The sequence below is a fragment of the Pseudonocardia yunnanensis genome (assembly GCF_039534065.1).
GTDB lineage: Bacteria > Actinomycetota > Actinomycetes > Mycobacteriales > Pseudonocardiaceae > Pseudonocardia > Pseudonocardia yunnanensis.
This window is the reverse complement of sequence record NZ_BAAAUS010000005.1, coordinates 1-57,671: the sequence shown is the minus strand read 5'-3', so window position 1 is coordinate 57,671 and position 57,671 is coordinate 1. Positions and strand designations below refer to the sequence as shown.

General features: G+C 70.7%; 43 protein-coding genes (1 of these 43 running past the window's edge). 23 read left to right on the top strand and 20 right to left on the bottom strand.

Annotation, left to right across the window (positions count from 1 at the left end; genetic code table 11):
- The 12 genes from ABD743_RS05910 to ABD743_RS05855 all read left to right on the top strand — a co-directional run.
- Positions 1 to 529, top strand: partial view of an SDR family NAD(P)-dependent oxidoreductase gene (locus ABD743_RS05910; protein ID WP_344719610.1) — the 3' portion only. It extends 269 nt beyond the left edge of the window; only the last 529 of its 798 coding nucleotides appear in the window; its start codon lies beyond the left edge, outside the window; its stop codon occupies positions 527 to 529.
- A 185-nt stretch (positions 530 to 714) separates the two neighbouring features.
- Positions 715 to 2,067 carry an MFS transporter gene (locus tag ABD743_RS05905; RefSeq protein ID WP_344719608.1) on the top strand — a complete coding sequence of 451 codons (1,353 nt, stop codon included), beginning with the start codon at positions 715 to 717 and terminating at the stop codon, positions 2,065 to 2,067.
- 60 nt (positions 2,068 to 2,127) lie between these two features.
- On the top strand, positions 2,128 to 3,699 hold the full coding sequence (locus tag ABD743_RS05900; RefSeq protein ID WP_344719606.1) for an ABC transporter substrate-binding protein: 1,572 nt from the start codon (positions 2,128 to 2,130) through the stop codon (positions 3,697 to 3,699).
- A 142-nt stretch (positions 3,700 to 3,841) separates the two neighbouring features.
- Positions 3,842 to 4,633 carry an SDR family NAD(P)-dependent oxidoreductase gene (locus ABD743_RS05895; RefSeq protein ID WP_344719604.1) on the top strand — a complete coding sequence of 264 codons (792 nt, stop codon included), beginning with the start codon at positions 3,842 to 3,844 and terminating at the stop codon, positions 4,631 to 4,633.
- 9 nt (positions 4,634 to 4,642) lie between these two features.
- On the top strand, positions 4,643 to 5,890 hold the full coding sequence (locus ABD743_RS05890; protein ID WP_344719602.1) for an LLM class flavin-dependent oxidoreductase: 1,248 nt from the start codon (positions 4,643 to 4,645) through the stop codon (positions 5,888 to 5,890).
- 10 nt (positions 5,891 to 5,900) lie between these two features.
- Positions 5,901 to 6,674 carry an alpha/beta fold hydrolase gene (locus ABD743_RS05885; protein WP_344719600.1) on the top strand — a complete coding sequence of 258 codons (774 nt, stop codon included), beginning with the start codon at positions 5,901 to 5,903 and terminating at the stop codon, positions 6,672 to 6,674.
- Positions 6,674 to 7,435 carry an SDR family NAD(P)-dependent oxidoreductase gene (locus ABD743_RS05880; RefSeq protein ID WP_344719598.1) on the top strand — a complete coding sequence of 254 codons (762 nt, stop codon included), beginning with the start codon at positions 6,674 to 6,676 and terminating at the stop codon, positions 7,433 to 7,435. The genes ABD743_RS05885 and ABD743_RS05880 overlap by 1 nt, the downstream gene beginning before the upstream one ends.
- 11 nt (positions 7,436 to 7,446) lie before the next feature.
- The gene (locus ABD743_RS05875; RefSeq protein WP_344719597.1) at positions 7,447 to 7,749 is read left to right on the top strand and encodes an EthD family reductase; all 303 of its coding nucleotides are present in this window, start codon (positions 7,447 to 7,449) and stop codon (positions 7,747 to 7,749) included.
- 30 nt (positions 7,750 to 7,779) lie between these two features.
- Complete coding sequence (locus tag ABD743_RS05870; protein ID WP_344719596.1) at positions 7,780 to 9,027, top strand: LLM class flavin-dependent oxidoreductase; 1,248 nt, start codon at positions 7,780 to 7,782, stop codon at positions 9,025 to 9,027.
- A gap of 170 nt (positions 9,028 to 9,197) precedes the next feature.
- Positions 9,198 to 11,144, top strand: coding sequence for a helix-turn-helix domain-containing protein (locus ABD743_RS05865; protein WP_344719736.1), 1,947 nt, complete (start codon positions 9,198 to 9,200; stop codon positions 11,142 to 11,144).
- 91 nt (positions 11,145 to 11,235) lie between these two features.
- Positions 11,236 to 12,000, top strand: coding sequence for an SDR family NAD(P)-dependent oxidoreductase (locus ABD743_RS05860; RefSeq protein WP_344719594.1), 765 nt, complete (start codon positions 11,236 to 11,238; stop codon positions 11,998 to 12,000).
- Between the two features lie 41 nt (positions 12,001 to 12,041).
- Complete coding sequence (locus tag ABD743_RS05855; protein ID WP_344719593.1) at positions 12,042 to 13,970, top strand: helix-turn-helix domain-containing protein; 1,929 nt, start codon at positions 12,042 to 12,044, stop codon at positions 13,968 to 13,970.
- Here the strand turns inward: ABD743_RS05855 and ABD743_RS05850 are convergent.
- From ABD743_RS05850 to ABD743_RS05830, 5 genes are read right to left on the bottom strand one after another with little or no spacing between them, the layout of a single operon-like run.
- Positions 13,955 to 14,725 carry an SDR family NAD(P)-dependent oxidoreductase gene (locus tag ABD743_RS05850; protein ID WP_344719591.1) on the bottom strand — a complete coding sequence of 257 codons (771 nt, stop codon included), beginning with the start codon at positions 14,723 to 14,725 and terminating at the stop codon, positions 13,955 to 13,957. The two genes, ABD743_RS05855 and ABD743_RS05850, sit on opposite strands and share 16 nt — an antisense overlap.
- Positions 14,722 to 15,609: an enoyl-CoA hydratase-related protein gene (locus tag ABD743_RS05845; protein WP_344719589.1), complete on the bottom strand. Its 888-nt coding sequence runs from the start codon at positions 15,607 to 15,609 to the stop codon at positions 14,722 to 14,724. The genes ABD743_RS05850 and ABD743_RS05845 overlap by 4 nt, the downstream gene beginning before the upstream one ends.
- On the bottom strand, positions 15,606 to 16,391 hold the full coding sequence (locus ABD743_RS05840) for an enoyl-CoA hydratase/isomerase family protein (protein ID WP_344719588.1): 786 nt from the start codon (positions 16,389 to 16,391) through the stop codon (positions 15,606 to 15,608). The genes ABD743_RS05845 and ABD743_RS05840 overlap by 4 nt, the downstream gene beginning before the upstream one ends.
- A gap of 13 nt (positions 16,392 to 16,404) precedes the next feature.
- Positions 16,405 to 17,514 carry an acyl-CoA dehydrogenase family protein gene (locus tag ABD743_RS05835; protein ID WP_344719586.1) on the bottom strand — a complete coding sequence of 370 codons (1,110 nt, stop codon included), beginning with the start codon at positions 17,512 to 17,514 and terminating at the stop codon, positions 16,405 to 16,407.
- Positions 17,511 to 18,731 carry an acyl-CoA dehydrogenase family protein gene (locus tag ABD743_RS05830; protein WP_344719585.1) on the bottom strand — a complete coding sequence of 407 codons (1,221 nt, stop codon included), beginning with the start codon at positions 18,729 to 18,731 and terminating at the stop codon, positions 17,511 to 17,513. Before ABD743_RS05830 ends, ABD743_RS05835 begins: the two co-directional genes overlap by 4 nt.
- 116 nt (positions 18,732 to 18,847) lie before the next feature.
- Here ABD743_RS05830 and ABD743_RS05825 point away from each other — a divergent pair, with 116 nt between their 5' ends.
- Entirely contained in the window at positions 18,848 to 19,486 is a 639-nt protein-coding gene (locus tag ABD743_RS05825; RefSeq protein ID WP_344719584.1) for a TetR/AcrR family transcriptional regulator, read from the top strand.
- A 2-nt stretch (positions 19,487 to 19,488) separates the two neighbouring features.
- On the opposite strand, the gene ABD743_RS05820 is transcribed toward ABD743_RS05825, so the two are convergent.
- Positions 19,489 to 20,514 (bottom strand): LLM class F420-dependent oxidoreductase, encoded by a 1,026-nt coding sequence (locus ABD743_RS05820; RefSeq protein ID WP_344719583.1) that lies wholly within the window; start codon positions 20,512 to 20,514, stop codon positions 19,489 to 19,491.
- Positions 20,515 to 20,589: 75 nt separating this feature from the next.
- Between ABD743_RS05820 and ABD743_RS05815 the strand changes: the two genes are divergently transcribed.
- Positions 20,590 to 21,732 (top strand): acetyl-CoA C-acetyltransferase, encoded by a 1,143-nt coding sequence (locus ABD743_RS05815; protein ID WP_344719581.1) that lies wholly within the window; start codon positions 20,590 to 20,592, stop codon positions 21,730 to 21,732.
- A 60-nt stretch (positions 21,733 to 21,792) separates the two neighbouring features.
- Here the strand turns inward: ABD743_RS05815 and ABD743_RS05810 are convergent, their stop codons facing one another.
- From ABD743_RS05810 to ABD743_RS05770, 9 genes are all read right to left on the bottom strand, one after another.
- Positions 21,793 to 22,557, bottom strand: a complete 765-nt coding sequence (locus ABD743_RS05810) for an SDR family NAD(P)-dependent oxidoreductase (RefSeq protein ID WP_344719579.1) — start codon at positions 22,555 to 22,557, stop codon at positions 21,793 to 21,795.
- 56 nt (positions 22,558 to 22,613) lie between these two features.
- The gene (locus ABD743_RS05805; RefSeq protein WP_344719578.1) at positions 22,614 to 23,378 is read right to left on the bottom strand and encodes an enoyl-CoA hydratase/isomerase family protein; all 765 of its coding nucleotides are present in this window, start codon (positions 23,376 to 23,378) and stop codon (positions 22,614 to 22,616) included.
- On the bottom strand, positions 23,379 to 25,118 hold the full coding sequence (locus ABD743_RS05800) for a class I adenylate-forming enzyme family protein (protein ID WP_344719577.1): 1,740 nt from the start codon (positions 25,116 to 25,118) through the stop codon (positions 23,379 to 23,381).
- Positions 25,115 to 26,074: an SMP-30/gluconolactonase/LRE family protein gene (locus tag ABD743_RS05795; protein ID WP_344719576.1), complete on the bottom strand. Its 960-nt coding sequence runs from the start codon at positions 26,072 to 26,074 to the stop codon at positions 25,115 to 25,117. The genes ABD743_RS05800 and ABD743_RS05795 overlap by 4 nt, the downstream gene beginning before the upstream one ends.
- 53 nt (positions 26,075 to 26,127) lie before the next feature.
- Positions 26,128 to 27,687 (bottom strand): class I adenylate-forming enzyme family protein, encoded by a 1,560-nt coding sequence (locus tag ABD743_RS05790; protein ID WP_344719575.1) that lies wholly within the window; start codon positions 27,685 to 27,687, stop codon positions 26,128 to 26,130.
- Between the two features lie 44 nt (positions 27,688 to 27,731).
- Positions 27,732 to 29,141 carry a phosphotransferase family protein gene (locus ABD743_RS05785; RefSeq protein ID WP_344719574.1) on the bottom strand — a complete coding sequence of 470 codons (1,410 nt, stop codon included), beginning with the start codon at positions 29,139 to 29,141 and terminating at the stop codon, positions 27,732 to 27,734.
- 22 nt (positions 29,142 to 29,163) lie between these two features.
- The gene (locus ABD743_RS05780) at positions 29,164 to 29,802 is read right to left on the bottom strand and encodes a TetR/AcrR family transcriptional regulator (RefSeq protein ID WP_344719573.1); all 639 of its coding nucleotides are present in this window, start codon (positions 29,800 to 29,802) and stop codon (positions 29,164 to 29,166) included.
- 65 nt (positions 29,803 to 29,867) lie between these two features.
- The gene (locus ABD743_RS05775) at positions 29,868 to 30,791 is read right to left on the bottom strand and encodes a cyclase family protein (RefSeq protein WP_344719572.1); all 924 of its coding nucleotides are present in this window, start codon (positions 30,789 to 30,791) and stop codon (positions 29,868 to 29,870) included.
- Between the two features lie 5 nt (positions 30,792 to 30,796).
- On the bottom strand, positions 30,797 to 32,056 hold the full coding sequence (locus tag ABD743_RS05770; protein WP_344719571.1) for an acyl-CoA dehydrogenase family protein: 1,260 nt from the start codon (positions 32,054 to 32,056) through the stop codon (positions 30,797 to 30,799).
- 70 nt (positions 32,057 to 32,126) lie between these two features.
- Between ABD743_RS05770 and ABD743_RS05765 the strand changes: the two genes are divergently transcribed.
- The 5 genes from ABD743_RS05765 to ABD743_RS05745 all read left to right on the top strand — a co-directional run bounded on the left by ABD743_RS05765 (position 32,127) and on the right by ABD743_RS05745 (position 38,711).
- Entirely contained in the window at positions 32,127 to 32,900 is a 774-nt protein-coding gene (locus ABD743_RS05765; RefSeq protein WP_344719570.1) for an enoyl-CoA hydratase/isomerase family protein, read from the top strand.
- Between the two features lie 17 nt (positions 32,901 to 32,917).
- Entirely contained in the window at positions 32,918 to 33,733 is an 816-nt protein-coding gene (locus tag ABD743_RS05760) for a crotonase/enoyl-CoA hydratase family protein (protein ID WP_344719569.1), read from the top strand.
- Positions 33,730 to 35,322: a long-chain-fatty-acid--CoA ligase gene (locus ABD743_RS05755; RefSeq protein WP_344719567.1), complete on the top strand. Its 1,593-nt coding sequence runs from the start codon at positions 33,730 to 33,732 to the stop codon at positions 35,320 to 35,322. The genes ABD743_RS05760 and ABD743_RS05755 overlap by 4 nt, the downstream gene beginning before the upstream one ends.
- 63 nt (positions 35,323 to 35,385) lie before the next feature.
- Positions 35,386 to 37,002, top strand: coding sequence for a flavin-containing monooxygenase (locus ABD743_RS05750; protein WP_344719566.1), 1,617 nt, complete (start codon positions 35,386 to 35,388; stop codon positions 37,000 to 37,002).
- Between the two features lie 380 nt (positions 37,003 to 37,382).
- Positions 37,383 to 38,711, top strand: coding sequence for a hypothetical protein (locus ABD743_RS05745; RefSeq protein WP_344719564.1), 1,329 nt, complete (start codon positions 37,383 to 37,385; stop codon positions 38,709 to 38,711).
- 177 nt (positions 38,712 to 38,888) lie between these two features.
- On the opposite strand, the gene ABD743_RS05740 is transcribed toward ABD743_RS05745, so the two are convergent.
- The 5 genes from ABD743_RS05740 to ABD743_RS05720 form a co-directional block, all read right to left on the bottom strand.
- Positions 38,889 to 39,638: a crotonase/enoyl-CoA hydratase family protein gene (locus tag ABD743_RS05740; protein ID WP_344719563.1), complete on the bottom strand. Its 750-nt coding sequence runs from the start codon at positions 39,636 to 39,638 to the stop codon at positions 38,889 to 38,891.
- Positions 39,639 to 39,694: 56 nt separating this feature from the next.
- The gene (locus ABD743_RS05735; RefSeq protein ID WP_344719562.1) at positions 39,695 to 41,413 is read right to left on the bottom strand and encodes an N-acyl-D-amino-acid deacylase family protein; all 1,719 of its coding nucleotides are present in this window, start codon (positions 41,411 to 41,413) and stop codon (positions 39,695 to 39,697) included.
- Between the two features lie 37 nt (positions 41,414 to 41,450).
- On the bottom strand, positions 41,451 to 43,040 hold the full coding sequence (locus ABD743_RS05730) for an AMP-binding protein (RefSeq protein WP_344719561.1): 1,590 nt from the start codon (positions 43,038 to 43,040) through the stop codon (positions 41,451 to 41,453).
- A 55-nt stretch (positions 43,041 to 43,095) separates the two neighbouring features.
- Positions 43,096 to 44,688: a long-chain-fatty-acid--CoA ligase gene (locus ABD743_RS05725; protein ID WP_344719559.1), complete on the bottom strand. Its 1,593-nt coding sequence runs from the start codon at positions 44,686 to 44,688 to the stop codon at positions 43,096 to 43,098.
- Positions 44,689 to 44,856: 168 nt separating this feature from the next.
- A complete protein-coding gene (locus ABD743_RS05720; RefSeq protein WP_344719558.1) occupies positions 44,857 to 45,831 on the bottom strand; it encodes an LLM class F420-dependent oxidoreductase in 975 nt (324 codons plus the stop codon).
- 198 nt (positions 45,832 to 46,029) lie between these two features.
- On the opposite strand from ABD743_RS05720, the gene ABD743_RS05715 reads away from it, so the two are divergent.
- The 4 genes from ABD743_RS05715 to ABD743_RS05700 form a co-directional block, all read left to right on the top strand.
- Positions 46,030 to 47,232 carry an LLM class flavin-dependent oxidoreductase gene (locus tag ABD743_RS05715; protein WP_344719557.1) on the top strand — a complete coding sequence of 401 codons (1,203 nt, stop codon included), beginning with the start codon at positions 46,030 to 46,032 and terminating at the stop codon, positions 47,230 to 47,232.
- A gap of 194 nt (positions 47,233 to 47,426) precedes the next feature.
- Positions 47,427 to 51,857: an NAD-glutamate dehydrogenase gene (locus ABD743_RS05710; protein ID WP_344719555.1), complete on the top strand. Its 4,431-nt coding sequence runs from the start codon at positions 47,427 to 47,429 to the stop codon at positions 51,855 to 51,857.
- Between the two features lie 188 nt (positions 51,858 to 52,045).
- Positions 52,046 to 56,290, top strand: coding sequence for a Pls/PosA family non-ribosomal peptide synthetase (locus ABD743_RS05705; RefSeq protein WP_344719553.1), 4,245 nt, complete (start codon positions 52,046 to 52,048; stop codon positions 56,288 to 56,290).
- Between the two features lie 50 nt (positions 56,291 to 56,340).
- A partial coding sequence (locus tag ABD743_RS05700) for an AMP-binding protein (RefSeq protein WP_344719552.1) occupies positions 56,341 to 57,671 on the top strand: 1,331 nt, incomplete at its 3' end.

Genomic DNA, 57,671 nt, shown 5'->3' with positions numbered 1-57,671 from the left:
CGGGATCGCCACCGCCGCCGGCCCGAGCAACGTGCAGACCCGCGCGGCGGGCGAGCGGGCGACGCACGTCGTGAACATCGCGACGGAGACCTTCCAGCGCGTGCTCGACGTCAACGTCGTCGGGGTGATGCAGACCGACCGGGCGCTCGCCCGGCAGATGCTCGAGCAGGGCACCGGAGGCTCGATCATCAACATCGCCTCCAGCGCCGCGCGGATCCCGCTCGCGGGCGCGGCGCCGTACTGCGTGTCCAAGGCGGGCGTCTGGATGCTCACCAAGGTCATGGGCCTCGAACTGGCCGAGACCGGGGTGCGCGTCAACGCCGTCGGACCCGGCTACACCGCCACACCGATGATCGCCGGGATCGAGGACAACCGCCCCGCCTACGAGATGGCCATGAGCATCACACCGATGAACCGGCTCGGCAGGCCCGAGGAGATCGCGGCCACGTGCTTGTTCCTCGCCTCGGACGAGTCGTCGTTCATGACCGGGCAGCTGCTGCACCCGGCCGGCGGCCAGTTCACCGGCTGAGAGTGGGGGTCACCGCCGGCTGACCGGGTTCCGCCCGCACGTTGCTGATCGCCCGGGCACGCCGGGCGATTCGAAGACCTGATGCCGCGCCCTGCCGGCGGGTGCCCCACGAGCACCCGCCCCGCTCGAGCGCCTGACACTCGGCCGCGATCCGCGGCCGATCCCGCTCCGACCGGAGGACGGCCATGGGAATCACTGCTCCCGCTCCAGCACTACGCCTGCTCTCGGGCAGACGCGGGCTGATGCTCGCCACCATTCTCTTCGTCAACTTCGTCGTGTGGCTCGACAGCGCGAAGTTCAGCCTGCTGAACCCGTTCTGGTCGGCCGACCTGCACCTCACCCCCGTGCAGATCTCCAGCGTCACGGCGAGCTACCTGCTCGGCTACTTCCCCCTCCTGCTGCTGGCAGGCGTCCTGGCCGACCGCATCGGTGCCAAGCAGATGCTCATCATCTGCGTCGTCGGCGTCACCGTGCTCTCGGCGACGATGGCGTTCGTCCACACCTACGGCGAGATGTGGTGGCGCAACTTCGTCTTCGGCATCTTCTTCGGCTTCCTGTGGGCGCCCTCGCAGCGCCTGCTGTCGGTGTGGTTCCCGGGCGCGCTCGGGGCCAGGGCGACGTCGACGTGGATGAGCTCCACCCTGATCGCGGGGGTGATCGCGCCGGCGATCGCCCTCCCGCTGGCCAACCACCTCTCCTGGCGGGACGCGTTCCTCATCGTCGCCGCCCTCGGTGTGCCCGCGCTGATCCTGCTGTTCGTCTTCACGGCCAACAAGCCGGAGAAGATGCGCGGCATCAGCGCGGACGAGGTGCTGCAGATCCGGGCCGAGCACCACGGAGCGGAGGTCCGCGAGAAGCTGACGTTCCGCGAGCTGGCGGCGGCGCTGAAGAACCGCAGCGTTCTGACGATGGTCATCGCAACCGGGCTGGCCACCACGCCGACGTGGCTGTCCGGTCCGTGGCTGCCCTACGGGTTGATCACCCTCGAGGGCGTCAACCCCGACACCATCGCGTGGGTCAGCCCGTTCATCGCCCTCATCCCGGTGCTGTTCGGACTGATCAACGGCACCCTCGTGGCCCGCTTCTTCGGCGGCCGGACCCGCCCGTGGCTCGCTCTCGGACCGGCCTGCGGCGCGATCGGGTTCATCCTCGGCGTCGTACTGCACGACTCGAGCTGGGTGGTCTGGGGCCTGTTCATCGGAGCGTTCGCGTTCCTGTGCGACCCGATGTTCTGGGGCACGGTGAACAGCTACTGGGCGGGCATCGCCCGTCCCGAGGTCACGGGCACCCTCAACGGCGCCGCGGCGGCGTTGCAGGTCGCGGTGGGCTGGTTCATCACCGACCTCAGTGGCAACTGGGTGAACACCTCGGCCACCGGCAGGGCCCAGCTCGACACCATCTGGATCGTCGGCGCCGTCCTGTTCGCCGTCGCGATCGTCCCCGTGCTGCTGTCGCGGGAGGTCCGCGTCCACCAGGCGGTGGCGGCAGCGCCGAGCAGCGGCCCGTCACCCGTGCGGACGCCGGAAGTCGCCCCGTGAACCCGGCCGGTCACGACGCCCACCCGGCCTGCGGCCCACCCACCCACTAGGAGGTTCGACGTGCGCGGTACACCACCGACGTTGCACACCGCACGCGCCCGCTGGCTCATCAGCCTGCTCGCGGTGGTCGCCCTGGCCCTCGCGGGCTGCGGCGGCGGCTCCGGCCAGAGAGCCGCCGGCAGCGGCGAGATCGACCCGAACGGCACGTTCCGCTACGTGTTCGTGCAGAACCCCTCGACGTTCGATCCGCACAAGTCCGCGAACCCGTGGGACATGATCTTCTTCCGGCTCGTCTACGACCAGCTGATCATGGAGCAGGAGAACGGGGACCTAGGCCCCCAGCTCGCCACGTCGTGGGAGTTCGTCGACAACGAGACGGCGCTCGTGCTGCACCTGCGCGACGACGTCACCTTCATCGACGGCACGAAGTTCGACGCCGCGGCCGTCAAGGCCAACATCGAGCGGGCCATGACCCTCGACGGCAGCACCCAGAAAGGCGCGCTGGCCCGGGTGGCGGGCGTCGACGTCGTCGACCAGTTCACCGCGCGCGTCAACCTCAACGGTCCGGGCGGGAACCTCCCGGCCCTGTTCAGCGGCACCACGGGCACGATGATCAGCCCGGCGGCCTTCAGCAATCCCGACCTCGACCAGAACCCCGTCGGCTCGGGCATGGCGAAGCTCGTGGAGTACGTCCCCGGGCAGATCACGCGCTACGACCGCAACCCCGAGTACTGGGACCCCGAGGCGGCGAAGGCCGCGCACTACGAGATCTACGTGCAGACGTCCGCGACGACACGGATGAACATGCTGCAGACCGGGCAGGCCGAGCTCACCTATCTCGACCCGTCGCAGGCCGAGCAGGCCGCCGCAGCCGGGCTCAACACCGCTCCGTCGAAGAGCCTCTCGATCATGTCCATGTACATGAACACCGGGAAGCCGCCCTTCGACGACCTCCGCGTCCGTCAGGCCATGCAGCACGCCATCGACCGCCGCGCGATCGTCGACGGCGTCTTCTTCGGGATCGGCGAACCCGTGGCGCAGTACATGCCGCCGGACTACTGGGCCTACGACCCTGCCGTGACGCCCGACGGCCCGGACAACAACTACGACCCCGCCGCGGCGCGGCGGCTGCTGGCCGAAGCCGGTTATCCGAACGGCGTCGACTTCGAGATGCTGGTGCCCAGCCTCGACGACCACCGCGCCGTGGCCGAGGCACTGGTCCCGATGCTGGCCGAGGTCGGCCTGCGCGCCTCCACACGGGTCGTCGAGTCGCCCACCACCGCGAACACCTTCTACGGCCGCCAGGAGGGCAACGCCTTCCCCGGCATGGGCGCGCCGTTCCAGGACCCGACGACCGTCTACCAGGCGAGCCTGCCCGGCCAGTACGCGAACCCGTGGAACACCTCCACCCCGGAGTTCCAGCAGGCATGGATGGACGCACTGTCCGGATCGGACAGACAGGCCCGGTTGCCTGCGATGCATCGGATGATCGAAGAGGAGAAGAAGATCCTCAAGAGCTTCCCGCTGCACGCCCACTTCCCACCCAGCGCGTGGACCGACACGGCCGTCTTCCCGGAGGGCTACCAGCCCGCCTACGCGCCCACGTTCCGCGGCGTCGGGGTCACCGGGTAGCCGCCGTGACGCATGGAGCCCTGCACACAGCATGACGGGCAGGGGTGGACGACGTTCCGTTGTCCACCCCGCCCCCGCTCACCAGACTCGGGAGCAGCGCACGCTCCGCCGCACCCACCTCTTCCAGCAGAAAGGACGAGACATGCGTCTCGACGGCAAGGTCGCCGTGATCACCGGGGGCGGCTCCGGAATCGGCGCGGCCACCGCACGCGCCTTCACCCGCGAGGGCGCCCGCGTCGTGATCGCCGACATCAACGAGGAGGCCGGCAAGGCGGTCGCGGACGAGATCCGCGAGACCGGCGGAGTGATCGACTTCGTGCACGCCGACGCATCCGACCCCGCCGAGATCGAGCGGGTCATCACCTTCGCCACCGACACCCACGGCACGCTGGACGTGCTGCACAACAACCACGTCGCCTTCGAGTCCGGCCGGATCGGCGACCTGACCCTCGACGGCTTCCGCCGCTCGCTCGACGTCGGGCTCACCGCGTACTGGTACGCGATCAAGTGCGCGCTCGTGCCGATGCTCGCCCAGGGCCGCGGCGCGATCGTCAACACGGCGTCGGTCTCGGGCCTGGCAGGCGACTACGGGCTCGGCGCCTACAACGTGCTCAAGGCCGGAGTGGTGAACCTGTCCCGCGTCACCGGGATCGAGTACGCCCGCAAGGGCATCCGCTGCAACGCCGTGTGCCCCGGCCCGATCGGCACCCCGCCGATCGACCGCCTGCACGACGCCGCCCCGCAGATCTGGGAGGACATCCGCGACGCCATCCCGATGGGCCGCTACGGGCGGGCCGAGGAGATCGCGAACGTGGTGCTGTTCCTGGCCTCCGACGAGGCCGCGTTCGTCACCGGGACGCACGTGGTCGCCGACGGCGGGCTGTGGGCGCACTCCGGGATGCCGCCCATCGGCGGGCTCGGCCCGGACTTCTGAGGGGGCGGGGTGAAATACCACTGGTTCGCCGAGGCGACCTACGACGGTCTCCCGGAGACATACCCGCAGAAGCATCCGAGCGGGAGCGTCGACGTCCCCGCATCGCTCGTCGACTCCCTGCACGTCGGCGCCCACTACCGGATGTTCATCCGGCTCATGCAGCAGGCCGACCGTCTCGGCTGGGACGGCCTGGCGGTCAACGAGCACCACCAGACGACGTTCGCGATGACACCGTCGCCGAACCTGCTCGCCGCGAGCCTGGCCTCCAGCACGGAGAACGCCGCGCTGCTGGTCATCGGCAACTCGCTCGCGCTCTACAACCCGCCGATCCGGGTGGCGGAGGAGATGGCCTACCTCGACTGCCTGTCCGAGGGCCGGCTCATCGCGGGGTTCGTCTTCGGCACCCCGATGGACACCGCGTTCGCCTACGGCGTGCCGCCCGCGGAGCTGCGGGCGCGCTTCCACGAGGCGCGGGAGCTGATCACCCGGGCGTGGACCGAGCCCGAGCCCTTCGCGTTCAACGGCACGTACACGAAGCTGCGCTACGTCAACGTGCTCCCGCGACCGGTGCAGACGCCACCGCCGATCTGGGTGCCCGGCACCGGCAGCGTCGAGACCTGGGACCTCGTGCTCGACGAGGACTACTGCTACGGCTACCTGTCCTTCTTCGGGCTGGCCAACGCCCGTCCGATCGTCCGGGGGTTCTGGGACCGCGTCGAGCAGCGCGGGCTGGACGTCAACCCCAACCGAATGGCGTTCACCCAGATCATCTGCGTGGCCGACACCGAGGCGGAGGCGGAGCGGCGCTACGGCGACGCCGTGCGCTACTTCTTCACCCGCCAGCGCGCACCGCTGCACTTCGCCGCCCCGCCCGGCTACACCTCGATCGCCTCCCAGCGCGAGATGCTCGAGCGGGCCCGGGGCGTGAGCACCGAGGACCGGCTGCGCGCCACCCGCGGCGAGCTGTCCTTCTGGGAGTACGACGACCTCGGCTTCATCATCGCCGGCACGCCGGAGCGCGTGCGGCAGCGCCTGCGTGAGCTGGCCGTCGAGCTGCGGGTCGGACAGCTGATCACCTGCATGCACATGGGTGACCTCCCGGAGGAGACCGCGGCGATGAACAACGAGCTCTTCGGCCTGCAGGTGGCACCGCACCTGCGCGATCTGTGGGCCGATCACGAGGACCCCTGGACCCCGTCCGTGAGCAAGGCACGCGTCGCCGCCAATGCCGCGGCCGTCCCCGTTACGACCCGCTAGGAGGAGGCACGTGACCACCCTGGAGATCCCTCACGTCGGCCGGTTCGACGTCGAGCTGTGGGAGTCGGGCACCGGTGATCCGCTGCTCTACCTGCACGGCTACGAGCGACACCCCGGCGGCGCCGGATTCCTCGAACGCCTGGCACAGAGCCGTCGCGTCCTCGCCCCGGAGCAGCCCGGCTACGGCCGGTCCACCGGGTTCGAGTCGTTCACCGACGTGCTCGACGTGACGCTGTACCACCGCGAGCTCGTCGAGTCGTGGGGCATCGAACGCATCGACGTCGTGGGCCACTCCCTCGGCGGCATGTTCGCCGCGGAGCTCGCCGCCGTCGCCCCGCAGATGGTGCGCAAGCTCGTCCTGGTCAACGCCTACGGCTTGTGGCTGGACGACCAGCCCACGCTCGACCCGTTCGGCCCGGCCGACGAGGTGAAGAAGGCGAAGTGGCACGGCGAGCCGCCGAAGTCCGAGCCGACGAACTTCGTGCCCGACCCCGACAACCCGCACGCGGCGATCCTGTTCGCCGCCCAGAACCTCGGCTCGGCGACCAAGTTCATGTGGCCGATCGCCGACCGCGGGCTGCGCAGGCGGCTGCCGCTCATCGACGCACCGACGCTCGTGGTGCACGGCACGTCCGACGGCCTGCTGCCGCTGTCCTACGCCGAGGAGTTCGTGCGGCTGATCCCCGACGCGAAGCTCGCGCCGATCGAGGCGGCCGGCCACTACCCGATGATCGAGCAGGAGGACGCGTTCGTGTCCGCCGTGACGACGTTCCTGGAGGCGTGATGGGCAGGGTCGAGGGCAAGATCGCACTGGTCACCGGCGGCGCGGCCGGTATCGGGCGCCAGACGGCCATCACGCTCGCCCGTGAGGGCGCGCAGGTCGTGATCGCCGACATCAACCTCGACGGGGCCAAGAAGGTCGCCGAGGGTATCGGCGGTGGTGCCACGGCGATCCACTTCGACGCCACCGACCAGCAGTCCATACAGGACCTGGTCGCCGCGGTGATCGCCCAGCACAGCCGGGTCGATGTGATCCACAACAACGCCGCGCTCGTGGGTCCGGACGCGTGGTTCACCGACGGATCGGTGATCGACACCTCGATCGAGATGTGGGATCGGGCCTTCGCCACCAACGTCCGCAGCATCTTCCTGATGTGCAAGTACGCGCTGCCGCACATGGTGGAGCACGGCGGCGGGTCCATCGTGAACATGGCCTCGGTCGCGGGACTGCGCGGCAGTTCGGCGCTCACCGCCTACGGCAGCACCAAGGCCGCGGTGATCGGGCTGACCCGCTTCATCGCCGCCCAGCACGGGAAGCAGGGCGTGCGGTGCAACGCCATCGCACCGGGGGTGATCCGGACGCAGCAGCTGCTCGACGCCGTGCCGGACCTCCCGCAGCAGGCACTCGCAGGGGTCGCGTCGCCGCGGGTCGGCGAGCCGAGCGACATCGCCAACATGGTGCTGTTCCTCGCCTCGGACGAGTCGGCGTTCGTCAACGGCGAGGTCTACCGCGTCGACGGCGGCGCCATGACGGCCGGACGCTGACGGAGGAGATCATGATCAAGCTGACCGTGCTCTACGACACTCCTGCCGACGTCGAGGCGTTCGACGCCCACTACATGGGCACGCACATCCCCCTCGCCAAGGCGGTGCCAGGCATCGACCGCGTCGAGGTCACCCGGTTCTCCCCCGGTGCGGACGGCTCCAAGCCCCGCTACCACCTGATGGCCGAGCTCTACTTCGCCGACGCCGCAGCCATGCAGGCCGCCCTCGGCACGCCCGAGGGCAAGGAGCTCGGCGCCGACGTCGTCAACCTCGGCGGCACCCCGGCCACCCACCTCGTCGGCACTGTCGCCTGAGCGGCACGACCCCCCGCGGAGAGGAATCCCGTGAAGTTCCACTGGTTCGCCCAGCAGTACTACACCAGGCTGCCCTCGGACTACGGCGACACCGTCCACAGCTCCTGGGTCACACCGCCGGCGGCTGTGGCCGACCCGGTCCAGGTCGGCGAGGACTACCACATGTACATCCGGCTGATGCAGCAGGCGGACGGCCTGGGCTGGGACTCGCTGCTGCTCAACGAGCACCACCAGACCTCACTGGCGATGACGCCGTCGCCGAACCTGATCGCCTCCGTACTGGCGGCCACCACCGAGAATGCCGCGATCGCGTTGTGCGGCAACTCGCTGGCTCTCTACAACCCGCCGATCCGCGTGGCCGAGGAGATCGCGATGCTCGACTGCCTGTCGGGTGGGCGGGTCATCGCCGGAATCGTGTTCGGTACCCCCATGGACACGGCGTTCTCCTACGGCGTGCCTCCGATCGAGCTGCGCGACCGGTTCCACGAGGCGCGCGAGCTGATCACGAGGTCGTGGAAGGCCCAGGAGCCGTTCGCGTTCAACGGCAAGTACACGCAGCTGCGCTACGTCAACCCGTGGCCGCGGCCCGTGCAGCAGGAGATCCCGGTCTGGATCCCCGGCAGCGGCAGCCCGGAGACGTGGGACGTCGTCAACGAGCTCGACTACTGCTACGGCTACCTGTCGTTCTCCGGCAAGCAGAGCGCGGCGCCGATCGTCGGCGGGTTCTGGGACTACACCGAGAGCCAGGGCGCCAACATGAACCCGAACCGCATGGCGTTCACGCAGATCATCTGCTGCGCCGACTCGGACGCGGAGGCCGAGCGGCAGTACTCCGACGCGGTGAAGTACTTCTACCGGCAGAACCCGATCGGTCTCGAGTTCGCCACGCCACCCGGCTACAACACGCTGCCTTCCATCCAGGCGAACCTCACCCGGGCGAGGACGCAGTCGGCCGAGGAGCGGATGAAGGCCCAGCGCGGCGAGCTCTCCTTCTGGGAGTACGACGAGCTCGGGTACATCATCGCCGGCACCCCGGAGCGGGTGGAGCAGCGCGTCCGCGCACTCGCAACGGACCTCCGGATCGGCCAGCTCATCACCTGCATGCACGTCGGTGACCTGCCCGAGGAGGTGGCCGCGCAGAACAACCACCTCTTCGGGTCGGCGGTGATCCCGAAGCTGCGCGACGTCTGGGCCGACGAAGAGGACCGCTGGACACCGAAGGTGAGCCAGGAACGCGTCGCGGCGAAGTTCGGCAGCGCAGCCGGGCTTCCCGCGTGACGGCCCGCGGGACGGTGCGGTCCATCGGCACCGTCCCGCGCGGCGGAAAGTGACACTCCCGCAGGCGCGACCACGTCGCCTAGCGTGACTTAAGGGTCGTGATCGTCGATCCCGATCGATGAGTGGTGGCCTGCCGGACAACGGCGTACCGGACGGGAGACGTGAGCTCGATGATCCTGGGCGGAATGGGGATCCCGGCAGCGGACCAGACGATCGCCCGGCTGCTGCACCTGCTGGCCACGGAGGCGCCGGGCGAGGCGTTCGACCAGCTCGCCGAGATCGTGGAGGCGAGCGCCCCGGGCCCTGAGCGCGACGAGATGCTCATCGCGATCGCCCGCTCGGGCCGCATCCGCGACCTGCTCGCACATCGCAAACGGCGGGAGAAGGAGACCCACGCGCTGATCGAGACCGCCCGGGACCTTGCGTCGCTGCGTGACGTGGACCAGGTCCTCGACGCGATCGTGCACCGCGCCCGCCAGCTGCTCGGCACCGACGCCACGTACCTCGCCCTGCTCGACCCCGTCCGCGGGGACGTCTACATGCGCATCACCCTCGGCACCGTCACCCGGGCCATCGAGTCGATCCGGCAGCCGGTCGGGCGTGGCATCGGGGGCCGGATCATCGCGACCGGCGAGCCCTTCGCGACGTCGGACTACGTGAACGACGCACGGCTGAACCGCTACCCGTCCGTCACGGACGCCGTGGTCGAGGACGGGATCGTCAGCATCGCCGGCGTGCCGCTCCGGATCGGCGACGCCGTGATCGGTGCGCTGTTCGTGGCCAACCGGTACGAGCGCTCCTACGACCGCAGCGAGATCGATCTGCTCAGCTCGCTGGCCGACCACGCCTCGATCGTGATCGAGAACGCCCGTCTGTTCGCGCACGCCGAGGTGGCAGCCGGGCGGCTCCGGGAGACCAACGCGGAGCTCTCCCGGCAGGGCGAGGGCCTGGAACGGGCCAGCGTCGCCCACGAACAGCTGATCCCGCTGGCGCTGCGCCGGGCGGATCTCGGCGAGCTCGTCGAAGCCGTCGCAGCGATGCTCGACGGCACCGTCGCCGCGGTGGGGGTGGACGGTTCCGTGCTCGTGACCGGCGGACGCGGAACGCTGCCCGACACCCTGCCTGCCCCCGCCCGCGGAGCGGTGGCCGCGGCACGGGTGACGGGCACGTCCCGTACCTGGACGGTGCCGGTGCAGGCAGGCGAAGAGCGCTTCGGGCACCTCGTGCTCGTCGCGGCCACACAGCTGCTCGACCCGGACGTCCGCACGCTCGAGCGGGCTGCGCAGACCGCATCGCTGCTGATGCTGATGGACCGGCAGGTGTCGAGCGCAGAGCAGCAGGTCCGCGGCGAGCTGATCGACGACCTGCTGGCCGAACGGGAGCCGGACTGGACCGCGTTCGAGCGGCGGGCGCGCCGCGCGGGCGCCGTCGATCTCCGTGCCGCCCACACGGTCCTCGTGCTGTCGGCCACCGGCGTCCCGCGGCGTCACCTGCTGCGCGCGGCCGCGGACCTCGCCTCCCGCCACGGCGGCCTGGCCACCGAGCACGCGGCCCGGGTGGTGCTCCTGCTCCCGCACGTCGACCCCGGCGAGGCGGCGCGGACGGTGCCGGCGACGCTCGGCCGGTCGGCGGGCGGGGTGGTGACCGCAGGCGTCGCCGGTCCGGCGCGGTCCGCGCGAGAGGTCCGCCGGATGCATCGCGAAGCCGAGCGGTGCCTGCGCCTGCTGCTCGCGCTGGGACGGGAGGGCGAGGGGGCCGGGCTGGCGGAGGTGGGCGTGCTGGGGCTGGTGCTGGAATCGACCTCGCAGAAACAGGTGCGGACACTTCTCGCGCAGACCGTCGCACCACTGCAGCGCTACGACGAGGAGCACAACACGCTCCTGTTGGAGACCATGGACGCCTACTTCGCCGCCGGGGGGAACCCGCGCGCGACCGCGAAAGCGATGCAGGTCCATCCCAACACGATCTACCAGCGGTTGGAGCGCATCGATCACGTGCTCGGGCACCGCGGCTGGCGCGAGCCGGAGGGCGCGCTGAGCATGCAGCTCGGCCTGCAGCTGAAGCGCATCCTGGAGCAGATTCCCGTCGAGGAGCTCCTGCCGGCCACCGCAGGCTAGCCCCCGTCACGCTGGATCACCTGGCGGATTGACCACTGCACAGCACGTACTTAGTGTCGGCTAACGATCATTTGCCCCGGGAGGGTCAGAAATGACAGCGATGGTGAACCGGTTCTCGCTTGCGGGGCGCGTCGCGATCGTCACCGGGGCGTCCTCCGGTCTCGGGGTGGCGTTCGCACAGGGCCTCGCCGAGGCAGGCGCCGACCTCGTCCTCGGCGCGCGCCGCGCGGACCGGCTCGACATCACCCGCAAGCTCGTCGAGGCCGCCGGACGGCGCGCGATCACCGTGCCGACGGACGTGTCGAGCCCGGGCGACTGCCAGTCGCTCGTCGACGCGGCGATGACCGAGTTCGGACGGGTCGACGTGCTGGTCAACAACGCCGGCATCGGCACCGCGGTGCCGGCGGTACGGGAGACCCCCGAGGAGTTCGAGCAGGTCCTCGACGTCAACCTCAACGGTTGCTACTGGATGGCCCAGGCATGCGGGCGGGTCATGCGCCCGGGCAGCAGCATCATCAACATCTCGAGCGTCCTCGGGCTCACCACGGCCGGCCTGCCCCAGGCCGCGTACTCGGCCAGCAAGGCCGGTCTGATGGGGCTGACGCGCGATCTCGCCCAGCAGTGGAGCGGGCGCCGGGGGATCCGGGTCAACGCGCTGGCACCCGGCTTCTTCAGCTCCGAGATGACCGAGCAGTATCGGCCCGGCTACCTCGAACAGCAGCTGCAGCGCGTCCCGATGGGGCGTATGGGCGACCCCGCCGAGCTCGCCACCACTGTCGTGTTCCTCGCGAGCGACGCCGCAGGCTACGTCACCGGCCAGACCTTGGCCGTGGACGGCGGCATGACCATCGCCTGACCTCACGGTCCGGCCTGCGCCCGTGCGACAGGAGGTCACCGATGTCCCTCACCGCCGACGCACCCGCCGGGAGCTCCACCCTCACCGGCGTGCTGTCCCGCGTCATGCAGTTCCTCTCCGAGGAGGCGCCGATCGAGGAACTCGAGGCGCTCGTGCGCGACGCGGCGCCGGACGGGCCGGACGGTGACCTGCTCGCGCGGGCGGTCACCGACGCCCGGCGGATCCGCACCCTGCTCGACCGGCGGGCCCGTCAGGAACGGGAGGCGCAGGTCCTCTACGAGACGGCCCGCGACCTCACCTCACTGCGCGGCAGCGACGCCGTGCTCACCACGATCGTCGAGCGCTCCCGCACGCTGCTGGCCTGCGACTCCACCTACATCGCGCTCATCGACCAGACCACCGGCGACGCCTACATGCGTGTCACGTCCGGCACCCGGACCCGCCCGATCGAATCGGTGCGCCAGCGCCCGGGCTTCGGTGTCGGCGGCTACGTCATCCAGTCCGGCCAGCCCCTCGCCACCGCGAACTACCGGACCGACCCGAGGATCCTGCGCGATCCGCTCGTCGCGGCGGCGGTTGCGGAGGACGACATCGTCGCCATCGCCGGAGTACCCATCAAGCTCGGCACGGCGGTCGTCGGGGCGCTGTTCGCCGCCAACCGCCATGAGCGCACCTTCGACCTGGCCGAGATCTCGATGCTCACCTCGCTCGCCGCCCACGCGTCCATCGTGATCGAGAACGCCCGCCTGTTCGAGCGGGTGGAGGCCGCATCGGCGGAGCTGCGCGCTGCGAACGCTCAGCTGCGATCGCAGCGACAGGCGCTGGAACGCGCCGGGCGCGTACACGAGCAGCTGATGCCGATGGCGCTCACCCGCGTCGGCATGCCGGAGTTCACCCGCACCCTGGCCCGCATCCTCGACGGCGCGGTCGCCGTCGTGTCGAGCTCGGGCGCCGTGCTCGCGACGGCGAGCGTTCCCGGCGCGCCGCGTTCGGAGGATGTGCTCGCCGGCCGTGCCGAGCCGCCCGTGGAGATCCGGGACGTCCCGGTCCGCGCCGGAACCGAGACGTTCGGCAGGCTGGTGTTCGGCCGTTGCGGACCACTCGCCGAGGCCGATACGCGCACGCTCGAACGTGCCTCTCAGACCGCCGCGTTGCTGCTGCTCATGGAGCGCCAGACCGCCCTCGTCACGCAGGAACTGCGGGCCGAGCTGGTCGAGGACCTGCTCGCGGAACGCGCCCCGGACTGGCGGGCTTTCCGGCGGAGGGCGGACCGGCTGGGCGGGATCGACTTCACCCGCCCGCACGCCGTCGTGGTGGCCGCCGCGCCCGGCGTCCCGCGACGGGCCATGGCCACCGCGGCCGCCGAGTTCGCGGCGGCACGCGGCGGGATCGCCGGGGAGCACGGCGGCCATGCGGTGCTGCTCGTACCGGACATGACCCCCGGTGCCGCGGCGCGCGACGTGGCGGCCGAGCTCGGCCGGGCCACCGGATGCACGGTGACCGCCGGTGGAGCGGGCCCCGCCGACTCCGCTCCCGCTGTCCGCAGCCTGCACCGCGACGCCGCACGGTGCCAGCTTCTGCTCCTCGCGCTGGGGCGCGAGGGCGGCGCCGCGGACATCGCGGAGCTCGGCGTGCTCGGCACGGTGCTGGAGGACCCCGAGCCCGCACAGGTGCAGGAGCTACTGGCACGCACCCTCGGACCACTCCTGCACTACGACCACGAGCACCACGCTCAGCTCGTCGAGACGGTCCGGCAGTACTTCGCGTGCGGCCAGAACCCACCGGCCGCCGCCCGGCGCCTCGGGGTGCACGTCAACACCGCCTACCAGCGGTTGGACCGCGTCGATCACGTGCTCGGTGGCCCCGCCTGGCGGTCGCCGAGGGGCGCGCTGGAGATGCAGGTGGCGCTGCAGCTGCACCGGCTGCTGGAGTGCATCCCCGATGCGCACCCCGATCAGAAGATCGAGTAGCCCCCGTCGACGACGATGGAGTCTCCGGTGTGGAACCCACCGGTGCCCGACGCAAGGTAGACGGCCAGGCGGGCGAAGTCCCGTGGCTCACCCCAGCGCCGGTGCGGCATCCGCTTCATCACGTTCCGCTCGAACGTCTCGTCATGCAGCTTCGGCGAGGCCAGTGGGGTCTCGGTCCAGCCGGCGACGATCGAGTGCGCGTTGATGCCGTACCGCGCGAGCTCGACGGCACAGGCCTTGATCATCGCGGTGAGGCCCGCCTTGCTCGCGGCGTAGGCCTGGCCGCGGGGCGCCCCGTGGATCGCCGACACGCTCGACGTGCCGACGAGCACTCCCCCGCCACCGCGCTCGACCATGTGCGCGGCGGCGGCGCGCAGTGTGAGGAACGCACCGTCGAGGTTGACGCGGGTGACCGCGCGGAAGTCCTCCAGACTCGTGTCGACGAACCTCGTGCCCGAGCCGCCCACTCCCGCATTGGCGAAACACGAGTCGACGCGGCCGAAGTGCTCGATCGTCTCCGCGAAGCCCGACTGCACGTCCGCCTCGTCACCGACGTCGCACCGGATCGCCCGCACCCGCGTGCCGTGCTTCTCCAGCTCCTGCACCGCGGCCTCGTTGCGCTCGACGTTCGTGCCCCAGATGCAGACGTCGGCACCGGTCTGCGCGAGCCCGTGCGCCATGCCGAGCCCGATCCCCGAGTTGCCTCCGGTGACCAGCGCGACGTGCCCGGCCAGATCGAACAGCGGCGCGGTCACGGCATGTCCGCCGGACGGGTCGGCCACGCCGGCACGACGTCGACATAGTCACCGACCCGGCCGGGGAACTTCGGCGGGCGCTTCTCCAGGAACGACGTGACGCCTTCCACGGCGTCCGGTGCCTGACCCAGCCGGAAGATCGCCCCGGAGTCGACGCCATGCGCCTCCCACGGCGTGGACGCGCCGAGCATCGACCACAGCATCCGCCGCGACAGCGCCACCGACACCGCGGAGGTGTTCTCCACGATCTCCGCGGCGATCGAGCGGGCGGTCGCCAGCAGCTCGGCGTCCGGCACAACCTGCGAGACCAGTCCTCCGGCCAGCGCCTCGGCCGCCGGGAACACCCGGCCGGTGGCCACCCACTCCATCGCCTTCGAGATCCCGACGACCCGCGGCAGGAACCAGCTCGACGCGGCCTCGGGCACCAGGCCGCGGCGCGCGAACACGAACCCGAACCGCGCCGACTCCGCCGCCAGCCGGATGTCGGCCGGGAGGATCATCGTGGCGCCGACGCCGACGGCCGGGCCGTTGACCGCCACGATCACCGGCTTGAGCGACGCCGCGATGCGCAGCGACACGATGCCACCGCCGTCGCGCGGCACGCCGCCGACCGTCTCGAAGTCCGTCCGCTCGGCCGCCCTCGTCTCGTCGGTGGCGTCGAAGGTGCTGCCTCCGCGCGCCAGGTCGGCGCCCGCGCAGAACCCGCGTCCCGCGCCGGTGACGAGAACGACCCGGACATCGTCGTCGGCGTCGGTGGCGTCGAACGCCGCCACGAGCTCGCGGAGCATCGTGGTGGTGAACGCGTTGAGCCGGTCCGGCCGGTTCAGGGTGACCGTGGCGACGCCGTCGGCCACGTCGAGCAGGATCTCGCTGTACTCCGTCATCGGACCGCCCACTCCCCGGTGAACACCGGGTCCGTCTTCGCCTTGAAGGCCTCGAAGGCCGCCGGCGCGTCCGCGGTGGCGAAGTTGATCGTCTGGGTGCGCGCCTCGCTGGACAGAGCGTCGCGCATCGTGCGGTCGGCCCCCTCGTTGAGCAGCGCCTTGGACTGGGCGATCGCCACGGGCGGGGCGGCGGCGAGCCGCTCGCCGAGGTCGGTGACGAAGGCGTCGATCTCCTCCGGCTCGACCACCCAGGTCACCAGTCCCAGCCGCTGCGCCTCCGCGGCGTCGATCATCTCGGCGAGCAGCGCGAGCCGCTTCGCCTGCTGCAACCCGACCAGCTTCGGCAGGAGCCAGGAGCCGCCGAAGTCCAGGGAGAGCCCGCGCCGGGCGAAGATCTGCGAGAACCGCGCGCCGGGGGTGGAGACCACGAGGTCGCAGCCCAGCGCGAGGTTCCAACCGGCGCCCACGGCGACCCCGTCGACCTTCGCGACCGACGGGACGGGCAGCTCGTGCAGCAGCAGGGCCACCTCGTTGACCCCGCGCATCCGGTCCAGCGGGTGCCCGGCGCTGACCCCACCGGAGAGGTCCGCCCCGGAGCAGAAGTCCCCGCCCGCTCCGGTGATCACGATCGCCCGCACGCCGGGGTCGTTGCCGGCGACGGTGAGGTTCTCGCGCAGAGCGGCCCACAGGTCGGCGTTGATCGCGTTCTTGCGTTCCGGCCTGTTCAGCGTGAGGGTCAGCACGCCGCCGTCGCGGCTGGTGAGCAGGACCTCGTCGCTCATTCGATCTCCTCCCTCACACGCCGAGCCGGTCGGCGAGCCGCGTGCGGTGCAGCGCCGGGCCCCCGAACAGCAGCTCGGAGCTCTTGGCCCGCTTGTAGTAGAGGTGCGCGTCGTGCTCCCACGTGTAGCCGACCCCGCCGTGGTACTGCACCATTCCGGTCGCCGTCGCGAAGTAGGCCGGGCCGACGTAGGTCTGGGCGAGTGCGGCCGCCAGCGGCAGCTCGGGGCGATCGTGGTCGGCCACCCAGGTCGCGTACCGCACCACCGAGACCGCGTGCTCCCACGCGCTGTACATGTCGGCGCAGCCGTGCTTCACCGCCTGGTAGGAGCCGATGAGCCTGCCGAACTGCACCCGCACCTTCGCGTAGTCGACGGTCAGCTCCATCGCCCGCTGCATTCCGCCGACCTGCTCAGCGGCCAGTGCGATGGCGGCGAGGTCGGCCACGAGATCGAGCGCCGCCGCCGGGTCGGCGCAGGCCAGTGGGCGTGCGGGTGTGGCGGCGAACGTGAGCCGGGCGAGCCGACGGGTCGGGTCGAGGCCGGTCAGGGCCGTGCGAGTGAGACCTCCGGCATCGCCGTCGACGGCGAACCAGCCCGGGCCGTCCGGCGTGCGGGCGTAGACGAGCACCAGGTCGGCGGTGTCGCCGGCGAGGACGAGCGTCTTCGTGCCGTCGATCTCCCAGCGACCGCCGCGCTCGGAGGCCGTGGTGGCACCGCCCTCGCGATCCCACCCGCTTCCGCCTTCGGCGACCGCGACCGTGGCCACGAGCTCGCCCGCGGCCAGTCGCGGCAGCAGCTCGGTGCGTGCGGCGTCGTCGTCGAGCGCGAGCAGGGTGTCGGTGGCGAGCACCGCCGAGGCGAGGAACGGCGACGGCGTCAGCGCCCTCCCGAGCTCCTCCAGCACCACGGACCGCTCGACGTGCCCTGCCCCAGCGCCGCCGAGCTCCTCCGGTACGACCAACCCGAGCACTCCCAGCCCGGCCGTCCGGTTCCACAGGTCCGCGTCGTACCCACGGTCCGACGCCATCGCCTCGCGCACCTTCGCCGACGGTGACCGGTCGGCGAGGAACCTGCGGACGGTGGAGCGCAGCTCCTGCTGCTCCGGTTCGAGGACGAGCTTCACCGCACACCGCCCTGTCGTTGCGTGCCGACCTTGAGTTCCGAGAAGGGGACATCCCGATCGACCTGCGGCTCCTTCGGCAGGCCGAGGATCCGCTCACCGATGATGTTGCGCTGCACCTCGTTGGTGCCGCCCGCGATGCTCGACGCCGGCGCGGAGTTGATGCCCAGCGCCAGCTCGGCCGCGCGCGGGACGTCGGGATCCCACGCAATGGCGTCGGCGCCGGCGAGCTCACTCGCGGTCTCGATCGCGCGGCGCAGCAGCAACGCGCCCGCCAGCTTGGCGACCGAGCCACGGGCTCCCGGCGGGTTGCCGGCCGCGGCCTCCTGCCGCATCCGCGCGTTGAACAGCTCCAACGCCCGCTCGTGCGCGTACAGCTCCGCCAGCCGCTCGCGCTGCGCCGGATCAGCGGCGACGCCCTCGTGCCGGGCGAGCTCGACGAGCGAGGCGAACTCCAGCGGGTTGCTCCGCGGTCTGCGGGTGGCTCCGATCGAGACCCGCTCGTGGCCGAGCATCGTCACCGCGGCCTGCCAACCACGGTTGACTTCGCCGATCACCGCGTCGTCGGGGATCCGGACGTCGTCGAAGTAGACCTCGTTGAACGGGGCGCGCCCGGACATGTCCTTCAGCGGCCGCACGGTGACGCCCGGAGCGTGCATGTCGACGATGAACATCGTCAGGCCGGCGTGTTTGGGCCGCTCGGGGTCGGTGCGGGCGAGCAGCGCACCGAAATCGGCCCACTGCGCGTTCGTCGTCCACACCTTCTGCCCGTTGACCACCCAGCCGTCCACGTCCCGCACCGCGCGCGTCTGCAGGCTCGCGACATCCGACCCCGCGCCGGGCTCGGAGAACAGCTGGCACCAGATCTCCTCGCCGAGCAGCAGCTTGGGCAGGTACCGCTGCTTCTGCTCCGGCGTCCCGAGGTCGACGAGGGTGGGGCCGCACATACCCATGCCGATGATGAACGGGTACGTCGGGAGATCGAACTCGGCGGCCTCCTCGCTGAAGATCTGTTGCTCCGCGGTGCCCAGCCCCTGCCCGCCGGCCTCCGTCGGCCAGGTGATGCCGGCGTACCCGGCGCCGTACAGCGCCGCCTGGAACTCCCGGGCCCGGCGCAGCTGCTCGTCGGGCGGGAGTGCGGCGGCCGGACCGGGGGCGTGGTCCCTGAGCCAGGTACGCACACTGCTGCGGTAGCTCTGGGTCGCGTCGACCACGGTCATGCGCGCATCCCTCCACGACGTCGAGAGGCAGAGATCCTGAACCTACCGATCACTCGTTAAGTTGACAACGGCCCAGGAAGGCGCCCACCGCACGTCGCGCCCATATGCTGACGCCCGTGAGCACCGCTTCCGACCTGCCGCCCGGCGCCGTGGACACCCGTGCGGGCCCGGTCATCCCCCGCGGTGGCGGGCGCGACGCCATCACCGGCGCCGCCCGGGAGATCTTCGCCGAACGTGGCTACCACGGCACCTCGATCCGTGACATCGCCAAGCGGGCCGGGCTCAGCCTCTCCGCCATGTACTACTGGCATCCCAGCAAGCAGCACCTCCTCGCGGCGCTGATCGAGGAGAGCACCTACGACTACTTCCACCGGTGCGACGAGGCGCTGCGCGAGGTGGGCGACGACCCGGCCGACCGCTTGCGCGCGCTCGTCCGGGCCACCGTGGAGTACCGCGTGCAGCGCCGCATCGAGAGCAACATCGGTGCGCAGGAATGGCGCAATCTGGAGCCCGACAACCGGGAGCGCCTCGCCGGGCTGCGCCGCTCGGCCACACAGCTGTGGGCCGACATCATCGACGACGGCGCGGCGCGCGGAACGTTCCGATGCGCGCATCCCGAGGACGCACGTCGGTCCATCGTGGCGGCCTGCAACGCGATCGCGCAGTGGTACGAACCCGCGGGCGAGATCGGCCTGCCCGATCTCGTGGAGCGCTACACGGAGATCGCGCTGCGGATCGCCGACCACCGCGGCTGAGCTCACAACCAGCTGCGCAGCTGCTCCAGATCGGCGAGCGGGTCGGCCCCGACCGGCCGGACGTTGAGCATCGTCACCCCGGCCGCGCGGTAGGCCTCCACCCGCTCCTTCACGTAGCTCACCGGCCCGATCAGCGACGTCCGCTCGAGCAGGTCGGCGGGCACCGCGGCGGCGGCCTCGTCCTTGCGACCGGCGAGGTAGTGCTCCTGGATCCGGAGAGCGGCGTCGGTGTAGCCGTAGCGACAGGCCGTGTTGAAGTAGAAGTTCCGCTCACGCGCGCCCATGCCGCCGATGTAGAGGGCGTAGTAGCCACGCGCCAGGTCGCGCAGGTGCTCCACGTCGTCGCCGATCGCGAGCGGGCCGCCCGCCACGACCTGCAGCGGTCCCAGTTCGGCGGGGCGCTTCGCCGCGCCCGCGGCCCGCGCGTCGCCCCAGATCTCGGCCGCCTGGTCGGGGACGAACATCGTGGGGATCCAGCCGTCCGCGATCTCCGCGGTGAGAGCGACGTTCTTGGCGCCGAGCGCGGCGACGTAGATCGGGATGCTCGACCGGACGGGGTGGGTGATGAGCTTGAGCGGTTTACCGAGGCCGGTGCCCTGCCCGTCCGGCAGCGGGATCGGGTAGAGCCCGTCGTTCACCAGCCGCTCGCGTCGCCACACCCGCCGGCAGATCTCGATCACCTCGCGGGTGCGGGCGATCGGCTTGTCGAAGGGAACGCCGTGCCAGCCCTCCACCACCTGCGGACCGGACGAGCCGATGCCGAGGATCGCGCGACCACCGGAGACGTGGTCGAGGCCCGCCGCGGTCTGGGCGAGCAGCGCCGGTGTCCGTGAGTAGAACGGCAGGATCGATGAGCCGATCCGCACCCGCTCGGTACGCCCGGCGAGGTATCCCATCACCGTCGGCGCGTCGTAGCCGTAGGCCTCGGCCACCCAGACGGCGTCGAGACCGGCCCGCTCCCACGAGCGCACCTGATCCGCGGTCTCCCGGACGTCTCCCGCGTAGCCCACTGACGAGCTCAGCTGCATCAGACCCTCCCGATCCCATGATCTGACTGTACGATCGTTAAGTTACCGTCGAATCCGCGACGAAGGGGAGATCCGGTGGCTGAGGCCTACATCGTCGGAGCCGTCCGCACGCCCGTCGGCACGCGCAAGGGAGCGCTCGCCGGCGTCCATCCCGCCGACCTCGGAGCACACGTCCTGCGTGAGCTCGTCGACCGCACCGGGATCGACCCCTCCGCGGTCGAGGACGTGATCATGGGTTGCGTGGTGCAGCTCGGCCCACAGGCAGGCGACATCGCCCGCACCGCGTGGCTCTCCGCGGGCCTTCCGCAGAGCGTGCCCGGGGTGACGATCGACCGGCAGTGCGGCTCGTCCCAGCAGGCGCTGCACTTCGCCGCGCAAGGCGTGATGTCCGGGACGCAGGATCTCGTCATCGCGGCAGGCGTCGAGAACATGGCGATGGTGCCCATGGGAGCCAACGCCGCCGTCGTCAAGGAGCTCGGGGTCTCGACGAAGGGCGGGGGGTGGGTCGAGCGGTACGGCGATCAGGAGATCTCGCAGTTCCGCGGCGCGCAGCTGATGTGCGAGAAGTGGGGCTACAGCCGTACCGACCTGGAGCGATTCGCTCTCGAGAGCCACCGGCGGGCGATCCGGGCGATCGACGAAGGCCGCTTCGCCGGGCAGATCACCCCGGTCGCCGGTGCCGACACCGACGAGGGCGCGCGCCGCGACACGTCCCTGGAGCAGATGGCGCAGCTCAAGGTCCTGCGCGAGGGCTGGGAGATCACCGCGGCCGTCGCGAGCCAGATGTCGGTGGGTGCGGCCGCGCTGCTCATCGCCTCCGAGGAGGCGCTGCGCACGCACAACCTCACCCCGCTGGCCCGCGTGCACACCCTCACGGTCGTCGGCGACGACCCGGTCTACATGCTCACCGGCCCCATCCCCGCCACCCAGGCCGCGTTGAACCGGTCCCGACTCGGCATCGACGACATCGACCTGTTCGAGGTCAACGAGGCGTTCGCCCCCGTCGTGCTGGCCTGGGCGCACGAGACCGGCGCGTCGCTGGAGAAGACCAACGTCAACGGCGGCGCGATCGCGCTCGGCCACCCGCTCGGCGCCACCGGCGCGATCCTCGCCACGAAGCTGGTGCACGAGCTGCAGCGCACCGGCGGCCGCTACGGCCTGCAGACCATGTGCGAGGGCGGCGGCCAGGCCAACGCCACGATCATCGAGCGCGTCTGACGGAGACCAGGACCGGCCCCATTCACTCCGCGAACGGGGCCGGTCCCCTCAGGCTCCCGGTCAGCGCGGTGCCATGCGCAGCGCGCCGTCGAGCCGGATCGTCTCGCCGTTGAGCATGGGGTTCTCGATGATCTGCACGGCCAGGCGGCCGTACTCGTCGGGCTGTCCGAGCCGGTGCGGGTGGGGCACCTGCGCGCCGAGCGCGGCCTTCTTCTCGTCGTCCATCCGGCCGAGCAACGGCGTGTCGAACAGGCCGGGCGCGATCGTGCACACGCGGATCCCGCGGCTGGCGAGGTCGCGGGCCGCCACCAGCGTCATGCCCACCACCCCTGCCTTCGACGCCGAGTAGGACGCCTGCCCGATCTGGCCGTCGAACGCGGCGATCGACGCCGTCATGACGACCACTCCACGCTCCTCCCCGAGCGGCTCCAGCCGGGCCATCCGGGCCGCGGCGAGCCGGAGCACGTTGAACGAGCCGATCAGGTTGAGCTCCACGATCTGCCGGAACCAGTCGACGTTCGCCGGGTTGCCCTCCCGGTCGACGATCCGCTGGGCCCGGCCGCTGCCCGCCGTGTGCACCACGGCGCGCAGCTCCCCCACCTCCGCGACGGCGTCGAGCGCAGCCTCGATCTGCTGCGGCTCGGTGACGTCCGCGGCGACGAACGTGGCTGCGGCGCCGAGCTCCTTGGCCAGCTCCGCGCCCGACGACGTCGGCAGGTCCGCGATCACCACGCGGCCGCCGCCCTCGACGAGCCGCCGGGCGGCGGCCTGGCCGAGGCCGGAGGCCCCGCCGGTGAGCAGGGTCGTCGTGTCCGCGATCTCCATGGTCAGCTCCTCTGTGGACGGTGCCGCCTCGCGGCAGTCGTGCGTGACAGGTGGACTTACCTGCCCACGTACCGGGGTGTGCGCTTCTCGAGGAACGACCGGACGCCCTCGCGATGGTCCTCCGTCCCGAACAGCTCGCCGAGTGTGGTGCTCACCCACACCCCGAGGTCGGTCCAGTCCGGGTCGAGCGCGCGCCGCAGCCCGCGTTTGAGCGCCGCGACGGCGAGCGGCGGGTTCGCCGCGATCCGGCCGGCCAGCTCCAGTGCCGCCGGGAGCAGTTTCTCGTCGTCGACGACCCGGCCCACGAGGCCGATCCGTTCGGCGCGTTCGGCGTCGATGATCTCGCCGGTGAACAACAGCTCCGCCGCACGTTCCCGGCCAACGAGCTGGGCGAGGCGGGCGATGCCTGCGACGTCGCTGCACAGGCCGCGCTTGACGAACAGCTCGCCGAACCGCGCCCGCCGCCCCGCGATGCGCAGATCAGCCATCAGCGCCAGCTCCATCCCCCAGCCGACGGCCGGGCCGTTGACCGCGGCGATCACCGGGACGTCGGTGAACAACAGCGCCCCGGCCGCGGGGGTGAGCCGCGGCGCCGGCCGAGGGGCGGCTCCCTCACCGCCGTTCATCAGCTCGCGGACGTCGTCACCGGAGCAGAACGACGTGCCCGCACCGGTGATCACGAGCACCCGGGCCGAGGTGGTGCGCACGAGCTCGGTCAGCTCGTCGTAGGTCCGACGGCGCAGCGCGTTGCGCACCTGCGGCCGGTCGAGCGTCACGACGCCGACGTGCCCGTCGACCTCATATCTGACGTCCGGCCGCATCTAGCGAGCCACCCCCAGCTCCGCCGCCACGGGGCCACGCAGGTCGCGCTTGAGCACCTTCCCGCTGGGCGTGCGCGGCAGCGGCTCGTCGCGGAACACGACATGGGCGGGCACCTTGAACGACGCGAGCCGCGCGCGGACGTGCCCGCGCAGATCCTCCGCCGTGTCCAGGCCCGGCTCTATGCCGGCGCGCAGGTGCACGACGGCAACGGCCTCCTCGCCGAGCGACTCGTGCGGCACCCCGACGACGGCCACGTCGCCGACGGCCGGGTGCTCGAACAGCGCGGCCTCGACCTCGGCGCAGTAGATGTTCTCCCCGCCCCGGATCACCACGTCCTTCATGCGGTCGACGACGTAGATCCAGCCGTCCTGCACGCGGCCGAGGTCGCCGGTGTGGAACCAGCCGTCGGTGAACGCCGCCGCGGTGGCCTCCGGGTTGTTCCAGTACCCGCGGACGATGTTCGGCCCGCGGAACCACAGCTCCCCCACCTCGCCGTCGGGGAGGTCCTGCCCGTCGGCCGGATCGACCACCCGCACGTCGGTGCCCGGCGCGCAGCGCCCGACGCTGTCGGGGTGCGTCACGTAGTCGGCGCCGCTGTTGGAGACGACCGCCGAGGTCGTCTCGGTCAGCCCGTAGCCGTTGGCCGGTGCCACGAGCGAGGAGAAGCCACTGTCGATCCGGCCGATCAGATCAGGCGGGATGGGCGTGCCGCCCATGCTGATCGCGGTGAGCGTGGGCACCCTCCCCGGATCGGCCGTGGCGTCCTCGACGAGCTGGCGCATGACGGTGGGCACCCCGGACACGCCGGTGAGCCGCTCACGCTGCACCAGCTCGAGGGCCGCGACCCGGTCCCATTTGTACTGCGTGGCGAGCTTGGCGCCGACCAGCACGGAGTAGCAGACGCTGGTGATCCCCGCGATGTGGAAGAGCGGGAACGTGCACAGGCTCCCCTGCTGCGGAGCATCCGGATCGGGCACCGGCGGCTCGCCGCCGTTCGCGATCGTGGCGCCGACGTAGGCCCCGAGCTGTGTGTTCCGGATGTTCGTGCAGTGATTGCGGTGGGACCCGATCGCGCCCTTCGGCCGGCCGGTGGTGCCCGACGTGTAGAGGATCGTCGCGTCGTCGTCCGGCGCGACGTCGAGGTCCGGGACGGTGGCGTCGGGGCCGAGCGACGCGAGCAGGTCGGCCCACCGCCGCGCCCCCGGCGTCGGCTCGTCGCCGCCGCGCACCTCCACGAGCGGCACTCCACCGAGCTCGTCGAGGTGCGGCGCGATGAGAGCGGCGCGCTCCGCGTCGGCCACGACGAACCGCGCGCCCGAGTCGAGGAGCGCGTACCGCAGCTCGGCCCCGGTCCACCACGCGTTGAGTGGCACCAGCACCAGCCCGACGACCTGCGTGGCGTAGAAGATCGGGGCCCACTCCGGGTGGTTGCGCATCGTGACGGCGACGCGGTCGCCCTTGCGCAACCCGTACTCCTCCAGCAGGCAGCGAGCGAGGCCGGCGACCTGCTGCAGGTGCTCCGCGTAGGTCCACCGTTCGCTGCCGTACACGAGGAAGTCGCGGTCGCCGAACGCCGAGCTGGCGAGCAGGAGCTCGCGGAGCGTCTGCGGCCCGCCGGAGTAGACGCGCGTCGGGATCCCCCGCACGAGCCGCTCGACCACCTCGAACGGCGCGCCCGGGGACGTGAACCGGGCCGTGAGGGCTGCTCGCAGGCTGACGGCGCTGTCAGCGGTGGTCATGCCGAGAACGCGAGGTCGATGCCTGTGGTGTGCCACTGCGTGGCATAGAGGAGGCCGCGCCCGGACGAGGTGACGTACGCCGTGCGTGAGCCGGCTCCGGCGAAGCAGATGTTGGTGACGAACGGGTCGGGGTCGGGCACCGGCACCTGTCGCACCAGCGTGCCGTCCGGGGCGATCACGCTGACCGCCCCGGTGATCAGGGTGGCGACACACACGTTGCCGTCGCCGTCGACGGCGAGCGAGTCGAGCAGCTGATATCCGGCGAAGCCGTGCAGCAGGGTGGCACCACCGGGGCCGATGCCCCCGTTCGCAGGCCGCACCTCGGCCGGCCCGGCGACGTCCCAGCACCAGACCCGGCCGGGCCCGGTCTCCGCGACGTAGACCCGTGAGCCGTCGGGCGAGAGGCCCACGCCGTTCGGCTGCGTCAGCGGGTGCACCACCTCCGTGATCGACGAGCCGTCGGGCAGTGCGTAGTAGAGCGAGCCGGTGTCGTTGTCGCGGGCGCGGCTCTTTCCGAGGTCGGTGAACCAGAACCCGCCCTGGGCGTCGAACACGATGTCGTTCGGGCCACGCAGCGGCCGGCCGTCGCACTCGGTGTACAGGTCGGTGACGGTGCCGGCGTCCGGCCCGTCGAGGACCACACGCTGGATGCGCCCGCCGATGTAGCCCGCGGGCTGGTGCCCGGGCGCGGTGATCCCGCCCCGGTCGTGCCACTCGAAGCCGCCGTTGTTGCACACGTACGCGGCCCCGTCGGGGCCGATCGCCGCGCCGTTGGGGCCGCCGCCGAGCTCGGCCACGACAGTGACCTTGCCGTCCGGGGCGACGCGCGAGAGGGTGCCTCTCTGGATCTCGACGAGCAGGACGCTGCCGTCCCGCAATGCGATGGGGCCCTCGGGGAACTGCAGCCCGGAGGCGACCACGCGCAGCTCAGCGGTTCGAGGGTCGGCGCTGACCATGTTCCAGCCTTTCGCGGAGGAAACGATTTACTGGCTGAACGTTCGTTAAGACGCTACGAAGGGGCCAGTGCGTTGTCAATGTCGTCGCGCACCAGCTCCCGCAGCTCCCGCTTGAGCACCTTGCCTACGGTGTTGCGCGGCAGCTCGGGCACGAGCATCACCTGCCGCGGGCACTTGTAGCCGGCGAGCCGCGGCCGGCAGAACTCGCGGATCTCCTCCTCGGTCGGCTCCTGGCCGGCGACGGGCTCGATCACGGCGACCACCCGCTCGCCCCACACCTCGTCCGGTGTCCCGACCACGGCCGCGGCGGCGACCCCCGGGTGGTGGTGCAGCACGTCCTCGACCTCGCGGGAGTACACGTTCTCCCCGCCCGTGAGGATCATGTCCTTCAACCGGTCGACGATGTAGAAGTAGCCGTCGGGGTCTCTGCGGGCGAGGTCGCCACTGTGGAACCAGCCGTCGCGGAACGCCTCACGGGTGGCGTCGGGCCGGTCCCAGTACCCCGAGCACACCTGCTCGCCCCGGATCACCAGCTCGCCGACGACGCCGGGGGCGCACTCGGTGCCGGTGGCGTCGACCACCCGCACCGCGGACAGCGCCATCGGCCTGCCGACCGAGGCCAGCAGGTCGGTGCGGCCGTCGAGGGCGGTGAGGTGGTCCTCGGCGCTGTGCACGAGCACGTTGCCCGCCAGCTCGGTCATCCCGAATCCGGTCTGGAACGCCGCGTTCGGAAAGTGCGTCATCGCTTCCCTCAGCGTCGCCACCGGCATCGGGGCGGACCCGTACCCGATCCGCGTGATCGACGACGTGTCGTAGCGGGCGAGCGAGGGATGGCGCAGGAGCATCGCCAGCATCGTCGGTGCCACCGTGGTGGCGGTGACCCGGTGCCGCTGCACGGCGGCGAGGAAGCCGTCCGGGTCGTAGCGGCGAAGCAGCACGACGGTGTCGGCGTGCAGGTGCGAGACGAGCACCCCGTAGCCCGCGATGTGGCACAGCGGCCACGGGCACAGCGACACCGCGGGCCACTCGTCGGCGGTCTCCCAGCTCACGCCCGCGTTCGTCACCGCGGCCGTGACGTTGCGATGGGTGAGCACGGCGCCCTTCGCCCGCCCCGTGGTGCCGGACGTGTAGAGCAGCCAGGCCGGGGCGTCCTGGTCCGGGGCCACGGGCTCGGTCACCGGCCGTCCGTCCATGAGGGACGCGACGGACACCGTTCCCGGCGCCACGGAGTCGACGCTGACGATCGTGGTGACCGACTCGACCGCCTCGGCCGCCGCCCGTGCCGTCCGAAGAAACTTCTCCTCGGTGATGAGCACGGCCGGGCGCGAGTCGGACAGGACGTCGACGACCTCCCGCGGCGAGAGCCGGTAGTTCACGAAGACGAGGGCCATCCCGGCGAGCGGCACGCCGTAGTAGGCCAGGACGTACTCCGGGTTGTTCTCCGTCAGCACCGCCACCCTGTCGCCGGGGCCGGCGAGCTGGCCGAGGCCGTGCGCGAAGCGGCACACGTCCGCGTAGAGCTCCCGGTAGCTCCACGAACGGTCCTCGAACGTCAGCGCGGTCACCTCAGGGGCGCGCTCCGCGGAGAACGCCAGCACGTCGGAGATCCTCATCGATCCACTCCGCTTGTTCGGTCGGTGTTTCGGCTGTCCCCCGATCAGCCCGGATGGGACAGGTAGCGCGGGTTCGCCACGGCGAGCCGGTCGGTCACCGCGGCACGGACGACGGCGAGCAGCGCCGGATCGTCCGCGTCGATCTCGCCCGAACGGATGGCCGCGGCCAGCCCGGCCTGGTCGCTGACCCCGAACCGGGTGAGGCGCTCGGCGTGGCGACGTTCCTGCTCGGGCCCGAGCCGCAGCTCACGGCCCACACCGTCGAGCACGTTGGCGGCCACGCGCGCCAGAAAGTTCAGCCGGCCCTCGGTGTCCGGCATAAGCTCCTCGCGCAGGAAATGCACGACGGCGCCGACCAGGTCGGCGGAGGTGGGGCTGCCGTGCAGATCGGACTCGACGGCAGGCGTTCCGTACTCCGCGGGTTCGGCAGGCAGCCCGAGGGCGAGCAGCAGGTCGTGCTCCTGCTCGCAGACGCGTCGGCCGATGGCGGCCATCTCCACAGAGGGCGTCTGGCCGGACAGGTGCCGCTCGGCCATCGCCCGGCAGCCCACGGCCCACCGTGCGGTGCCGTAGACCTGCCACCACAGCACGGCCTGCGGGTCGGGCCGCGTGCCCGCGACCTCCGCGTAGCCGTCGAGCAGCTCCTCGACGGTACCGAAGCCACCGACCGGCAGCTCCGAGCCGAACCGCCAGCACTTCACGCACAGCCAGCCGAGGTCCTCGCGCGGGTCGCCGCGGTGCACCAACTCCCAGTCGAGCACGGCGCGCAGCCCGTCGGGGCCGATGATCAGGTTTCCGGTGCGGAAGTCGCCGTGCACCACGGTCTCCGCCACCGGGTCCGGCCGGTGCCGGTCGAGCCACCGCAACGCGATCTCGATGGTCGGCAGCGGCTCGCCCACCGCGTCGTAGCTCGCCAGCAGGTGTTCGAGCGGGTCGTGGGCCTCCAGGTCCGGCACGGCGTCGAGGGGCACGCCGTGGATCCGGGCGAGCGTCCGGCCCAGCTCGGCGGCCATCGACTCCCGTGCACTCGCGTACTGCGGTTCGCGCAGCAGCCGGCGGGCGATCGTCTCGCCGTCGACGTACTCGGTGACCAGATACGGCGAGCCGAGCACGGCGAGGTCGGTGCCGGAGTCGACGAGCAGCGGCACGGGCACGTCCGCGGTCTGCGCGGCGGCGATGGCGGCCGCCTCCCAGGCCATCCCCTCCGGATGGCCGCCGAGGAATCGTCCGGCACCGGGCGGGTCACGGCGAAGTACGAGCCTGCGGCGCGCGGCGCCGGTGCGTGCGGTGAACGACCATGTCTCCCGGCTCGCTCCACCGGTGAGGCGGGTGAGCTGCTCGACGGACACCTCGGCACCCAGCACCGTGGTGAGCCGTCGCGCGAGCAAGCAGGCGAGCACGTCCGGGTCGCACGCGTCGACGGGACGCCCGTCGAGGATCGCGACGGCCGTCATCGCGGCCACCCCGACCCGGGCGTCAGGACTCGTGGGCCCCCACCATGTCCAGCGCGAGCCGCTGGTAGCGGCGCACCACCTCGGCGCGGCTCATCCGGCCTCGCGGGGAGAACCAGCTCGCCACACCGGTGCACATCACGACGATCGCCCGTGCGGCTTCCAGCGGGATCGGCGTCGTGAACACTCCGCGCTCCACGCCCTCGGTGACCACCCCGTCGAACAGGCGCTGCTGCTGCTGGCGCTTGGCGATGTGCCGGCTGCGCACCGGCTCCTCCAGCGCACGCAGCTCGCTCGTGCCGAGCAACGTGCCCCGCTGGTCCTGGAGGTGGAACAGCACCTGCACGTCGACGAGCGCCCGCAGTCTGGCCGCAGGCTCGTCGCCGGCGTCCGCCAGCGCCGCATGGGTGCGCTCCAGCAGCGCCTTGATCCCGCGCTCCATGATCGTGGCGAGTACCTGCTGCTTCGACGTGAAGTGGTGGTAGAGCGCCGCCGGGCTCACTCCCGCGCGCTCGGCGATGTCCCGGACCGACGTGCCGTGGTAGCCGTGCTCCGCCATCACCGCGAGCGCTGCGTCCAGGATCCCCGCTTCGCCCACCGGGCGTGCCGGCGTAGGCCCGGCCTCGCGCGCGCCGGGTCGCTCCGGCAGAGCTGGGCTCGCCACGCGGCCACCTCCTCTGCGCCGCCCCGACGGGGCGGGTCGACCAGGTTACCCGCACGTAGGTCCCCTTACTTGATCGCCAGCGGGTTGATGGGCGAGCCGACCGCACGCCGGAACTTGATGGGCGGCGCCGTCAGGAGGAACTCGTAGCGCCCGTCGGCCGCGCAGTCCTCGGAGAGCTCCTCGAAGTCGAGGATCTCGCCGAGCGTCATTCCCATGTCCCGGATCAGCACCATGTGCACGGGAAGCGTCTCTCCCTCGACCTCGCCGGGGAGCACCTCGATCGCCCAGTTGTCCGAGCACACCGCGGCGACATCGTGGGCGTGCAGCCACTCGCAGCACGCCAGGCCGAGCCCTGGCTCCCCCGCCATGAACGACGCGGCGTCGCCGTCGGAGAGGAACTTCCGGCGCCACCCCGTGCGCACCGCCACGATGTCGCCACCACGCAGCTCGGTGCCCTGCGCGGCCAGCGTGGCGTCGAGCTCTTCGGGGGTGATCACCTCACCCGCCTCGAGCCACTCGACGCCGCGTCGGCGCGCGACATCCACCAGCACTCCGCGCCCCACGAGGCCCTTCGCCTGGTTCTCGATGGACAGGTGCTTCGCGCCGTGCGGCGAGACGTCGGATGCGGGGAACCCGTTGTAGAGCAGGTCGTCGTAGAAGACGTGCGCGAGCCCGTCCCACTGCGACGCGCTCTGCAGGGGCATGAAGACGTAGTCGTCGGCGTAGTGGAAGGCGCCCGGGTAGTTCTGGTCGGCGCCGGTCTCGGAGAACAGCAGGACCGGGTTGATGCGCCCGCCGCCGGGCTGCGGGCCGCCCGGTCCGAACGGGATGCCGAGGTCGAACACCTTGCCGTCGCGTACCAGGCCGGTGGCGGCGGCGATCCGCTCCGGCGTCAGCAGGTTCGTCGTGCCCCGCTCGTCACGGCGCCCGTCGACGTCCCAGCGGCCCCAGTTCGACAGCCGGCGTCCGATCTCACGAAAGTCCTCCACCGTTCTCAGCCCTGTCCCTTCCGTGGTCCTGCGAAGCCGAACAGATAACCCGCGACCTTGCGCATCTGGACCTCCTCCGCACCCTCGGTGATCCGGTACCGGCGGTGGTGGCGATAGATGTGTTCGAAAGGCGTGTGCCGCGTGTAACCGAGCCCGCCGTGCACCTGCATCGCGCGGTCGGCGGCGTCGCACACGAACCGGTTCGCCCGGTAGTTGCACATGGAGACCTTGTCGCTGATCTGCATGTGCGGCACCCGGTCGAGCTCCCACGCGGTCTTGCGCACCAGTCCGCGCAGCATCTCGGCTTCGGTCTGCAGCTCCACCAGCGGCCACTGGATCGCCTGCCGGGTCGCGAGCGGCTGCCCGAACGTGATGCGCTTGCGCGCGTACTCGACGCTGCGGTCGACGCAGTACTGCCCGGCGCCCACACCCGAGGCCGCCTGCCGGATCCGGTTCTCGTGCACGAAGGTCTGCGCCACCGCGAGCCCCTGGCCCTCGGCGCCGAAGATCGCGGAGTTGGGCACGCGCACGTCTCGGATGGTGACCTCGGCGTGGTCGGTGGGCATGTTGAACGTCCACCAGTGGAAGTCGACGGAGAAACCCGGCGCATCGACGGGGGTGAAGAACGCGGTGATCCCCCGCGCGTCACCGGGCTTGCCCGACGTGCGCGCGAAGATCACGTCGTGGGTGGCGGAGTGCATCCCCGAGTTGAAGCGCTTGCCTCCGTTGAGGATCCAGTCGTCCCCGTCGCGCACCGCCGTGGTCTCCATCCACGTCGCGTCGCTTCCGTGCTCGGGTTCGGTCAGCCCGAACCCGATGCGCTTCGTGCGCGCGAGCATCGGCTCGAGGAACTCCTCCTTCTGCTCGCGCGTGCCGTACTCGAGCATCATGTGGACGAAGGGGAAGTTGCCGACCACCGACGACTCGTTCTGCAGGTCGTTGTGCAGCCCGAGGCCCTTGTGCGCCAGGTGCTCTCGGATCACGGCCATGTCGAGGTTGGTCCCGTCGGAGCCGCCCACCTCCTTCGGCAGCCCGTAGCGCAACCATCCGGCGGCATCGGCCCTGCGGAACATCTCGCCGAGCAACTCCTCCCACTCGCGCCGCGGCACGCCCCCGTTCTCGAAGTCGGTGCGGGAGTACTCGCGGCGGTGGTCGAAGAAGCGCTCGTTGTCGTCCTGCGCCTGCAGCGGCGCGATCTCCCGCTCGATGAAGTCATCAAGGTCGGCGAGGCGCTGGGTCAGCTCGACGGGCAGTTCGAAATCCACAGGCCCTCCTTAACGATCGTTCAGCTAGCATGGCATCGCCGCCAGCGTCGGGGGAAGAGGGAGACGGCACGTGCGCGAGATCCGCTACGAGGTCGCCGACGCAGTAGCCACGCTGACCATCGACCGTCCCGAGAAGCGTGGCGCCATGACCTACGCGATGCTCGACGAGTTCTCCGCGGGGGTGGCCCGGGCGGGCGCCGATCCGGACGTGGCGGTGCTGCTGGTCACCGGTGTGCCCGGCAGCTTCTGCGCCGGAATCGACCTCGCCGATCTCGCCTCGCGCTCCCCGGACGACCGGGGCAGGCGCCACGGGGACGGCCCCGGCGACCTACTGCTCATGGCCTGTCCGAAGCCGGTCGTTGCCGCCGTCGACGGCATGGCCGTGGGCATGGGGGCGGAGTTCGCCACCCAGGCCGACCTGCGCGTGATCTCCACCCGGGCACGGTTCCGCTGGAACTTCGTGCATCGCGGCCTGGTCTCCGACACCGGCGCGGGCACGTGGCTGCTCCCCCGCCAGATCGGCATGGCCCACGCGATGCGGCTGCTCTACACGGGTGCGGACCTCGGGGCCGAGGAAGCGCTCGCACTCGGCTTCGCCACGGCGGTCGTCGAGCCCGAGGCGCTGCCACAGGCCGCGCTCGACCTGGCCGAGGCGATCGCAACCGCATCTCCGTTCGCGCTGGTCAGGAGGAAGAAGCTGATGCTGGACGGCGCGGGCGCTCCTCTCCGGGCGCACGTCCACGCCACGCGCTCGGCCCTGGCCGAGTGCTTCGCGTCGGCCGATCATGCAGAGGGCGTCGCCGCCTTCCTGGAGCGGCGTCCCGCTCGATTCACCGGACGTTGAGATCAGGGAGGAACTGCATGCCCGACGAGGAGCAGCGGGTGTCCGTCAGCGTGACGGACGGGATCGCCGACGTACGCCTGAACCGTCCGGAGAAACGCAACGCGCTCGATCCCGCGATGTTCGCGGGGCTCGTCGAGGCGGGTGAGCGGCTCAGGTCCGACGTCGCGGTGCGTGTTGTCGTGCTCTCCGGGGAGGGACCCGACTTCTGCGCAGGCCTCGACTTCACCTCGTTCCGTGCGATGACGGCCGGAGAGCGGCTCTCGGCCTCCGCCCAGCTCCCGCCGTCCGCGGGGCCGGCCAAGGCGACCGGCCAGCGGGCCGCGTACGTGTGGGCGGAGCTGCCCGTTCCGGTGATCGCCGCCGTGCACGGGAACGCGCTGGGCGGCGGCCTGCAGATCACCCTCGGCGCCGACATCCGCATCGTGGCGCCCGACGCGCGGTTGTCGGTGATGGAGATCAACTGGGGGCTCGTCCCCGACATGACAGGCACCCAGCTGCTGCCCGAGCTCGTCGGCCGCGACGTCGCCAAGGAGCTGACGTACACCGGCCGGGTGGTCAGCGGCGAGGAGGCCACCGCTCTCGGGCTGTGCACGCGCACCGACCCCGATCCGCGCACTTCGGCCCTCACCCTTGCGGCCGAGATCGCCGCCCGCAGCCCGCACGCCGTCCGCGCGTCGAAGCGGCTGCTCGACCTGGCAGGCCGGGTGGACCTGGAAGCCGGGTTCGCGGCGGAGCAGAAGGAGATCGGTGCTCTGATCGGCAGCCCCAACCAGGTGGAGGCCGTCACCGCCCGGTTCGAGAAGCGCGCCCCGAACTTCGAGGACGGACGATGACCGCGGCGGAGGACAGCGCGGTCATCGCCGCGGCCCGGCGGATGTCCCACGGGGAGCAGCTCGCACGCACGGCTCGCCTGTATCCCGGTCGGGTCGCGTTCCAGTTCGAGGAGCAGCACCGCACCTACGCCGAGCTGGACGAGCGCGTGACCCGCCTGGCCAGGGCGCTCGCGACCCGCGGTGTCGGCCGTGGCGACCGGGTGGCGGTGTTCATGCAGAACCGCCTCGAGCTCGTCGAGGCCTACTTCGCGGCGTGCCGCCTCGGGGCGATCGCGGTGCCGGTGAACTTCCGGCTGGTCGCCGACGAGGTCGCCTACATCCTCGGCGACGCCGAAGCCACTGCGCTGCTCGTCGATCACGAACTCGCCGCCACCGCGGCGGCCGTGCGCCCGAGGGTGCCCAGCCTGACCACGGTCGTCGCCACCGGAGGCGCCGAGGCGACACCCGGCCTGGACGCCGAGCCGTACGAGCAGCTGATCGCGGACGCGAGCGCCGAACCCCTGGTGATCGACGTCCCGGAGTCCGACGCGGCCTTCCTGATGTACACCTCCGGCACCACGGGCCGGCCGAAGGGCGCCGTGCTCACCCACCACAACCTGGTGACCAACAGCGTCAACTGCGCCATGACGCAAGGCATCCGCGACCCCGACGAGGTGTGGCTCTCGGGACTTCCGCTGTTCCACATCGGCGGGCTCAACGGAATCCTGTTCCACCTGCTCGTGGGCGGACGGTCGATCATCACGCGCTCGGGCAGCTTCGACGCCCGCGAGGTCGTCGATCTCATCGAGCGCGAGCGGGTCACCGGCTGCTACTTCGTGCCGACGCAGTGGAAGGCGATCTGCGAGCTGCCCGGCCTGAAACAACGTGACCTCGCGCTGCGGCGCATCTCGTGGGGTGCGTCCGTCGCTCCGCCGTCGGTGCTGCAGGCCATGGCCGACTCGTTCCCCGGGGTGCCCAACTTCAACATGTTCGGGCAGACCGAGATGAGCTCCGTGACCTGCGTGCTCCGCGGGGAGGACGCGATCCGCAAGATGGGCTCCGTCGGCACGCCGATCATCAACGTCGAGGCACGCATCGTGGACGCGGAGATGAACGACGTACCGGTCGGCCGGATCGGCGAGATCGTCTACCGGGGCCCCACGGTGATGCGCGAGTACTGGCGCAATCCGGAGGCCACAGCAGAGGCGTTCGCCGGCGGGTGGTTCCACTCCGGCGACCTGTGCCACATGGACGACGACGGGTTCATCACGGTCGTCGACCGCGCCAAGGACATGATCGTCTCGGGTGGGGAGAACATCTACTGCGCCGAGGTCGAGGCCGCGATCGACGCGCACCCCAAGGTCGCCGAGGTCGCCGTGGTGGGCGTCCCGCACGAGACGTGGGTCGAGACACCCCGTGCCGTCGTTGTCCCCGTCGACCCGGCCGACCCGCCCACACTGGAGGAGATCGTCGAGCACTGCCGCACGCGGCTGGCGTCGTACAAGAAGCCCACATCGCTGGTGGTCGTCGACGAACTGCCGCGCACGGCGTCGGGGAAGGTCCAGAAGTTCCGACTACGGACCGCGCATACGGCCGTGGCGGATGCCTGAGCCCGTCATGGCGAGGCCCGCCGTCGAGATACCACCGCAGCAATCACAGTCGAAGGAGTGTCGATGAGTCGCCCCAGCTCTCCCGATGTGGTCGTGGTCGGGGCCGGAGTCGCCGGTCTCTACCAGCTCCACCGCCTGCGTGACCTGGGACTGAGCTATCGGGTCTTCGAGGCCGGCAGCGGCATCGGGGGCACGTGGTTCTGGAACCGCTACCCCGGCGCCCGCTGCGACGTGGAGAGCCTGGAGTACTCCTACTCGTTCTCCGAAGAGCTCGAGCAGGAATGGGAGTGGACCGAGCGCTACCCGGCCCAGGCGGAGATCCTCGAGTACGTCGAGCACGTCGCGAAGCGGTTCGATCTCGACCGGGACGTCGAGCTGGACACCCGGGTGACGTCGGCGGTGTGGGACGGCGAGCGCTGGGCGATCACCACGGACCGGCCCGAGACCGTCTCGGCCCGGTACGTCATCTTCGCCACCGGCTGCCTGTCGCAGCCGAAGGAGATCGACATCGCCGGGCTGGACAGCTTCCGCGGAAACGTCTGGTCGACAGCCCGCTGGCCGCACGACGGTGTCGACTTCACCGGCCGTCGGGTGGCGGTGATCGGCACCGGTTCGTCCGGCGTGCAGTCGATCCCGGTGATCGCGCAGCAGGCCGCCGAGCTGACCGTCTTCCAGCGCACGGCCAACTATGTCCTTCCGGCGCGCAACGCCCCGCTCTCCCCGCAAGCGCAGCAGGAGCAGAAGGCGAACTACCGCACCCTTCGCCGGCTCGCCCGCGAATCGCCGGCCGGCCTCCTGGGTGTACAGGGCGAAGCCTCGGCCATGGACGCCACCGCCGAGGAGCGCCACGAGGTGTACGAGCAGGCCTGGAAGATCGGTGGCCTGGGAGCGCTGCGCCGCTGCTACAACGACATCTCGCTGAACCTCGACGCGAACCGCACGGTCAGCGACTACCTGCGCGACAAGATCAGCAGCATCGTGCGCGACCCGGAGACCGCGGCGGCGCTGGCACCGTCGGACCACCCGTTCGGCACCAAGCGGCCGTGCCTCGGCACGGGCTACTTCGAGACCTACAACCTCGACCACGTCCGGCTCGTCGACCTCCGCACGACCCCGATCACCACGATTACCGCCGAGGGCGTCCGGACGGCGGACCGGCTCGTCGAGGTCGACGACCTCGTACTCGCCACCGGCTTCGACGCCATGACCGGGGCTCTGCTCGCTGTCGACATCCGTGGCAGGCACGGGCTGCGCCTGGCCGACGCGTGGGCGGAAGGCCCCACGACCTATCTCGGGCTGCAGGTCGCCGGCTTCCCGAACATGTTCACCATCACCGGACCGGGCAGCCCCTCGGTGCTCAGCAACATGATGGTGTCGATCGAGCAGCACGTGGACTGGATCAGCGACTGCCTCGCCCGCATCGACGGTCACGTGATCGAGGCGTCCCCCGAGGCCCAGGAGCGGTGGGTCGCGCACGTGGCCGAGGCGGCGGACCAGACCCTGATGAACCGCGCCAACTCCTGGTACGTCGGCGCCAACGTTCCCGGCAAGCCACGGGTCGTCATGCCGTATGTCGGCGGGGTGGGTCGGTACCGGGAGATCTGCGACGGTGTGTCCGCCGCAGGGTACGAGGGCTTCGTGCTCTCCGGGGGATCAGCCAGGGAGCGTGATCACGGGTAGCGGCGCGTGAGCCGGACGGGCGCCGACGTGGGTCTGGTTACCACCGGCGGGTCGGCGGCCGGGTGCCCTGGCAGGCCGCGCACGATGAGGGAGGTGGGGATCCTGGATTCGTAGGCGTACGAGACCGCTGGCCTGCCGCATCGCACCGTCGACCTCAGCTTGAATCCGATTCTGGAATATCTCCTCGGCACGGCACAGCGCTCATGTGACCGACCTCGTACGGCGGCGGCTGCGACGTACACGCCGCCCGAGTGACCCCGAAAATCGGAAGATGTCGGTCCTGGAATTCAGTGACAGTCGCGGCGGCGGTACTCCGACGGAGTAGCTCTCCGGTAGCAAGGAGGAGCGCTGATCGTCGGCGACCTCTTAAACTCGTCGACATGAGGCAGCACGGGGCGCGCCCCGCCGAGCCGGCCCGATTTCCCGAGGACGATCGTGTCCGGCGGGCGTCTGCAGCGGCGAACTCGGCTGCGGCGCTGCTCGCGTTGCAAAGACTGGCGGGGAATGCGGCAGTGACTCGCGCCCTGGGCAGGCCCACGGCACTACCGCAGCCACCATCGACACCTACGGCACAGAAATCCCTGGCCGTCAGCGTTCAGCGCGTGGCCTGGGTCGGCGACCAGCGCGTCGACCCCTCCGAGGCGGCTCTCACGCCCGAGATGCACAAGCTCGCCGCGGACCGTGACGTCCACGACTACCAGGACGAGAACGAGTTTCGGCGCCACGCTGCCGGCCAGACCGACTACCTGGGCAACATCGAGCACCCGAACGCGGAATACAACAGCACATGGGTCCGGTTCTCCCCAACTGGCTTCAACGTGATCGGCGAGAATCACGACAAGGTCACGCTTGCCCACATCGCCCCGGCGGTAGGTACCCGTTTATTCATCTACGAGCCGTTCTCGACCGACAACCTCACTGCAAATCCTGCGACGGCGGACGCTTCTCGCCGAGCGAATGCAGGGCCCATGTCTGATTTCGGACTTCGCGCGACCGACGACACCCGGCAGTTCGGCGCCGAGTCACTTTTCCCGAAGCTCGGGTTCGCGTTCGCAGGCATGATGCCGTTGATAACGCCGGCCGCGCTGGGTCGAATGAACGGATTCACCGGACGGCGCCTCCAGCACTACCTCGTAATCGCTTGGACATATGCCGGCGAGGTGAGCGCGGAGGTGATGCATCGGAGCCGGCAGGGCCCGACGGGAGTGGCCGATGAGCTGGTCGGGCAGCACCGTGCGGAAGCGCAACTTTCCAAGGTCTACGAGAGCCTGCCGATTCTGGGTGAGTTCGTCAACGGGCTCCAGCCCGACGCAGAGCTGGGCACGAGCCTGATGAGTTGGCGTATAGCGCATCCCGAGCATGCCGATCAATTATTGATCGAGTTCCGCGAGTTCGGCCGGAACTTCATCGAACTCCTGGCGGCGAGGGTGGACGGAGACACAGGCATGTCCGCATTCGACAAGAAGTGGATAAAAGCCAAGCCGAGCATTGATCGCTTCCAATACTGGCGAGATATGAAGTTCAAAGAAAGTGTGCTCGGTGCTCAAGCCCGCGGACTTCGATACGCAGGAATGGGCGCAAATCACATGAGAGATCTCCGGAAACGGCTGGGGCCGAACAAAGGGATCTACTACTACAACTTCTCCGAGGAAGATCTGGTGCAGGCAAAGATGCGCACCCGCCGACGAGCTGGAGAGATCTTGCGCTGAGGCCACCTCCGCGCACCCTGACTCGACCCGGATGGTGGCCCGAGGATCGCCTCGTCGCTCACCGATGCCGTCGACCGGGTGGTCGCGATCCGAGCGCACCCCTCGAACACGCCCCGTGCGAGGCCAACGACCTGGTCATCCAGGGCGCCCACCAGCAGGGCAGCCGGACGGTGGTGCTCACGTGCCGCTCCAGACCGGCGGGCGCTTCTCGGCGAACGCCGTTGCGCCCTCGATCGCGTCCTTCGAGGCCGAGACCGGCCCGGCGATCTCGGCCTGCCGCTCCCACGCCTCCTCGTCCGACCAGGAAGCGGCCGACGCCACGATCTTCTTGCTGGCCGCCACGGCGAGCGGGCCGTTCGCGGTGATCTCCGCGCCGAGCGCCAGCGCGGCGTCCAGCGCTGTGCCGTTCGGGACGAGGCGGTTGACCAGGCCCAGTTCCCGCGCCCGCAAGGCGGGGATGTGACTTCCCAGCAGCGCCAGCTCCATCGCCTGGTGGTACGGGATGCGCTTCGGCAGCCGCAGCAACCCACCGGCCGCGGCGACGAGCCCGCGCTTGACCTCGGGAATGCCGAACACCGCGCCCTCCGCGGCCACCACGAGGTCGCAGGACAGCACGATCTCGAAGCCCCCGGCCAGCGCGTAGCCCTCGACGGCGGCGATCAGCGGCTTGGCAGGCGGCCGCACGGTGACGCCGGCGAACCCCCGGCCAGGCACGATCGGCCGCTCGCCGCGCACGAAGGCCTTGAGGTCCATGCCTGCGCAGAACGTGCCGCCCGCGCCGGTGAGCACCCCGACGCGGAGGTCGTCGTCGGCGTCGAGTCGGTCCATCGCCTCGGCGATCCCCTGCGCGACGGCCGCGTTGACGGCGTTGCGCGCCTGCGGACGGTCGATGGTCACGACGAGCACGCCGTCGGCTGGCGTGCTCATGAGCACCTCGGACAACACAGCTCCTGTCGGTCGGTGGATCCCCTTGGTATCGGTCGTCATCCTCGCGGCGCGGGCGCGGGCCCACGCACGAGCCTGCCCGGCAGCGCTTCGGTCGGCTCGCCGTCCCGGTAGGTCTCCAGCCCAGCGACGACGGTGTGCAGGTAACCGTCGGCGCGCTGGAGGAGCCGGCGCCCGCCGGCGGGCAGGTCGTAGCGCACCTCGGGCCGGTGCAGCCGCAACGCGTCCATGTCGATCACGTTGAGGTCGGCCCGGTACCCGGGTGCGAGAATCCCGCGGTCGAGCAGCCCCACCGCCCGGGCCGTGTCGCGCGCCTGGCGCTGCACCACGAACGGCAGGTCGAGGCGCGCGCCGTCGCGGTCGCGGGTCCAGTGCTGCAGCAGCGTGGTCGGGAAGCTGCCGTCGCAGATCGTGCCGACGTGCGCCCCACCGTCGGAGAGTCCGGGCACCGTGTGCTGGTGGGTGAGCATCTCGTGCGCGGCGTCGAGGTTGCCGTCGGCGTAGTTGAGGCTGGTCAGGTAGACCATCCCGCCGCCGGACACCACGTCGTAGGCGATCTCGACGGGTGACACACCGGCCCGTTCCGCCCGGGCTGCGATGGACTCCGACGCGGACGGTTCGTAGTTCGGCGGGTCGGTCAGCTCGTACATCAGCTCGTACCTGTGGATCAGGGTGCCGCCGAGGCGGCTGCGGTCCTTCTCCCCCGTCTGCGCGGCGACGATCTCCGACCGCAGCCGCGGCTCCGCCATCCGCGCGGCCTGTTCCTCCGGCGACAGGTCGGCCAGCTGCCGCCAGACCGGGTTGGTCATGAACGGGTTGAGCGTGTTGTGCAGGCCCAGCAACATCCCGACCGGACGGGCCGCGACCTGCGCGAGGATCGGCAGCCCGTCGGCCTGCGCGGCGTCGATCAGGCGCAGCACCTCGCGGTGCATCGCGGGCGCGATCGGCGACTGCACGAGCGACGCGGAGAGCGGCCGCCCAGACCGCGCCACCATCGCCCGGATCAGCGCGAACTCCGCCTCCGGGTCCGGGAAGTCGCTGACCAGCTGGAACACTCCGCGACCGGTCTCCCCGACTGCCGTGGCGATCGCGACCAGCTCGTCGGCGCCCACGGCGTAGGACGGCGTGAGCTCGCCACTGATGCTCTTGTGGTTGAGCGTGCGCGACGTCGAGAAGCCGAGTGCGCCTGCCTCCACGCCCTCCCGCGCCAGCCGCGCCATCAGTGCGATCTCCTCGGGCGTGGCCTCCTCGTGCGCGGCGGCCCGCTCCCCCATCGCCTGCACCCGGAGCGCGGCGTGCGGCACCTGGGCGGCCATGTCGACGTCGTGGGGCAGCGCGTCGAGCGCGTCGAGGTACTCGGGGAACGTCCGCCAGTCCCAGCGCAGCCCCTCGTGCAGGGCGATGCCGGGGATGTCCTCCACGCCTTCCATCAGCTCGATCAAGCGGTCGTGGTGCACCGGCTCGACGGGTGCGAAACCAACCCCGCAGTTGCCCATGACGACGGTGGTGACCCCGTGCCACGACGACGGCTGCAGTCGCGACTCCCATGTCGCCTGCCCGTCGTAGTGCGTGTGGATGTCGACGAACCCCGGCGCCACCACCGCACCGTCGGCGGTGATCTCCCGGCGCCCGCGCCCGCTCACCCTGCCGACCTCCGTGATCCGGCCGTCCCGCACGGCGACGTCCGCGGTACGCGGTGGGCTCCCCGTCCCGTCCACGACGGTGCCCGCCCGGACCACCAGGTCGTGCTCAGCCATGCCGTCCTCCTTCGTACGTCGACTCAGGGTGTGTCACTCATCGACCGATGCGGAGCACGTCGTCGCGGAGCCTGATCCGGCTGAGCTTGCCGGTGGAGGTCCGTGGCAGCTCCCGGAACTCGACGGAGGTGGGGCACTTGAAGCCGGCGAGCCGACCCCGGCAGTGCTCGATCAGCTCGGCAGCCAGCCTGTCGGCGGACTCCCCCGTGACGTCGTCGACCGAGCGCGGCTCGATCATCGCCGCCACACGCTGGCCCCACTCCTCGTCCGGCATCCCGATCACGGCGGCGTCCGCCACAGCGGGGTGGGTGAGCAGCACCGACTCGATCTCGGCGGGATAGATGTTCACCCCGCCCGAGATGATCAGGTCCGACCGCCGGTCGCTCAGGTAGAGCCAGCCCCCGTCGTCGAGGTGACCCAGATCGCCGACCGTGAACATGTCGCCGTGGCGGGCAGCGGCCGTCTTCTCCGGCGCCTTGAAGTACTCGAACCGGTCGCCGCTGCGGAAGTAGATGTTCCCGATCTCGCCCGCGGGCAGCGCGTTGCCGTCGTCGTCGAGGATCACCACCTCGCTGCCTGCCCAGGCGCGCCCGACCGTGCCGGGGTGCTGCAGCCAGTCCTGCGGGCCGACGTAGGTGCCGCCGCCCTCGGTGGCCGCGTAGTACTCGTGCAGCACCGGGCCCAACCAGTCGATCATCCGTTGCTTGACGGCCACCGGGCACGGCGCTCCGGCGTGCACCACCCTCGTCAAGGACGAGACGTCATGGGCGGCCCGCTCGTCCGCGGTCAGTTGCAGCAGCCGGTGGAACATGATCGGCACCATGTGCGATGCGGTCACCCGATGCCGTTCCACGATCTCCAGGAACAGCTGCGGGGTCCATTTGTCCATCAGCACGACGGTGTGCCCGATCTGCAGGGCCAGGCTCCCGTAGGCGTTCGGCGCCGCGTGGTAGAGCGGCGCCACCACCAGGTGCACTCCGGACCCCGCGGTGCGGCCGAGCATCCGCGGGAACACGGGCACCCGTGCCGCGAGGCTCTGTTCGGGCGTGGTGTCGGAGAGCGGTTTGCGCACTCCCTTGGGACGGCCGGTCGTCCCGGACGTGTAGAGCATCACCGACCCCTGCCGCCGCCTCTCGGGGGCGGTGGCAGGCATGCCGTCGACGAGGTCGTCGAGGCTGCGGAAGCCGGGGAACGCGGGCATCCCGAACCGGCGCTGCGCGGGAAGGCCGGCCTCGTCGGCCGCGGCCACCGCGGCGTCGCCCAAGCGCGGACCGGCGAGGAACAGCTTCGCCTCGCTGTCGATCAGGATGTAGGCGAGCTCGGGCGCGGTCAGGTGCCAGTTGAGCGCCGTCAGGTAGAGGCCGAGTTGCCCCGTGGCCAGTTGCAGCGCCAGGAAGGCCCGGTGGTTGGGCAGCGCGACGGCCACGGTGTCGCCGTCGACGAGCCCCTGGGCTCGCAGGCCGTGCGAGATGCGGTTGGCCAGGTCCCGCAGCTGTCCGAACGTGCTCTCCGAGCCGTCGACGTCGATGACCGCGATCCGATCGGGATCGGCGTCGGCGATCTCCCAGAAGCCGAGGGCCCCGTTCACCCGGTAGGCCTCGATCAGGTCCGCCGCATCCTCCTGCACCGCCGCAGCTCCCCTCGTCTCAGTGATCGGCGACCTCAGCGCGCTCGCCCGGCGTTTACGTCGCCCTCGTGCCGCTGAGCTGCTCGCGCAGCCGGAACTTCTGCACCTTGCCGCTGGCGTTGCGGGGTAGCGCATCGATGATCACGACGGAGGTCGGCTTCTTGTACGAGGCGAGCCGGGTGCGGCAGTGCTCGATGATCTCCTGCTCGCCCGGGGGGTCGGCCGGGTCCACCGGCACGATGACGGCGCACGGTGTCTGCACCCACCTCGGGTGCGGGATGCCGACCACCGCCACCTCGGCGACCTTGGGGTGGGAGTCGATCGCGTCCTCGACCTCGGCGCAGTAGATGTTCTCCCCGCCGGAGATGATCATGTCCTTCTTGCGGTCGACGACGTAGATGTAACCCTCGTCGTCCATCCGGCACAGGTCACCCGAGTGGAACCACCCACCGGCGAACGCGGCCGCGGTCTCCTCCGGCTTGTTCCAGTAGCCGAGCATCATCGTCGGGCCGCGGTAGACCACCTCGCCGACCTCGCCGACGGGGACGTCACGCATCTCCTCGTCGACGATGCGAACCTCGATGCTCGGCAGCGGGGTGCCCACCGACCCCATCTTCCGCACGGCGTCCTCGCTGCGGAGCAGTGTTGTGGTGGGGCTCATCTCGGTCTGTCCGAAGGCGCAGTAGGCCGGTGCGTCCGGAAAGGTGTCCTGCAGCGCCTGCAGCACCGACGGAGGTGCGGGCGAGGCGCCCCAGACGAGGTTGCGCAGCGCCAGCCGCCGGTCCTTCACCCCGGGCACCGCGCAGATGGCCTGCCACTGGCTGGGCACGAAGAAGCAGTTGGTGATCTGCTCGCGTTCCAGCACGTCGACGACGCTCACGGGGTCGAAGCTCGCCGCGCTGTGGATCACCACGCGCCCGCCGTCGATGAGGCCGCGGATGGACGTGCTCAGCCCGGCGATGTGGAACATCGGCACGCCCAGCAGCGATACGTCCACGCCCGTGCGCAACCCGCCGGAGACCGCGAGACCCGTGAACGCCGCCATCACCAGGTTCAGATGGCTGAGGACCGCGCCCTTCGGCCTGCCGGTGGTGCCCGAGGTGTACATGATGAAGGCGGGCTCGTTCTCGGCCACGTCGATGCCGGGTGGCGTGGTCGACGCGGACGCCAGAGCATCTTCGTAGGACTCCGCGTGGGGCCCCGCGTCGGCCTCTCGCCCGCCCGTCGCCAGCACCGTGCGCAGCTCGCCGATGCCCGTCATGGCCTTCGCCGCCACGCCCGCGAGCTGCTCGTCCACCAGCATCGCGGCCGCGCCGCAGTCGCGGAGGATGTAGGCGATCTCGTCGGGCACCAGGCGGAAGTTCAGCGGCACGGCCATTGCGCCGAGCCGGCAGGCGGCCAGGTATCCCTCCACGACCTCGATCCGGTTGTGCATCAGGATCGCGACCCGGCTGCCCCTCTCGACGCCGCGCTCGCGCAGCGCGTTGGCGAGCCGGGTGACCCGCTCGTCCAGCTCCGGGAACGTGACCGAGCGCGCGCCGTGCTGGAACGCCACGCGATCCGGGAACTTCCGGGCGCACCGGGCGAGCTGCTCCCCGTAGGACATCCGGCGAGCGGCGGACACGACCTCGACGTCGTGGGCCGGCATGCGCTCCTCCTTGTCGCTCCACTCGGCGATGAATGGCTGATCGGGCTGCGCAGGCCGGTGGCCTGCCGCTCGCAGGGAGGCCGGTGGACACGAAGTCCCGCCGGACCGATGGCACCGGAACTGATCGATCGTTAAGTCAGCCGATCGCATCACGGCCACCGGGTGCTGTCAAGGAGCCGTGACGGCCCGCCCGACAGGCCGCACGTGCCGGGTCACGTCCTCCCCCGGAGGCATGACGTACATCAGGACGGGAGTGGTCACACCGGCGTCGACGTACCGCTGGACCCGGGCCCGGATGTCAGCGGGACTGCCGTGGACGAACAGCTCGTCCACCAGCGAATCGGGCACCGCCTCCACCGCGGCCGCGCGGTCACCCCGACTCCACGCCTGCCACATCGGTTCCAGCTGGTCCGCCCGGCCCAGCCAGCGGTGGAACTCCGCGTACACGGGGACGTTCAGATACGCCGTGACCATGCGTTTCGCCGTTGCACGCACGGCCTGCACGTCGTCGCCCGGGACCACGAAGAGCCGGGCGACGATCTCCGCGTCGGCGTTGCCCTTCAGCACGTGGGGCAGCACCGTGTGCATGTCGTCGGGCGAGAGCCAGTTGAGGATCACCCCGTCGGAGATCGCGCCCGCCAGCCGGAGCATCCCCGGGCGCAGCGCCCCGATCAGCAGCTTGGGCTGCCGGGCAGGCACGCGGGCCAGGCGGAATCCCGTGATGGTGAAGCTCTCCGACTCCATGTCCACCCGCTCGCCGGACAGGGCCCGCCTCACGAACGTGGTGACGTCCCGCACCCGCTGGTAGGGCCGACGGAACTCGAGCCCATGCCAGCGCTCGACGATCACGTCCGAGCTCGCGCCGATCCCCACCAGCACCTCGCTCGTGGCAACCTCCGCCAGCGCGGCGGCCGACATCGCGATCAGCCCGGGACTGCGGGTGTAGGCGGAGACGATCGCGGTGCCGAGGCGGAACCGCGGGTGCGAGACGGCGGCGGCGACCAGCGGGGTGAACGCGTCGGCGCCCGTGGCCTCGCCCGTCCACAGGTCCGTGTAGCCGGCGTCGGCCACGTCGTTCAGCAGTGCGGCCTGCTCGGCCAGCGGCACGTCGTCGATCGGGATGGTGAGTCCGAGCCGTGTCATCCGTCCCCCATCCCTGCCCATACCGGTTCGATCACGCGTAGCCTCTCGAAGTAAACGATCGTTCAGGAAGGATCACGTCGTCTCGCACCGGTGTCAACGCGTCACGCGGCGCAGGCTCCTCGGCTCGGCCTGACGGCCGGCGGCCCAGCACCGGTGCGGTCGGGTGGTCGTTTCCCGAAGTGACGAGAATGAGGGGTAATGACAGTCAGGTTGCGTCACGGAATCTTCATGGCCCCGTTCCACAAGATGGACGAGAACCCCACACTGCTCTTCCAGCAGGACATGCAGCTGATCGAACTGCTGGACACCCTCGGATTCCACGAGGCGTGGATCGGTGAGCACCACTCGGCCGGCATGGAGACGATCTCCTCGCCGGAACTGTTCATCGCGGCGGCGGCCGAGCGCACCAAGAACATCCGGCTCGGCACGGGTGTGGTGTCGCTGCCATACCACAACCCGTTGATGGTCGCCGACCGCATCGTGCAACTCGACCACATGACGCGCGGCCGCGTGATGTTCGGTGTCGGCCCCGGACTGCTGGCTTCCGACGCGCTCATGCTGGGAATCGACCCTTCCGTCCAGCGCGACCGGATGGCCGAGGGCCTCGACGTGATCCTGCGCCTGTTCCAGGGCGAGGTGGTCACGGAGTCCACCGACTGGTACACGCTCGTCGAGGCCTCGCTGCACCTGCCGCCGTACTCGGATCCCTATCCCGAGGTGTGCGTCGCCAGTGCGGTCACCCCGTCCGGTGGACGGCTGGCCGGCAGGTACGACCTGGGCATGCTCTGCGTCGCAGCGGGCGAGAACGCCGGCTTCAACGCCCTCGACGTGAACTGGCGAATCGCCAACGAGGTGGCCACCGAGCACGGCCGGACCATGGATCCGAGCAGGCTGCGCCTCGTGGTCGGCATGCACCTGGCCGAGACGCGGGAGAAGGCCATGGAGCAGGCCCGCTACGGCCTGCAGGAGCAGATCGACTACCTCAACAACAACATGCCGCGCATATCCATCCCGGACGGCGCCGACACGGTGGAATGGTACGTCGAGCAGGGCATCGGAGTGATCGGCACACCCGACGACGCGATCGCCCGCATCGAGCGGCTCTACCAGAAGACGCCCGAGATCGGCGCGATTCTGCTCAATGCGCACGACTGGGCCAACTGGGCCGACACGAAGCACTCCTACGAGCTGTACGCGCGGTACGTGATCCCGCACTTCGAGGGCTACAACAAGCCGCGACAGGATTCCTACCGCTGGGTCACGGCACACCAGAGCGAGCTGACCGAGAAGCGCACCACCGCGGCGAAGGCGATGTTCGCCAAGCACGAGGCCGAATGGGCCGAGAAGCGCGACGCCGGCACGAGCCGACCGGCCGACGGCAAGGAGTCGACGTTCGGCTGATCGTCTCGCCACGATTCTCCTTCTGCGCTCTCCGGCGGGGTCGGTGAAGCCCGGCTAATGTGACCGGTCCCCGATGTGCACGCGAGTCCACGGGGAGGAGCGGTGAGCGAGCGCGCTGTGACGTCTACCGCTGGGCCGGCCGAGCGCAGCGAGTACGTGCGGTGAGTCGTACGAGGCAGGAGACCGCCGCGTCCATGGACGCGGCGGATCCGCAGTTCGCCGAACTGCGCCGCCTCTACGCACGCCACACCCCTGCCGCGGCCCTCGGATCCGACGATCCGGCAGGCGCGGCCGCTCTCGCCGAGGCCGCCCGCACCCATCTGCGGCTCGCCGCGCACCGGGAGCCCGGCGATCCGATCGTCGACATCCGCGGCGCGGTCCCCGCCGGCACCGCGGTCGTCGACGTCATCAGCGACGACGTGCCCTTCCTCGTCCAGTCCGTGCTGGCAGGGGTGGGCCGGGTCGGCCTGCGGGTCCGCCGGGTCATCCACGCGATGGTCGTGGTGCGCCGAACGAGCCGGGGCGAGCTCGCGGAGGTGCTGCCCGCCGTCGCTCCGGAGGAGCCGCCAGCGGGAACCCTCGTCGAGGAGTGGATGCGGCTCGAGCTGGACCCGATCTCGTCCGAGGAGAACGAGGACCTCGGCGCCGAGTTGCACGACGTGCTCGGCGTACTTCGCGAGGTGGCGCAGGACCGCGAGCGAATCGCCGCGACGGTGCTGCACGTGGCAGCCGAGCTGGCCGAACGCCCCGGGTCGCCCGGCGACGAGCGGCAGGACGTCGCCGACCTGCTGGAATGGCTCCACGACGGTCGCTTCCTCTTCCTCGGATACCGGCGCCACGAGGTCGACCGTGCCGCCGTCCCGCCCCGGTTCCGTGCGGTGCCGGGGTCCGGCCTGGGTGTCCTTCGCCGGGATGAGGTCCACGACGCCGTCATCCGCGAGCCCGGTCTGTCGGACACCGCTGCCCCGGTCGTCCTCACCCGCTCCGATGCACCGAGCCGGGTGCTGCGCCCGGAACATCCCCACCACCTCGACATCGCGATCGTCGACGCCGATGGCGAGGTCGTCGGCGAACACCGGTTCCTCGGGCTGTTCACGGCGGCCGCCCTCCACGAGAACGTGCTGGACACCCCGGTCGTCGAGCGGCGGGTGCGCGCGGCAGTGCGGCTCGCGGGTGTTCCGCTGGAGTCCTGGTCCGGGCAACGGATGCTCGACGTGATCTCCCGGCATCCACGCGACGAGCTGTTCTGGGCCACCTCGGAGGACGTGCACGAGACGGCGGTCGGCGTGCTGGGCCTCACCCAGCCCCGGCGGCTGCGCCTGTTCCTCCGCCGGGAGCCCTATGGCCGGTTCATCTCGTGCCTGGTCTACCTGCCGCACGACCGGTACTCACCTCAGGCCCGGTCGGCGATGCAGACGGTGCTCCTGCGCGAGCTGGGCGGGTGGCGCATCGACCACAGCGTGGAGCTCGGTGAGTCGGGGCCAGCGCTGATCCACTTCACCGTCCAGGTCGAGCCCACTGCTCCCGCCCCGGACCGGGACCGGCTGCAGGCGCAGCTCGCGGCGGCGATCCTGACCTGGGACGACTGGGTCCTCGACGCCGCGGGAGCCGACGACGACGAGATCGCCGACGAGCTGGTCGGCGTCCCGCAGGGCTACCGGGACGACGTCGACCCCGTCCGGGCGCTCGCCGACCTCCGACGCATCCGGGAGCTGGGCGACGAGCCCCACCTGGAACTGTCGAGCGAGCTCGGCGGCAGAGGCGACGAGCTGCATTTCCGCCTGTTCCTGCGCGGCACGGGGATCTCGCTGTCCGCGGTGCTACCTGCACTCCAGAGCCTCGGCGTCGAGGTGCTCGACGAGCGGCCCTACGAGATCATCCGCCCGGACGGGCGCCGCTGCTGGATCTACGACTTCGGACTCGGGGTCGACGCCGCCACCGCACGCGGCATGGTCGGGCGCCGTCGGCGGGAGACACAGGAGCGGTTCTGCGCCGCCTTCCGGGCGGTGTGGAACGGCGAGGCCGTGGCCGACCGGTTCAACGCACTCGTCCTGCACGCCGGGCTCGGCTGGCGCGATGTGGCGGTGCTGCGGGCATACGCGCGCTACGCAGCCCAGCTGGGAGGTCCGTTCGACCCCCCGTACATCGCCGACATCCTCCTCGCCCATCCCGCCGCGTCACGGGCGCTGGTGGAGCTGTTCCGCGCCCGTTTCGACCCGCGCCCCCTGCCCGACGAACGGGCGGAGCGCTGCGCGGCGGCTCTGGCCGAGGTCACCACGCTGATCGAGGACGTCACCGGCCTCGACGCCGACCGGATCCTGCGCGGACACCTCGCTCTGATCACCGCGACGGTGCGGACCAACTGGTTCACCGCGCAGTCGCACTTCTCGTTCAAGATCGACCCCGCAGCGCTACCCGACATGCCTGCGCCACGGCCACGGTTCGAGATCTTCGTCTACTCACCGCGCCTGGAGGGCGTCCATCTGCGGTTCGGTCCCGTCGCCCGCGGCGGCTTGCGCTGGTCGGACCGCCCGCAGGACTACCGCACGGAGGTACTGGGGCTGGTCAAGGCGCAAGCGGTGAAGAACGCGGTGATCGTGCCCGTGGGGGCGAAAGGCGGGTTCGTGGTCGCGGCGGCGGCACCGGGACCGGACGAGGTCGAGGCGTGCTACCGCACCTTCATCTCAGGGCTGCTCGACGTGACGGACAACGTGGCGAGCTCCGCGGACGGCACCGTGACCACCACGCCTCCACCCGGGGTGGTGCGCCACGACGGCGACGATCCTTACCTGGTCGTCGCGGCCGACAAGGGCACGGCCCGCTTCTCCGACGTCGCCAACGACGTCGCCGCCCGATACGGGTTCTGGCTGGGGGACGCGTTCGCCTCCGGTGGGTCGGTCGGATACGACCACAAGGCCATGGGGATCACCGCCCGCGGGGCCTGGGAAAGCGTGCGACGCCATTTCCGGGAACTCGGGGTGGACACGCAGAGCCAGGACTTCACAGCGGTCGGGGTCGGGGACATGTCCGGTGACGTGTTCGGCAACGGAATGCTGCTGTCGCAGCACATCCGCCTGGTGGCGGCGTTCGACCACCGGCACGTGTTCGTCGACCCGGACCCCGATCCGGCGCGCAGCTACGCCGAGCGTCGCCGAATGTTCGACCTGCCGCGCTCGTCCTGGGACGACTACGACCGGAATGCGATCAGTCCGGGTGGCGGAGTGTGGTTGCGCACCTCGAAAGCGGTGCCAGTCGGGCCGGAGATGCGGGCGGCGCTCCGGTTGCCCGGCGAGGTGACCACGATGAGTCCGCCGGAGCTGATCCGCGCGATTCTGCTGGCCCCGGTCGACCTGTTGTGGAACGGCGGGATCGGTACGTACGTCAAGGCGAGCGCCGAGACTCACGCGGACGTCGGGGACAAGGCCAACGACGCGATCCGCGTCGACGGCGCCCGGTTGCGGGCGAAGGTGGTCGGCGAGGGCGGCAACCTCGGCGCGACCCAGCGCGGGCGGATCGAGTTCGCCCGCAGCGGCGGGAAGATCAACACCGACGCCATCGACAACTCGGCGGGCGTCGACTGCTCGGACCACGAGGTCAACATCAAGATCATGCTCGACCGGCTGGTGGCGGCAGGCGAGCTCGACCGGACAGGCCGTGACGCGCTGCTCGTGGAGATGACCGACGAGGTCGCCGGGCTGGTGCTCGCCGGCAACCGGGCCCAGAACGCGGAGCTCGGCATCGCACGCGCGTACGCCTCCACGATGCTCGCGGTGCACGCGCGGATGATCGACGACCTGGTGCGGCGGCGCGGGCTCGACCGCGCGCTCGACGTGCTGCCCGGTCCCGAGGAGATCGCCGAGCGGGAGCGGGCGGGCGAGGGGCTCAGCTCACCGGAGCTGGCCGTCCTGCTCGCCCACACGAAACTCGACCTCAAGGCCGAGATCCTGCGCAGCGACCTGCCCGACCTGCCCGAGTTCGCGCCCCGGGCCGCAGGCCTGTTCCCCTCGGTGCTGGTCGATCGGTACCCCGAGGCCGTGACCACACACCCGCTCCGTCGCGAGATCGTGACCACGGCGCTGGTCAACGACATGGTCGACGGCGGCGGGATCACCTACGCCTTCCGGCTGGCCGAGGACACCTCGGCAACGCCGACGGACGCGGTGCGCGCGTACGAGGTGGCCACCGCGGTGTTCGGTCTGACCGACCTCTGGGCCGAGATCGCCGCACTTCCGATCACGGCCGCGTTGACCGACGAGATCGTCCTGGAGTCACGCCGACTCCTGGACAGCACGGCGCGCTGGTTGCTCACCAACCGTCCCATCCCGCTCCAGGTCCGCTCCGAGACCGACCGCTTCGCCCCGCTGGTCGACCGGCTGATGCAGCGGCTGCCGTCCCTCCTGCGCGGGCGGGAGGCGGAGGCGGCCGCCGAGCGGGCCGCCGACCTGACCGGCCAAGGGGTGCCGAGCGGTCTGGCGGAGCGGTCGGCCGCGCTCCTGCACGGTCACGGGCTGCTCGACGTCGTCGAGGTGGCGGCATCGGCCGAGGGGCAGCGGGAGCGGCTGCCGATCGAGGAAGTGGCGAGCCTCTACTACGCGCTGTCCGAACGGCGCGCCCCCGCTCGCTGACCGCGACCCTCCAGGAAGCGGCGACTCGCGCGGCCCGTGGGCCGGTGACCTGGGGCTATCCCTACCTGCGTTCGGGGGTTCGCACCGGCAGGTGGCGGGCCTGCTCGATCGTCAGGACCGCTGCCGAGGCCGAAGCTGGTTCGTGACCGAGAAAGCCGGCACCGCACCTCGATGACTGAGGAGTTTGCGTGAGCACCCTGAGGCAGGCCCCCCGCTCGCAGGTCATGAGCGATCTGCCGGGCTCACGCTCGGTTGAGCCGCTGACCCGCCGCGAGCTCGTGTCGATGTCCGAGCTCGTGCTCGTGGACAAGCACGAGGCGCAGGGCTGGCGAGTCCGCCAGGACGAGCGCCTGGACCATCTGTTCGAGGCGCGCTGCGACTGGGTCCGGACCTACGGCCGGGCAGGCCAACTCGCGGTCGACTCCGCCGAGCTGTCGCTCACCTACGACGAGCTGGACGGCCGGGCGAACCAGGTGGCCCGTTACCTGCGTCTGCACGGCGCCGGCGCAGGCGACCGGATCGGCCTGCTGTTCGACCGCCCGGCCGACTCCTACATCGCGATGCTCGCCGTACTGAAGATCGGCGCCGCGTACGTCCCGCTCGACATCAGCTTCCCGACCGACCGGATGGCCTACATCGTCGAGGACGCCCGCGTCCGCACGGTTCTGACGACGTCCGACGTGGCCGGCCGCATCGACCAGCCCGAGCTGCTGACCGGGCGCGGCACCGAGCTCGTGAGCCTCGACCTGGCCGAGCGGCTGATCGACGAGCAGAACTCGCGCAGGCTCATCGACGCCGAGCGGGGGATCCTGGACGACCAGCTCGCCTACATCATCTACACGTCCGGCGCCAACGGCCGCCTGCGCGGGGTGGCGGTAGACCACCCCAGCATCTGCAACTTCGTCAAGGTCGCCGCCGAGGTGTACGGCATCCAGCCTCGCGACCGGGTCTACCAGGGGCTGACGATCGCATTCGACCTCTCGGTCGAGGAGATCTGGGTGCCGTGGGCCTGCGGCGCCACGCTGGTGCCCCGGCCGTCCGGCGCTAGCCTTCTGGGCCGGGACCTGCACGCGTTCCTCAGCGAGCGCCGCGTCACGGCGATGTCGACCGTTCCGACGCTCCTGGCCACCATCGAGGACGAGCTGCCGGACCTGCGGTTCCTGCTGGTGGCCGGCGAGCCCTGCCCGCAGGAGCTGATCGCGCGCTGGCACCGTGCCGGCCGGCGGTTGCTCAGCGTCTACGGCCCGGCCGAGGCGACGGTGACGGCCACCTGGACCGAGCTGCACCCCGACAAGCCGGCGACCCTCGGGATCCCGCTGCCGACCTACAGCACGGTCATCCTGGACGTCGAGGACCCGCACCACGCACTTCCGCACGGCGAGATCGGCGAGATCGGGATCGCAGGAATCGGTCTCTCGTGCGGCTACCTGAACCGCGACGACCTCACCGACGCGGCGTTCATCCCGGACTTCCTGGGGCTGCCGGCGAACCCGTCGGGCCGGATCTACCGGACCGGCGACCTGGGCCGGGTCAACGTCGACGGAGAGATCGAGTACCACGGCCGGGTCGACCAGCAGGGCGCGATGCGCGGCTACCGGAGCGAGCTGACCGAGCTCGAGCTGTTGCTGCGAGTGCCCGGGCTCGCCGAGGCCGTCCCCGGCATCTCCGATCTGGCCGAAGCCCCTTCGCCCCCGAGCACCGCCGTCGACCCGACCGGCGCGGAGAAGCTCCTCGCCGAGGCACTGGCCGAGGTCCTGGGTATCGAGCACGTCCCCACCGACGCCAACTTCTTCGACGACCTCGGCGCCGACTCCATGGTCATGGCCCGCTTCTGCGCACGAGCCCGCAAGCGCGCCGACCTGCCCACCGTCGCGATGCAAGACATCTACAAGCACCCGACCATCACCAACCTCGCCACCGCACTCGCACCGGCACCGGCCGCACCCGCCACCAACCCGGTCGCCGGTCTCCTCGCCGAGGCGCTCGCCGAGGTCCTGGGCGTCGAGCACGTCCCCACCGACGCCAACTTCTTCGACGACCTCGGCGCCGACTCCATGGTCATGGCCCGCTTCTGCGCACGAGCCCGCAAGCGCGCCGACCTGCCCACCGTCGCGATGCAAGACATCTACAAGCACCCGACCATCACCAACCTCGCCACCGCACTCGCACCTGAGTCAGCACCCGTGGCGCTCGCACCTGCGCCTGCCGAGCCCTCAGCACCCGAGGTCATCGAGGCGCTGCCCGAGGTGGTGGCTCCGGTCGGCGGGTTCCAGTACTTCCTCTGCGGGCTGCTGCAGCTGCTCGTCTTCCTCGGGTACTCCTTCCTCACCGCGGTGGGCGCCGATCGCGGCATCGACTGGGTCTCCGCCGGCGTCGGCCTGGCCGAGATCTACCAGCGGTCGGTCCTGATCGGCGCGGCGACCTTCCTCGGTCTGTCCCTTCTGCCGATCCTCGCGAAGTGGGTGCTGATCGGCCGGTGGAAGCCCCAGGAGATCCGCGTCTGGAGCCTGGCCTACGTCCGCTTCTGGACCGTCAAGCTGCTGATCAAGACGAGCCCACTCGCGCTGTTCGCCGGCTCGCCGATCTACCTGCTCTACCTGCGCGCGCTGGGCGCGAAGGTCGGTCGAGGCGTTGCGATCTTCTCCAAGAACCTGCCCGTGTGCACCGATCTGCTCACGATCGGCGACGGCACCGTCATCCGTAAGGACTCGTTCTTCTCCGGCTACCGCGCGCACTCCGGCGTGATCCAGACGGGTGCCGTCACCCTCGGGAAGAACGTGTTCGTCGGCGAGCAGACGGTGATCGACATCGGCACCTCGATGGGCGACGGATCCCAGCTCGGCCACTCCTCGTCGCTGCACACCGGGCAGGCCGTGCCCGCAGGCGAGCGCTGGCACGGATCCCGCGCACAGCGGACCGAGGTGGACTACCGGCGCGTCGGGACGGCTGCCGGCAACAGTCTGCGCAAGGTCGGCTACACCGTCCTGCAACTGCTGAGCGTGCTGCTGGTGGGCCTGCCGCTGGCGATCGGCGGTGCGGTCGTGCTGTTCATACAGGTCCCGCAGCTCGGCACCCTGCTGGACCCGGGTCCGATGGCGTTCACGACATGGACGTTCTACCGCGACGCCGCGGCCGCGTCCGTCGTGCTCTTCGTCGGCCTTCTGATCGTCGGCATCCTCCTGCTGGTCGTCGCCCCGCGCTTGCTCAACCTCGCCATCACGCCGGACAAGGACTACCGCTTGTACGGCTTCCATTACTGGGCCCATAAAACGATCACGGCCCTGACCAACCTGAAGTTCTTCCCGTATCTGTTCGGTGACAGCTCAGCCATCGTCAACTACCTGCGTGTCATGGGATACGACCTTTCCCGCGTCGAGCAGACCGGGTCGAACTTCGGCCAGCGGGTGAAGCACGAGAGCCCGTTCCTGAGCTCCGTCGGCACCGGAACGGTGATCGCCGACGGACTGTCGATCCTCAATGCCGACTTCTCGAACACATCCTTCCGTGTGTCCCGCGCGTCGATCGGCGCGCAGAACTTCCTCGGGAACAACATCGCCTATCCGGCGCAGGGCAGGACAGGCGACAACTGCCTGCTCGCGACGAAGGTCATGGTCCCGATCGACGGAGAGATCCGGGAGGGAGTCGGGCTCCTGGGCTCCCCGAGCTTCGAGATCCCGCGTTCGGTCCAGCGCGATATCGGACTCGATCTGGAGAGCGCCGACGAGATCCGCAGCCGGCTTACCGCCAAGAACTGGCACAACACCGTGACGATGGGCTTGTACCTGCTGGTGCGCTGGTTCTACGTCTTCGCGATCGTCACGGTCGGCGCGGTCGCCGCGGAGCTCTACCACGTCGTCGGCGCGCCGGTTGTCGCACTCGCCAACCTTCTCGTCCTCCTGACCGGCGTCGCCTTCTTCGTGCTGGTCGAACGTGGCGTCAGGCGGCTCCAGGCCCTGCGGCCGGACGGCTGCTCGATCTACGACCGGAGCTTCTGGCGGCACGAACGGTTCTGGAAGGTGCCCGCCACGGCGTATCTGCAGATCTTCAACGGCACCCCGTTCAAGAGCATGATCTGGCGGATGCTGGGCGTCCGAATCGGCCGCCGGGTCTTCGACGACGGCTGCGCATTCGTGGAGAAGACCTTCGTCAGCATCGGCGACCACTGCACGCTCAATGCGGGCAGCATCGTCCAGTGCCACTCGCAGGAGGACGGCGCATTCAAGTCCGACGTCACCAAGATCGGTGCCGGTGTCACGCTCGGGGTCGGCTCCTTCGTCCACTACGGGGTGACGATCGGTGACGGCGCGGAGATCGCGGCCGACTCCTTCCTCATGAAGGGCGAAGAGGTCCCTCCGCGAACGCTCTGGGGTGCCAATCCGGCCAGGGAGCTACGGGGCGAAATGCCGGTCCTGCCGGAAAGCACCCCCAACTGAACCACCCGTGGACGGCAGACGTTCATGCACCGTGAGACGGAGGGAAGACCATGGGAAAGCTGACTGAGAGCGACCGGGAGTTCTGGCGTGGTGTGATCGCCGCAGGTGGGTTCACCGCGATCCCCCGGTGGCCTGCGGATATGGCCGCCACTATCGCCGAGCACGAGGCACCGATCGCAGACGACCTCGTGGAAGCGCTGCGCCGTGCGGCCGAGGACCTGGCGACGCCGATCAGCTCGCTACTCCTGGCCGCACACGCCAAGGTGCTGGCCACGCTGTCGGGCGAGCGGGAGGTCGTCACCGGCTACGTCGCGACGGCGACCGGACGACCCGTGCCGTGCCGGCTGACGACGGATCACGCGTCGTGGCTGGCGTTGGTGCGTGAGGCGCGCCACACCGAGTCAGGGCTGCTGGCGCACCGGGGCTTCCCCGTCGACGACCTCAGGAAGGAGCTGGGCCTGTCCGGTGCGCCCTTCGAGACCGTGTTCGACCCGGCCGGCGCCGGCGGCGACCTCGACGAGGACACGGTCTTGTGGGTGGGGGTCGCGCGGCAGGCCGGCCGATGGGCGCTGCGGCTGCGGTACCGCACCGACGTGCTCGACGCGGACTACGCGGCCAGGGTCGCGGGCTACCACCTCACCGCGCTGGGTTTGATCGTCGCCGACCCGGATGCCGAGCACGCACGGCAGAGTCTGCTGTCGGCCGAAGAGGCGCGGTATCAGCTCGAGGAGCTGGTCGGGGCGCGGCGTGAGCTGCCGCCGTATCGGTTCCACGAGCTGTTCGAGCAGCGGGTACAGGCCCACCCCGACGCGGTCGCAGCCGTGCACGGGGAGCGGGAGTGGACCTACCGGGAGCTCAACGCCCGGGCCAACCGGCTGGGGCGGGCTCTGCTGGCGCGGGGGCTGCGCCGCGAGGACGTCGTGGCGGTGGTGACCGAGCGCAACCTGGACTGGATGGCCGCGGTGCTGGCGGTGTTCAAGGCCGGGGGCGCCTACCTGCCGATCGAACCGCACTTCCCGGCCGACCGGATCGCGACCACGATCTCACGCGCCGAGTGCCGGCTGGTGCTGACCGAGCCGGGTAGCACGACCACGTTGGACAAGGCGGTCGAGTCGCTGCCGGGTGTGCAGACGGTGTTCGTCGACACCGCCTACGCCGAGGATCACGCCGAGGGTGACCTCGGTGTCGCCGTGACCCCGGACCAGCTGGCCTACATCTACTTCACCTCCGGCTCCACCGGGCAGCCCAAGGGCGCCATGTGTGAGCAGGCGGGGATGCTCAACCACCTGTTCGCCAAGATCGATGCCTGCGAGATCGGGGAGGGGCAGGTCGTCGGTCAGGTCGCGCCGCAGTGCTTCGACATCTCGCTGTGGCAGCTGAT

Bases quoted from the DNA above. Each gene is read 5' to 3' on its own strand.
- ABD743_RS05710 (WP_344719555.1), top strand. From the start codon at position 47,427: ATGGACGCGGCGGATCCGCAGTTCGCCGAACTGCGCCGCCTCTACGCA.
- ABD743_RS05840 (WP_344719588.1), bottom strand. From the start codon at position 16,391: ATGAGCGACGAGGTCCTGCTCACCAGCCGCGACGGCGGCGTGCTGACC.
- ABD743_RS05785 (WP_344719574.1), bottom strand. From the start codon at position 29,141: ATGACGGCCGTCGCGATCCTCGACGGGCGTCCCGTCGACGCGTGCGAC.
- ABD743_RS05735 (WP_344719562.1), bottom strand. From the start codon at position 41,413: ATGGCTGAGCACGACCTGGTGGTCCGGGCGGGCACCGTCGTGGACGGG.
- ABD743_RS05755 (WP_344719567.1), top strand. From the start codon at position 33,730: ATGACCGCGGCGGAGGACAGCGCGGTCATCGCCGCGGCCCGGCGGATG.
- ABD743_RS05860 (WP_344719594.1), top strand. From the start codon at position 11,236: ATGACAGCGATGGTGAACCGGTTCTCGCTTGCGGGGCGCGTCGCGATC.
- ABD743_RS05895 (WP_344719604.1), top strand. From the start codon at position 3,842: ATGCGTCTCGACGGCAAGGTCGCCGTGATCACCGGGGGCGGCTCCGGA.
- ABD743_RS05725 (WP_344719559.1), bottom strand. From the start codon at position 44,688: ATGCCGGCCCACGACGTCGAGGTCGTGTCCGCCGCTCGCCGGATGTCC.
- ABD743_RS05790 (WP_344719575.1), bottom strand. From the start codon at position 27,687: ATGAGGATCTCCGACGTGCTGGCGTTCTCCGCGGAGCGCGCCCCTGAG.
- ABD743_RS05745 (WP_344719564.1), top strand. From the start codon at position 37,383: ATGAGGCAGCACGGGGCGCGCCCCGCCGAGCCGGCCCGATTTCCCGAG.
- ABD743_RS05720 (WP_344719558.1), bottom strand. From the start codon at position 45,831: ATGACACGGCTCGGACTCACCATCCCGATCGACGACGTGCCGCTGGCC.
- ABD743_RS05800 (WP_344719577.1), bottom strand. From the start codon at position 25,118: ATGACCACCGCTGACAGCGCCGTCAGCCTGCGAGCAGCCCTCACGGCC.
- ABD743_RS05795 (WP_344719576.1), bottom strand. From the start codon at position 26,074: ATGGTCAGCGCCGACCCTCGAACCGCTGAGCTGCGCGTGGTCGCCTCC.
- ABD743_RS05855 (WP_344719593.1), top strand. From the start codon at position 12,042: ATGTCCCTCACCGCCGACGCACCCGCCGGGAGCTCCACCCTCACCGGC.
- ABD743_RS05830 (WP_344719585.1), bottom strand. From the start codon at position 18,731: ATGACCGTGGTCGACGCGACCCAGAGCTACCGCAGCAGTGTGCGTACC.
- ABD743_RS05875 (WP_344719597.1), top strand. From the start codon at position 7,447: ATGATCAAGCTGACCGTGCTCTACGACACTCCTGCCGACGTCGAGGCG.
- ABD743_RS05810 (WP_344719579.1), bottom strand. From the start codon at position 22,557: ATGGAGATCGCGGACACGACGACCCTGCTCACCGGCGGGGCCTCCGGC.
- ABD743_RS05905 (WP_344719608.1), top strand. From the start codon at position 715: ATGGGAATCACTGCTCCCGCTCCAGCACTACGCCTGCTCTCGGGCAGA.
- ABD743_RS05750 (WP_344719566.1), top strand. From the start codon at position 35,386: ATGAGTCGCCCCAGCTCTCCCGATGTGGTCGTGGTCGGGGCCGGAGTC.
- ABD743_RS05740 (WP_344719563.1), bottom strand. From the start codon at position 39,638: ATGAGCACGCCAGCCGACGGCGTGCTCGTCGTGACCATCGACCGTCCG.
- ABD743_RS05820 (WP_344719583.1), bottom strand. From the start codon at position 20,514: ATGCAGCTGAGCTCGTCAGTGGGCTACGCGGGAGACGTCCGGGAGACC.
- ABD743_RS05845 (WP_344719589.1), bottom strand. From the start codon at position 15,609: ATGACGGAGTACAGCGAGATCCTGCTCGACGTGGCCGACGGCGTCGCC.
- ABD743_RS05880 (WP_344719598.1), top strand. From the start codon at position 6,674: ATGGGCAGGGTCGAGGGCAAGATCGCACTGGTCACCGGCGGCGCGGCC.
- ABD743_RS05760 (WP_344719569.1), top strand. From the start codon at position 32,918: ATGCCCGACGAGGAGCAGCGGGTGTCCGTCAGCGTGACGGACGGGATC.
- ABD743_RS05805 (WP_344719578.1), bottom strand. From the start codon at position 23,378: ATGCGGCCGGACGTCAGATATGAGGTCGACGGGCACGTCGGCGTCGTG.
- ABD743_RS05865 (WP_344719736.1), top strand. From the start codon at position 9,198: ATGATCCTGGGCGGAATGGGGATCCCGGCAGCGGACCAGACGATCGCC.
- ABD743_RS05715 (WP_344719557.1), top strand. From the start codon at position 46,030: ATGACAGTCAGGTTGCGTCACGGAATCTTCATGGCCCCGTTCCACAAG.